52 protein-coding genes and 1 pseudogene (1 of these 53 running past the window's edge) are annotated in these 56,294 nt (G+C 66.2%); 23 read left to right on the top strand and 30 right to left on the bottom strand.

Going from position 1 to position 56,294, the window contains the following annotated elements; genetic code table 11:
• Together AC1RQK_RS14975 and AC1RQK_RS14970 are read right to left on the bottom strand one after the other, a co-directional pair.
• Positions 1-1,473: the 5' portion of an AAA family ATPase gene (locus AC1RQK_RS14975; protein WP_492809603.1), read on the bottom strand. Its footprint begins 1,605 nt before the window's first position; only the first 1,473 of its 3,078 coding nucleotides appear in the window; the start codon lies at positions 1,471-1,473; the stop codon falls past the left edge of the window.
• Positions 1,470-2,615, bottom strand: a complete 1,146-nt coding sequence (locus tag AC1RQK_RS14970) for an exonuclease SbcCD subunit D (RefSeq protein ID WP_492371326.1) — start codon at positions 2,613-2,615, stop codon at positions 1,470-1,472. The genes AC1RQK_RS14975 and AC1RQK_RS14970 overlap by 4 nt, the downstream gene beginning before the upstream one ends.
• A gap of 211 nt (positions 2,616-2,826) precedes the next feature.
• Here AC1RQK_RS14970 and AC1RQK_RS14965 point away from each other — a divergent pair, with 211 nt between their 5' ends.
• Positions 2,827-3,171, top strand: a complete 345-nt coding sequence (locus AC1RQK_RS14965) for a NirD/YgiW/YdeI family stress tolerance protein (protein ID WP_492371325.1) — start codon at positions 2,827-2,829, stop codon at positions 3,169-3,171.
• A 105-nt stretch (positions 3,172-3,276) separates the two neighbouring features.
• On the opposite strand, the gene AC1RQK_RS14960 is transcribed toward AC1RQK_RS14965, so the two are convergent.
• Complete coding sequence (locus AC1RQK_RS14960; protein WP_492809600.1) at positions 3,277-4,266, bottom strand: Bug family tripartite tricarboxylate transporter substrate binding protein; 990 nt, start codon at positions 4,264-4,266, stop codon at positions 3,277-3,279.
• Between the two features lie 400 nt (positions 4,267-4,666).
• Between AC1RQK_RS14960 and AC1RQK_RS14955 the strand changes: the two genes are divergently transcribed.
• Positions 4,667-5,524: a helix-turn-helix domain-containing protein gene (locus AC1RQK_RS14955; RefSeq protein ID WP_492809598.1), complete on the top strand. Its 858-nt coding sequence runs from the start codon at positions 4,667-4,669 to the stop codon at positions 5,522-5,524.
• Positions 5,525-5,596: 72 nt separating this feature from the next.
• Positions 5,597-5,923 carry a hypothetical protein gene (locus tag AC1RQK_RS14950; protein WP_150991512.1) on the top strand — a complete coding sequence of 109 codons (327 nt, stop codon included), beginning with the start codon at positions 5,597-5,599 and terminating at the stop codon, positions 5,921-5,923.
• Between the two features lie 33 nt (positions 5,924-5,956).
• On the opposite strand, the gene AC1RQK_RS14945 is transcribed toward AC1RQK_RS14950, so the two are convergent.
• From AC1RQK_RS14945 to AC1RQK_RS14880, 14 genes are all read right to left on the bottom strand, one after another.
• Entirely contained in the window at positions 5,957-7,327 is a 1,371-nt protein-coding gene (locus AC1RQK_RS14945; RefSeq protein ID WP_183033918.1) for a sigma 54-interacting transcriptional regulator, read from the bottom strand.
• 38 nt (positions 7,328-7,365) lie between these two features.
• Positions 7,366-9,030, bottom strand: a complete 1,665-nt coding sequence (locus AC1RQK_RS14940) for a TadG family pilus assembly protein (RefSeq protein WP_492809595.1) — start codon at positions 9,028-9,030, stop codon at positions 7,366-7,368.
• 59 nt (positions 9,031-9,089) lie between these two features.
• Positions 9,090-9,446, bottom strand: coding sequence for a DUF3613 domain-containing protein (locus AC1RQK_RS14935; protein WP_492809593.1), 357 nt, complete (start codon positions 9,444-9,446; stop codon positions 9,090-9,092).
• Between the two features lie 77 nt (positions 9,447-9,523).
• On the bottom strand, positions 9,524-10,414 hold the full coding sequence (locus AC1RQK_RS14930; RefSeq protein WP_492809591.1) for a pilus assembly protein TadD: 891 nt from the start codon (positions 10,412-10,414) through the stop codon (positions 9,524-9,526).
• Positions 10,411-11,433, bottom strand: a complete 1,023-nt coding sequence (locus AC1RQK_RS14925; protein ID WP_492809589.1) for a type II secretion system F family protein — start codon at positions 11,431-11,433, stop codon at positions 10,411-10,413. The genes AC1RQK_RS14930 and AC1RQK_RS14925 overlap by 4 nt, the downstream gene beginning before the upstream one ends.
• A 12-nt stretch (positions 11,434-11,445) precedes the next feature.
• On the bottom strand, positions 11,446-12,372 hold the full coding sequence (locus tag AC1RQK_RS14920) for a type II secretion system F family protein (protein ID WP_492809587.1): 927 nt from the start codon (positions 12,370-12,372) through the stop codon (positions 11,446-11,448).
• On the bottom strand, positions 12,365-13,681 hold the full coding sequence (locus tag AC1RQK_RS14915) for a TadA family conjugal transfer-associated ATPase (protein ID WP_492371318.1): 1,317 nt from the start codon (positions 13,679-13,681) through the stop codon (positions 12,365-12,367). The genes AC1RQK_RS14920 and AC1RQK_RS14915 overlap by 8 nt, the downstream gene beginning before the upstream one ends.
• Before the next feature lies 1 nt (position 13,682).
• Positions 13,683-14,900, bottom strand: a complete 1,218-nt coding sequence (locus AC1RQK_RS14910; RefSeq protein WP_492371421.1) for a CpaE/TadZ family protein — start codon at positions 14,898-14,900, stop codon at positions 13,683-13,685.
• Between the two features lie 38 nt (positions 14,901-14,938).
• Complete coding sequence (locus AC1RQK_RS14905) at positions 14,939-16,300, bottom strand: type II and III secretion system protein family protein (RefSeq protein ID WP_492809584.1); 1,362 nt, start codon at positions 16,298-16,300, stop codon at positions 14,939-14,941.
• A 97-nt stretch (positions 16,301-16,397) separates the two neighbouring features.
• Positions 16,398-17,369, bottom strand: a complete 972-nt coding sequence (cpaB, locus tag AC1RQK_RS14900) for a Flp pilus assembly protein CpaB (RefSeq protein ID WP_492809582.1) — start codon at positions 17,367-17,369, stop codon at positions 16,398-16,400.
• A gap of 82 nt (positions 17,370-17,451) precedes the next feature.
• Positions 17,452-17,916, bottom strand: a complete 465-nt coding sequence (locus AC1RQK_RS14895; protein ID WP_043357084.1) for a TadE/TadG family type IV pilus assembly protein — start codon at positions 17,914-17,916, stop codon at positions 17,452-17,454.
• Between the two features lie 87 nt (positions 17,917-18,003).
• Entirely contained in the window at positions 18,004-18,510 is a 507-nt protein-coding gene (locus AC1RQK_RS14890) for an A24 family peptidase (RefSeq protein WP_492809580.1), read from the bottom strand.
• On the bottom strand, positions 18,511-18,699 hold the full coding sequence (locus AC1RQK_RS14885) for a Flp family type IVb pilin (protein ID WP_492809578.1): 189 nt from the start codon (positions 18,697-18,699) through the stop codon (positions 18,511-18,513). It abuts the gene before it with no gap.
• A 355-nt stretch (positions 18,700-19,054) separates the two neighbouring features.
• Positions 19,055-20,230 (bottom strand): collagen-like triple helix repeat-containing protein, encoded by a 1,176-nt coding sequence (locus tag AC1RQK_RS14880; RefSeq protein WP_492371313.1) that lies wholly within the window; start codon positions 20,228-20,230, stop codon positions 19,055-19,057.
• Between the two features lie 702 nt (positions 20,231-20,932).
• Between AC1RQK_RS14880 and AC1RQK_RS14875 the strand changes: the two genes are divergently transcribed.
• The 5 genes and pseudogenes from AC1RQK_RS14875 (at position 20,933) to AC1RQK_RS14855 (ending at position 28,109) form a co-directional block, all read left to right on the top strand.
• On the top strand, positions 20,933-22,381 hold the full coding sequence (locus AC1RQK_RS14875) for a collagen-like triple helix repeat-containing protein (RefSeq protein WP_492809576.1): 1,449 nt from the start codon (positions 20,933-20,935) through the stop codon (positions 22,379-22,381).
• A gap of 199 nt (positions 22,382-22,580) precedes the next feature.
• Positions 22,581-24,248, top strand: coding sequence for a ShlB/FhaC/HecB family hemolysin secretion/activation protein (locus AC1RQK_RS14870; protein WP_492371311.1), 1,668 nt, complete (start codon positions 22,581-22,583; stop codon positions 24,246-24,248).
• 10 nt (positions 24,249-24,258) lie between these two features.
• Positions 24,259-24,489: pseudogene (locus AC1RQK_RS14865) on the top strand (TonB-dependent receptor plug domain-containing protein); the annotation flags it as partial.
• Between the two features lie 480 nt (positions 24,490-24,969).
• Positions 24,970-27,186, top strand: coding sequence for a TonB-dependent receptor (locus tag AC1RQK_RS14860; RefSeq protein WP_492809574.1), 2,217 nt, complete (start codon positions 24,970-24,972; stop codon positions 27,184-27,186).
• Between the two features lie 149 nt (positions 27,187-27,335).
• The gene (locus AC1RQK_RS14855) at positions 27,336-28,109 is read left to right on the top strand and encodes a tetratricopeptide repeat protein (RefSeq protein WP_492387243.1); all 774 of its coding nucleotides are present in this window, start codon (positions 27,336-27,338) and stop codon (positions 28,107-28,109) included.
• Here the strand turns inward: AC1RQK_RS14855 and AC1RQK_RS14850 are convergent.
• Positions 28,078-28,284: a dodecin gene (locus tag AC1RQK_RS14850; RefSeq protein WP_150991561.1), complete on the bottom strand. Its 207-nt coding sequence runs from the start codon at positions 28,282-28,284 to the stop codon at positions 28,078-28,080. The two genes, AC1RQK_RS14855 and AC1RQK_RS14850, sit on opposite strands and share 32 nt — an antisense overlap.
• A 164-nt stretch (positions 28,285-28,448) precedes the next feature.
• Complete coding sequence (locus tag AC1RQK_RS14845; protein ID WP_492371308.1) at positions 28,449-29,411, bottom strand: LysR family transcriptional regulator; 963 nt, start codon at positions 29,409-29,411, stop codon at positions 28,449-28,451.
• Between the two features lie 437 nt (positions 29,412-29,848).
• Here AC1RQK_RS14845 and AC1RQK_RS14840 point away from each other — a divergent pair, with 437 nt between their 5' ends.
• Both AC1RQK_RS14840 and AC1RQK_RS14835 read left to right on the top strand, forming a co-directional pair.
• The gene (locus tag AC1RQK_RS14840) at positions 29,849-31,255 is read left to right on the top strand and encodes an amidase (protein WP_492809571.1); all 1,407 of its coding nucleotides are present in this window, start codon (positions 29,849-29,851) and stop codon (positions 31,253-31,255) included.
• Positions 31,256-31,367: 112 nt separating this feature from the next.
• Positions 31,368-32,372 (top strand): Bug family tripartite tricarboxylate transporter substrate binding protein, encoded by a 1,005-nt coding sequence (locus AC1RQK_RS14835; protein WP_492371306.1) that lies wholly within the window; start codon positions 31,368-31,370, stop codon positions 32,370-32,372.
• Positions 32,373-32,417: 45 nt separating this feature from the next.
• On the opposite strand, the gene AC1RQK_RS14830 is transcribed toward AC1RQK_RS14835, so the two are convergent.
• A complete protein-coding gene (locus AC1RQK_RS14830; RefSeq protein WP_492371305.1) occupies positions 32,418-33,350 on the bottom strand; it encodes a LysR substrate-binding domain-containing protein in 933 nt (310 codons plus the stop codon).
• Positions 33,351-33,409: 59 nt separating this feature from the next.
• On the opposite strand from AC1RQK_RS14830, the gene AC1RQK_RS14825 reads away from it, so the two are divergent.
• Both AC1RQK_RS14825 and AC1RQK_RS14820 read left to right on the top strand, forming a co-directional pair.
• Positions 33,410-34,594: a tartrate dehydrogenase gene (locus AC1RQK_RS14825; RefSeq protein ID WP_492371304.1), complete on the top strand. Its 1,185-nt coding sequence runs from the start codon at positions 33,410-33,412 to the stop codon at positions 34,592-34,594.
• A 247-nt stretch (positions 34,595-34,841) separates the two neighbouring features.
• Positions 34,842-35,093 carry a hypothetical protein gene (locus tag AC1RQK_RS14820; RefSeq protein ID WP_006163098.1) on the top strand — a complete coding sequence of 84 codons (252 nt, stop codon included), beginning with the start codon at positions 34,842-34,844 and terminating at the stop codon, positions 35,091-35,093.
• A 33-nt stretch (positions 35,094-35,126) separates the two neighbouring features.
• Here AC1RQK_RS14820 and AC1RQK_RS14815 read toward each other — a convergent pair whose 3' ends face one another.
• The gene (locus tag AC1RQK_RS14815) at positions 35,127-35,870 is read right to left on the bottom strand and encodes an SDR family oxidoreductase (protein WP_492371303.1); all 744 of its coding nucleotides are present in this window, start codon (positions 35,868-35,870) and stop codon (positions 35,127-35,129) included.
• A 201-nt stretch (positions 35,871-36,071) separates the two neighbouring features.
• Complete coding sequence (locus AC1RQK_RS14810) at positions 36,072-36,983, bottom strand: LysR family transcriptional regulator (RefSeq protein ID WP_492371302.1); 912 nt, start codon at positions 36,981-36,983, stop codon at positions 36,072-36,074.
• 275 nt (positions 36,984-37,258) lie between these two features.
• Between AC1RQK_RS14810 and AC1RQK_RS14805 the strand changes: the two genes are divergently transcribed.
• The 3 genes from AC1RQK_RS14805 (at position 37,259) to AC1RQK_RS14795 (ending at position 40,682) form a co-directional block, all read left to right on the top strand.
• Positions 37,259-37,993, top strand: a complete 735-nt coding sequence (locus AC1RQK_RS14805; protein ID WP_492809567.1) for a DNA/RNA non-specific endonuclease — start codon at positions 37,259-37,261, stop codon at positions 37,991-37,993.
• Positions 37,994-38,115: 122 nt separating this feature from the next.
• Positions 38,116-38,835 carry a dienelactone hydrolase family protein gene (locus AC1RQK_RS14800; protein ID WP_492809565.1) on the top strand — a complete coding sequence of 240 codons (720 nt, stop codon included), beginning with the start codon at positions 38,116-38,118 and terminating at the stop codon, positions 38,833-38,835.
• Positions 38,836-39,140: 305 nt separating this feature from the next.
• Positions 39,141-40,682 carry a fatty acyl-CoA synthetase gene (locus AC1RQK_RS14795; RefSeq protein WP_492809563.1) on the top strand — a complete coding sequence of 514 codons (1,542 nt, stop codon included), beginning with the start codon at positions 39,141-39,143 and terminating at the stop codon, positions 40,680-40,682.
• A gap of 10 nt (positions 40,683-40,692) precedes the next feature.
• On the opposite strand, the gene AC1RQK_RS14790 is transcribed toward AC1RQK_RS14795, so the two are convergent.
• From AC1RQK_RS14790 to AC1RQK_RS14780, 3 genes are all read right to left on the bottom strand, one after another.
• Entirely contained in the window at positions 40,693-41,373 is a 681-nt protein-coding gene (locus AC1RQK_RS14790; protein WP_492371298.1) for a type 1 glutamine amidotransferase domain-containing protein, read from the bottom strand.
• A gap of 130 nt (positions 41,374-41,503) precedes the next feature.
• Complete coding sequence (locus AC1RQK_RS14785; RefSeq protein WP_492371297.1) at positions 41,504-42,181, bottom strand: outer membrane lipoprotein; 678 nt, start codon at positions 42,179-42,181, stop codon at positions 41,504-41,506.
• Between the two features lie 178 nt (positions 42,182-42,359).
• A complete protein-coding gene (locus AC1RQK_RS14780; RefSeq protein ID WP_492371296.1) occupies positions 42,360-42,812 on the bottom strand; it encodes a MarR family winged helix-turn-helix transcriptional regulator in 453 nt (150 codons plus the stop codon).
• A 202-nt stretch (positions 42,813-43,014) separates the two neighbouring features.
• On the opposite strand from AC1RQK_RS14780, the gene AC1RQK_RS14775 reads away from it, so the two are divergent.
• Complete coding sequence (locus tag AC1RQK_RS14775) at positions 43,015-43,584, top strand: YggT family protein (RefSeq protein ID WP_492371295.1); 570 nt, start codon at positions 43,015-43,017, stop codon at positions 43,582-43,584.
• A gap of 209 nt (positions 43,585-43,793) precedes the next feature.
• Positions 43,794-44,072 carry a hypothetical protein gene (locus AC1RQK_RS14770; protein WP_253930380.1) on the top strand — a complete coding sequence of 93 codons (279 nt, stop codon included), beginning with the start codon at positions 43,794-43,796 and terminating at the stop codon, positions 44,070-44,072.
• Positions 44,073-44,229: 157 nt separating this feature from the next.
• On the opposite strand, the gene AC1RQK_RS14765 is transcribed toward AC1RQK_RS14770, so the two are convergent.
• Complete coding sequence (locus AC1RQK_RS14765; RefSeq protein ID WP_150991598.1) at positions 44,230-45,159, bottom strand: LysR family transcriptional regulator; 930 nt, start codon at positions 45,157-45,159, stop codon at positions 44,230-44,232.
• A 141-nt stretch (positions 45,160-45,300) separates the two neighbouring features.
• Between AC1RQK_RS14765 and AC1RQK_RS14760 the strand changes: the two genes are divergently transcribed.
• Positions 45,301-46,149, top strand: a complete 849-nt coding sequence (locus AC1RQK_RS14760; protein WP_492371294.1) for an IclR family transcriptional regulator — start codon at positions 45,301-45,303, stop codon at positions 46,147-46,149.
• 13 nt (positions 46,150-46,162) lie between these two features.
• Here the strand turns inward: AC1RQK_RS14760 and AC1RQK_RS14755 are convergent, their stop codons facing one another.
• Positions 46,163-47,044, bottom strand: a complete 882-nt coding sequence (locus AC1RQK_RS14755; RefSeq protein WP_492371293.1) for a phytanoyl-CoA dioxygenase family protein — start codon at positions 47,042-47,044, stop codon at positions 46,163-46,165.
• Positions 47,045-47,213: 169 nt separating this feature from the next.
• On the opposite strand from AC1RQK_RS14755, the gene AC1RQK_RS14750 reads away from it, so the two are divergent.
• From AC1RQK_RS14750 to AC1RQK_RS14730, 5 genes are all read left to right on the top strand, one after another.
• Positions 47,214-48,134 carry an AAA family ATPase gene (locus tag AC1RQK_RS14750; protein ID WP_043357117.1) on the top strand — a complete coding sequence of 307 codons (921 nt, stop codon included), beginning with the start codon at positions 47,214-47,216 and terminating at the stop codon, positions 48,132-48,134.
• Positions 48,135-48,140: 6 nt separating this feature from the next.
• Entirely contained in the window at positions 48,141-49,187 is a 1,047-nt protein-coding gene (locus AC1RQK_RS14745; protein WP_492809558.1) for a DUF58 domain-containing protein, read from the top strand.
• Positions 49,184-51,211 (top strand): transglutaminase TgpA family protein, encoded by a 2,028-nt coding sequence (locus tag AC1RQK_RS14740; protein WP_492809556.1) that lies wholly within the window; start codon positions 49,184-49,186, stop codon positions 51,209-51,211. The genes AC1RQK_RS14745 and AC1RQK_RS14740 overlap by 4 nt, the downstream gene beginning before the upstream one ends.
• Positions 51,212-51,326: 115 nt before the next feature.
• Complete coding sequence (locus AC1RQK_RS14735; protein WP_492371290.1) at positions 51,327-51,815, top strand: MarR family winged helix-turn-helix transcriptional regulator; 489 nt, start codon at positions 51,327-51,329, stop codon at positions 51,813-51,815.
• The gene (locus AC1RQK_RS14730) at positions 51,812-53,386 is read left to right on the top strand and encodes an MFS transporter (protein ID WP_492809553.1); all 1,575 of its coding nucleotides are present in this window, start codon (positions 51,812-51,814) and stop codon (positions 53,384-53,386) included. Before AC1RQK_RS14735 ends, AC1RQK_RS14730 begins: the two co-directional genes overlap by 4 nt.
• A gap of 249 nt (positions 53,387-53,635) precedes the next feature.
• On the opposite strand, the gene AC1RQK_RS14725 is transcribed toward AC1RQK_RS14730, so the two are convergent.
• From AC1RQK_RS14725 to AC1RQK_RS14715, 3 genes are all read right to left on the bottom strand, one after another.
• Positions 53,636-53,953, bottom strand: coding sequence for a hypothetical protein (locus tag AC1RQK_RS14725; RefSeq protein ID WP_006164639.1), 318 nt, complete (start codon positions 53,951-53,953; stop codon positions 53,636-53,638).
• A gap of 259 nt (positions 53,954-54,212) precedes the next feature.
• Positions 54,213-55,676 (bottom strand): DegQ family serine endoprotease, encoded by a 1,464-nt coding sequence (locus tag AC1RQK_RS14720; RefSeq protein ID WP_492809551.1) that lies wholly within the window; start codon positions 55,674-55,676, stop codon positions 54,213-54,215.
• A gap of 164 nt (positions 55,677-55,840) precedes the next feature.
• Positions 55,841-56,143, bottom strand: a complete 303-nt coding sequence (locus AC1RQK_RS14715) for a GIY-YIG nuclease family protein (protein ID WP_492809549.1) — start codon at positions 56,141-56,143, stop codon at positions 55,841-55,843.
• Positions 56,144-56,294: the final 151 nt, after the last annotated feature.

Genomic DNA, 56,294 nt, shown 5'->3' with positions numbered 1-56,294 from the left:
GGCCCGCCAGGCCTGCTCCGTCTCGCGCAGGCGCAGCAGGCTTGCCGCCTGCTGCTTGGCGGCTTGCTGCGCAGCGAGCTGGTCGGCATCGGCCTGGCGGTGCGCTTGCTCGCACTGCACCAGCGTGGCGGCGTATTTGTCGAGCGTGGTTGCCTGCTGCGCCAGGCCGGCCAGCTTGAGCTGGATCGTCTCCAGCCCGCGCGCGCCTTCCTGCGCCTGGGCCAGGCCGGCCTCGGCCTGGCGCAACGTGGCGGTGACTTGCTGCTGCGCCTGCAGCGCCCCGGCATGGGCCGCACCCGCTTGCGCCTGCTGGCGGGCGGCGGCCTGCAACTCTTGCTGCAGCACGCCGAGCCGCTGCGCCTGCGGCAACATGGCCTCCAGCTCCGTCACTTGTTTTTGCGCCGTCTGGCGCTCGCCGGCACGGGCCACTTCGGCCTCAAGCCCCGCAGCGGCAGTGGCCGAGACAGCGGCGCAATCGGCTGACCGCGCGCTTGCGGCGGCCAGCGCTTGCTGCGCCTGCTGGTGTTCCTGCACGGCCTGCCCCAGATGCTGCTCGAACGGCTGCACCTGCATGGCACGGCGTGCGGACTGCAGGCGCTGGCGCTGCGCCTCCATCTCGGGCCGCTGCGCCATCAGCGCAGCATGGGCCGCCTCGGTATCGCGCTGCTCCCGCAGGCGGGCATCCGTCTGCTCGCCCTGCCTGGTTGCCAATGTGGCCACCTCCAGCGCGGTGCGCGCGGCCACCTCGCGCTGCCGCAGTTCGGCCAGCTGGGCCTGCAACCCTGCAGCCTGCTCCCGCAGCGCGTCCACGGATTCCAATTGATACTGCTGCAGCAACGCCGTCTGCTCGATGCGCAGGCGCTCGGCTTCCTGGCGAATGCCGGCCGCCTGCCCCTTGAGCAGTTCCTCCACGCGCCGGTACAGCTCGGTGCGGAACAGCCGCTCGAGGATGGCCTGGCGGCTCTTGGAATCCGCCGTGAGCAATTCGCGAAAGCGCCCCTGCGGCAGCACGATCACCTGGCGGAACTGGCTGCTGTCAAAGCCCAGCAGGTTGCGCACGAAGTCATCGACCTTGTTGGGCTGGCTCGCCTTGCTGGTCCAGCCCGCGTCGCCCATGACATCAAGCTGGGCCTTGGGCGTTTCCTTGACGGTGCCCTCGCCGCGCAGCTTGGGCCGCTCCTGCGCGGGCGAACGCGTGGCCATGTAGCGCTGGCCACCCAAGCTGAACTCGAACGTCACCTCCGTGCGCAAGGCCGGATCGGCGTTGGCGCTGCGCATGTCCTGCGCGCTGCGCTCGCCGCCAGAGGTGTCGCCGTAGAGCGCAAAGCAGATCGCGTCGAGCAAGGTGGTCTTGCCCGCGCCGGTGGGGCCGTGGATCAGGAAGAATGCCCGCTCCCCGAGCCGGGTGAAGTCGATTTCCTCGCTGGCGGCAAATGGGCCGAAGGCTTGCAGCTTCAGGCGCAGCGGTCTCATGCGGACTCCCGGTCTGCGCGGGCAATGCCCTCGAGCACCTGGTCGAGCACGCGGCGCTTATCGTCGTCCAGCTCTTCGTCCGCCACCTCCTTGAAGAAGTTGGCGAACAGTTCGCCGGTATCGAGCTGGCGCAGGCGCTGGCCCGCCGCGCCGGCCTCGCCCGTGCGCGCCAGCACCGCGCGCTCGATGGCGAGCGCATTGGGATAGGCCTGGCGCAAGCGCGCCATCGGATCGAGCAAGGCGCCGTTGTCGGTCAACACCGCGTGGATGTAGTCATCGCGCCGCGGGTCTGCCGCGCCTTGCGCCAGCAGATCGGCCAGTTGCCCTTCGATGATGCGAAGGTCGCGCCGTGGCGACAGCGCGATCGGCTCGATGCTGACCGCGCCATCGGCCGCCAGCTCGATCAGTGAAACCGACTTGGCATGCGTGACTTCGGACAGCGAGTACTTCAGCAAGGAGCCGGCGTAGTGGATGCGCTGGCTGAAGGTCTGCGGGCGATGCAGGTGGCCAAGCGCGACCAGGTCGAAGCCGTCGAACACGCTGGCGGCAACGGCGCCGCTGCCGCCAACCGACAGCGGCCGCTCGGATTCGCTGGCCTCGCCACCGATCACGAAAGCGTGGGCCACCACCACCGAACGCGCCTGCGCCGGATGGCTGGCGCGGATCGCGTCCAGGCGCGCCGCCAACGCGGCCTCGTGCCCGGGCAGTTCCATGTCGAAGGCATCGCGCACGGTTGCGGGCTCGGCATAGGGCAAGGCGTAGATCCGTACTTCGCCATGGGCATCGGACAAGGTCACGCAAGTGGCATCGCGCTCGGTGATGCCGGCCACGTGCAAACCCTGCGCCGTCAGCAGCCGCGCGCCGAAACCAAGCCGCTGGGCGCTGTCGTGATTGCCCGCGATCATCACCACCGGAATGCCGGCATCCACCACGATGCGGGCCAGCACGTCGTCCAGCAACGCCACGGCCTCGGGCGGCGGCACCGCGCGGTCATACACGTCGCCGGCGATCAGCACCGCATCGGGCCGGCGCTCGCGCACCAGCGCAACGAATTGGTCAAGCACCCAGGCCTGGTCTTCAAGCAGGCTGCGCGCATGGAATACGCGCCCGAGATGCCAGTCGGCAGTGTGAAGAAAACGCAATGTGAATCCCTAGCAGTATGTGGACGGGCCGGAGCGGACCGCGGCGGCAAGCGCCATCATAACGTTGCCCAGCCGCCATTCAGCTTCGGTTCAGCCGGCACGCTCCACAATAGGCGCCGAGCCAGTGCAAAAGCACCGCCTCCGGCACAATGGGCTGGCCAGGTTGCCGCCCCCCAGCCGCTATGTTTCAACCAGACCTGAGAGAGAAACCATGAAACGCATCCTGATCGCGGCAGCACTGACGGCTACGGCCGCATTGGCACAAGCGCAGTACGTGGGCCCAACCACGGTTCCAACGACCACCGTCAAGGCGTTGACGGAGCAAGGCAAGGATGACCAGCACGCCGTGCTGCGCGGGCAAATCATCAGCAGCGTGGGCCACGAGCTTTACCAGTTCGACGACGGCACCGGCCAGATCCGGATCAAGATCGACAAGAAGCTGTGGCCTGCCGGAAAGCCGGTGGACGCATCGACCAAAGTGGAACTGCTGGGCGAATACGACAAGGCGCTCTTCGGCGACTCCAAGTTCAAGGTCAAGCAGATCCGCATTCTTTAATGCATAGCGCAAAAACGGCGATGGCCGGGCCGTAAGCACCCGGGCATCGCCGCACTGACGTCTGGAAGACTGGAAGCCTGGAAGCCTGGAAGCCTGGAATCCGGATTATTCCTGGATATTGGCTTCGCTCACGATCTTGCGGTACGACTCGGTTTCCTTGGCGATAAAGCTGCGAAAGGCGACGGCGTCCTTCGCATCGATGTCGACACCCGATTCGGACAGCTTGCTCTTCACTTCCGGCGCGTTGATGGCGCGAGCCAGTGCGTCGGTCAGCTTGTCGGTCACCGCCTTGGGCGTGTTCGCAGGCGCGAACAAGCCAAACCACAGGCGCATGTCCACATTGGCCAGGGCCTTGTTCTCCGCCAGTGCCGGGATATTGGGCGCGGCATGCGAGCGCGTGGCCGAGGTCACGCCAATCGCTTGCAGCTTGCCCGACTTGATCTGCGGCAGCGCCGTCGACAGCACCAGCACGCCCAGTTCGATCTGGTTTGCCATCAGGTCGGCGATGGCCGGCGCGCCGCCCTTGTACGGCACGTGGGTCATATCGACCTTGCTGGCGCCGCGGATCAGCTCTCCCGACAGATGCAGCGGCGTGCCGATGCCCGAGGTGCCATAGTTCACCGGCTTCTTGCTCTTGGCCAGCGCCAGGAAACCCGCCACGCCCTGAATGCCGGAATGCGCGCCGGAAACCAGCACCATGGGCTGCGAGCCCACCATGCGCAAGGGCACGAGATCCCGCTGGCCGTCGTACTTGATCTTCGGGTTGGTCAGCTTGGCGATCGAGATTTCGCTGTTGGAACCCAGCAGCAACGTATAGCCGTCGGCCGGCGCATTGATGGTCTTGAGCGCGCCGATGGTGCCGCTGGCGCCCGGCGCATTGTCCACCACCACCGATACACCCAGGTCCTGGCCAAGGCGCTGGCTCAGCACGCGCGCCACCAGGTCGTTGCTGCCGCCGGCGGCGTAGGGCACGACGATGGTGATGGGCCGGTCCGGATAACCGGCGGCCTGGGCAGGCGCTACGGCGAGGGTCAGCGTGGCGGTCGTAACGATGGTGACGGCGGCGGTCAGCGCCGTGGCGAGGGACTTCTTCATCGGATTCCTTTTCTGGCGCCTGAGGCGCTCCTTTGGTGTGGCAAGCGTGATGCGGGAAACCAGCGGATTGCGGGCCTCATGATGCGGATCGCAATATACATGCCATCCAAAAAACTAGCCAAGTCTCGTTTACGAGACTGTACAAGCATTGACGCCATCTTTATGCACCACAACTGAGCACAAAAGGCACATTGATGCACAAAATGCGGCTTATCCAGATCATCCAGCCGTCGTGGGTATATCGTCCGGATGCGCGAATACCTTGAACGCGGGGAAGTGCGGCGGCATGCCATTCCGACATGTTGCTTCTCTCGCCATCCGGCCACGGCCCATGCTAGGATGGGTCTTGTCTTCTTTTTGAGATTCCCCGAGGATGGACGCTCCGCTCGCTGCCGGCCCAATGGTTGATTTCGTTGAAATCGGCAATCGCCTGCGCGCGTACCGTCTAGGCGCGGGGATGCGCGCGGAAGCCATCGCCGAACAGCTCGGCGTATCGCGGGCCGCGATCTATCGCATGGAGAAGGGCGACATCGTCAAGATCGAGACCCTTGGCCGTCTCGCCCAGTTGCTCGGCACCTCGCTGGCATCCATGCTGGGGGTCGAGTCCGAGTACTACTACTCGGCCGTGGCGTATATCGAGCGCATGCGCCAGCTCGAGCACGGCGCGACGCGCATCCTGGCCCATTTCGAACCAATCTCCTACCTGCTGACCTCGCCCGATTACGCCGGCCACCTGCGCCAGATGCTGGCGGAGAGCCCGCAGCCAGCGCCAGCCGCAACCATCGACGCCCTGCTGGACCTGCTGGAAGAGCGCAAGCAATCGTTCGCGCGCAGCGTGCCGCCCATCACCAGCCTGATCGACCTGCGCTCGCTGGAGCGCTTCGTGCATTTTGGCTTGGTGGGACGGCTGGACCTGCCGCCCGCGGTGCGCATGGAGCGCTCGCTGGCAGCCCGGCGCGAGATCGAACGCGTGATCGACCTGCTGGACGCGCAGCCCATCGGCCTGCAGATCGGCATCGTCGACGGCAGCATGCCCAACGTGACCTTCCAGGTCTTCGAGCGGCCCGGCAAGGCTTATGTGGCCACCAGCCCATTTCGTTTTGGCGAGTTTCCCAACGTGTCCACCGGCATCGCCACCGTGACCGCAGCGCCCGAGGCGGTACGGCTCTACACCACCATGGTCAATGACCTATGGCAACGCGCCTACAAGGGGCGCGATGGCGCCACACTGCTGCGGCGCATGTTGAACAGCGTATGAGCGGGCGCGATCCGCCATGCAGCCATTTTCATTTGATGTACCGAACCCGTTTTCACTAACCGATATTGCGCCATGACGCTTGAAACCACCCTCCAGCAATTCCAGGATTCGCTCCCCGGCACCGACGCTTTCGTGACGGTGAAGAAAGCCACGCGCGAGCTGATCGACACCGACCCCGCACACGCGGCGGCCTACTTCCTGCTGTACGGCTTCGCCCGCTCTTACGTGCTGCTGTATGAGGACCAGGCAGTGACCATGGACTTTGCCGAAGCCGCCAAGCAGGAGCTGCTCGGCTACATGCAAGGCATTGCACGCACGCTGCACGGCGAGAGCGCCGCGCTGCTGGCGGAAATGAACCGCATCGTCAGCGCTTACCAGGGCGGCAAGAAGACGTTCTGAGGCGCAGCGCCCCCGTGCCATGACGGGGACAATTCACGCCGGCTCGGCCTCGTTGTCGGCGATCTGGAACTTGCGCATCTTCTCCCACAGCACCTTGCGGCTGATGCCCAGGCTGGCCGCCGTATCCTGGCGCCGCCAGCTATTGGCATCCAGCGCGGCCACAATGCGGCGGCGCTCCTCGGTCTCGCCGCGCCAGTCGGCCGTGCGCTCGCTGCTATCGAACGCACCCGGGCGCAGGCTGCGGAACAAAGGCCGGATCCGCGCCTCGTCCCAATGCCCGGTCTGCTGCACAGTAATACCGATGCGCTCGGCCAGGTTGCGCAACTCGCGCACATTCCCCGTGAAGAACGCCGTGCCCACCGCCCCCTTGAGCCAGTCAGGCACGGGCGGCAATGCGTCCAGGCCTGAGGCCCCAAGCATCTGCTTGAGGAACGACACCAGCAAAGCCACCTTGTCGACGGCGCCCCGCTCCTCCAGGCTGGGCAGCCGCAGCTCGATCACCGCCAGCCGGAAATACAGGTCCGCACGGAAGCGGCCCTGTGACACGGCCTCGCGCAGATCCTTGTTGGTGGCCGCGACCAGGCGGAAATCCAGCTTGACCGGCATGGTCGAGCCCAGCCGGGTCAGCGCGCTCTCCTCCAGCACGCGCAGCAGCTTGACCTGCTGGAACAGCGGCAGGTCGCCGATTTCATCCAGGAACAGCGTGCCGCCGTTGGCCTGCTCGAAGAAGCCGCGGTGCGCGAACATCGCGCCGGTAAACGCGCCCTTGGCATGTCCGAAGAACTGCGACTCGAACAGGCCATCGGGAATCGCCCCGCAATTCACGGCAACGAACGGTCCCTTGCCATAGATGTTGTTGCGCTCGTGAAAGCGCTGCGCGATCCGCTCCTTGCCCGCGCCGGTCTCGCCGTACAGCATCACATTGCTGCCGAAATCCGCGAAGGTCTCCACCTGCGACAGGAACTGCTGCATGGCGGGTGACTCCGCCACAAGGTCCGCCACCGCATTCGCGGGCTCGGCGGCTGCCAGCAACTGCGGCAGCAGCTTGCCGATCTGGTTGCGCAGGTCTGGCCCCGTGAAATCGTCGGCCAGGATATGCGCATACTCCGCGGGAAAGCGCCCCGGATCCGTCTCGCGTCCCGGCGCCGCCACCCACACCACGGGCATGCCGTGGGCCGCCTCCCAGTCCAGCGCGGTGAACTTCGCCGCGCCGATCACCGAGACACTGATGACCGCCACGCACGGCTTGAGCCGCGGCTCCGCGGGCAAGGCCTCCAGCGCGCCGGCGCGGATCACGTCCACGCCAAGCGGCGACAGGAAACGCGACACACGGTCGGCAATATCAGACTTGCCTTCCCATACATATACTTCAAGGCTCTCGTAAGCCCAGCGATCTGTCTTCATCTGTCTTCCGCCGTATAGCGATTAGCCTGCTGCATGGCTCAGAACACCAGCTCGGCGTTGTTGCAGTCGATTCCTTGCATCCAGATGTCGGCGTAGCCTAGCTGGATGCCTAATGCGCCTAGTAGAGGGCCAAGCACGCTGTCCAAAGCAGTGAACAAAGGCGTAAGCAGACCGGCCAGTGGCAACTTGACGCTCAATAAGTCAAGCCAGAGTACCTTGACGGCGACCGTCAGGTTCAGGCTACCCACAACATCGACCAGGACACCCGTCAGTGGTTGGGGCGTCCCGACTCGAGTCGTTGTGCCTGGTGCCATGCTGATAGTCGAACTGTTGACGCCGACCACGCCGGTTCGCGCACTGCCGCTGGCGATGATGCTCACCCCCGTACCGAGAAGACTAATCCCGGTGTCCACCAACGTGACAGGGCCGGACGCGCAGCCACTGCCGGAGGCTGCGGCAAGGCATGCCTTGACCAAGCCTGTGTTCACCCCCAATGTGGCACGGCAATCCGCCTTTGCGGCCGCACACTGAATGCCCTGCAATGAGGCCGTGGCCGCCGCAACCTCAATGTAAAGTGGCACGTTTATGCCGATGCCCACTAGGCTGGCCACGTCAATACTGATTCCGGCATCGAGTCGTAACCCCACCTGCGCCGTATGCGCGGTAGTCTGCCAGACTCCGGGACTCAGCTGCCGCGCCGGCCCAACCGCCATCACAGGTGGCTGCACGACATAGAGCTGGGCGCCGATACTGGTAAGGCCGGGCACGCTAAGATTTGGCAACTTCACCTGGATCGCCGAGTTGCCATTCGCGACCTGCGCCCCGAGCATCAGCAACTGCGCCACATTCAATGCCACGTCAGCCGCTGACGACGCCGCCGGCGCCAGCACGCCCAGGTTCAGCAACTGACCCAGTCCCACGTTAGCCTTGACCCCGCTCAACCCAAGTTGCGTGGGCGGGCTGCCCAGCGCCGCGGACAGCAGCGAATCCTTGCCGGCCGCGCCCAGCACGAGCGCATAGAACTGCTGGATCGACAGCGAGGTCTTCAGCAAGTCGTCAATGGTGCCAACACCCAGCTTCAGGCGCAGTTGGTCGAGCGTGACATTGGCGTTGAGCAAGCCTTGCCAGTCCAAAACGGACAACTGCACCGAGGTTCCCAGCAAACTGCTGAGCACACTGCTACCGGTGTTGACATCCAACAACCCGCTACCCAGCGAAAACGACGCCACCGGCGGGCTCGCATTGGCGATCGCCTCCGCGCGCAACTGGCGCGACGCGCTGCCAGGAATCACGAACAGGATCGGCACGGTCTGGGTCACGACCACCTGCACCGCGTTTGCCGATAGCTTGGTGGTGTCGTAGCCGGCGTTGAAGTGCCGTACGGTGTCGCTCCCAGTGCTGTAAGCCGGATCCCATACGCCCAGGCAGACACGCATGCCATCGGCATCGCTGCTGCCCGCTGCGCTGCAATTGGCAGTCGCCGTGCCGGCGTAGTCATTCTGCGTGCCCGCCGACTGCGTGGCGCTCAGCACATTGGCCGACACGGTGGCGGCGGCCGCGGCTTGCTTGAGCTGCTGCGCGCCGGCCAGTGCGGCCATGTCGGCGATCTTTTGCAACTGGCGCTGCCGGTAGAACACATGGCCGACATCGATCGACACCAGCGAACCGATCGCAACCGTCGCCAGCAGCAGGGCGCCAAGCACGCCGATGGCACCGCGCTGCCCGCGTCGGCGCCCGGCGACGAGAGGCGAGCGGCAGCGAATCATCGGCCTGCCACTCCCTGGCTTGCGCCGCCGGCGCCATTTTTCGATCCCGCCTGGCCCGTGTAGAACTCGGGGATCGGATAGGCAAACGTCGCCATATAGCGCTGGTAGGACAGGGCTGCCTGCTCCCCACGCAACACCTGCAGCTCGCCCGCCTGGGCGCCACTGCGCTGGATCTCGAGGATGCCACGGGTATGCGGGCCAATCTCTTGCCGGGCCGGTCGCGCCAAGGGTGTTGCAGGTGCGTCCGTCTGGGCCTCGGCGGGGAAGGCGCCAAATCCGAGCATGGCGATCGCCAGCGCCAGTCCACTGCGGCGGGCATGGCCACGCAGGCTTCTTGTTCCGGTCTGGTTCATGGAAATCTCCTGGGTTGGTGCCGTCGGCGCGGACAACGGGTATCGGGTATTGCGCGGTTGTGCCATCCAGCGATCTCTCATGGCGTGGCCTGGAGGATATCGGTCAGGCGCTGATGGTTCGGGCCGGGTGTCCCGGTGGCGGCAAGCCGGGCCGATTGTGGCGCGGTCTGCGCCACGGCCTGCTGCGCGGCAACGCGTTCGCGTTGCGTGCTCGCGCGCCGGACCCGCTCTGCTTCCTGCAACACCGCCTTGCGCGTTGCCTCTGGCAGGCCGGCCCGCTGCATCAGCGACGCCGCCTGCTCACGCTTGCCGTCGGCTGCGAGCCAGACCGCCGCGTTGCTCACCACGCGCGGGTTCTTGCCATCGAGTTGCAAGGCCTGCATCACCGGCACGCGCGCCTCGCCCAACGCACCCGTGCGCATCAACGCGTAGCCCAGGTCATTGGCCACCTGCGCGTTGGTGGGATCCGCGCCGGCTGCCAATTGAAACGCTGTCGCGGCAGCGGCAAAGTCGTTCCTGCGGCCGGCGATCAGGCCCAGACCGTGGTAAGCGCGCGCCTGCACCGAAGTGCCGGCCAGGCTGCGATAAGCCTGCTCGGCGGCGGCATCCTGATTGGTCTCGCGCAACGCGTCCGCGCGCATCAGCGTCATCGCCGGCGACGCGCCGAAGCGCTTCTCGTAGACGTCGATATGCGCAAGCGACGCGAAGTACAGGCCCTCTTCCTGCATCTTGCCGATCAGGCCGAGGTAGACCGATTTATCGTCGTAGATGGCCCGGTCCTGCTTGTCGCGCAGCTTGGACAGCTCCACCTGAGCATCGGCCTGATCGCTCATGCGGGTAGCCAGGCTGGTGCCGCAGCCGGATAGCACGGCCAGGGCCAGGGCCGATGCCAGGGTGGTTAAAGAGTGTGCGGGCCAAAGCGATCGATATCTCGTCCTGCTTCCCGAGCGCTTGTCTTGTTTGTTCATTTCGGTCCCCCCGACATATGCGCCAGCATTCTTATCACGCCCAAAAAGCCTGGTCCGGCCGTGATGATCAGCAATACGGGCAGCATGGTCACCACCATGACGGCAGTCATCTTCACGGTCAGCTTCCCCACCTGTTCTTTCATGCGCGCCTTGCGCGATTCCTGCAGGCGCAAGCCGAATTGCCGCAGTGGCTCCTGGACGGCCCCGCCGAATCGATCCACCTGGCTAAGCATGGTGATCAGGCTCTTCAGGTCCTCGCTATCGAATAACTTCCCGATGCGCTGGAGCGTCTGGTCGCGCGACCGGCCCGAGGCAAACTGCTGGTTGGCACGCATCAGCTCAGGGCCAAGCACGCGCAGCATGCCGCCGAACTCAGCCACGATCACCTGCAGGCTCTGATCGATCGACAGCCCCACACCCTGCAACAGGCGCAGCATGTCGACCAGCACAGGCAACTCATCCTCCAGGCGCAGCATGCGGCTGCTGGCCCGACGCTGCAGCGCCCATTTGGGCGCCAGGAAAAACACCGCGAACGTGACGAAGGCCCACATCGTTGCGCCCATCAGCGATGTGGGCAAACGCCATGCAAAGACCCCTGCCGCCAACGCCGCCGGTAATGACAGGCGCAGTCCCCCAAATATAGCCCGGGCCTTGTCACCGTAAAAACCACATTGCTCAAGCAATCGCTGTTCTTCGACCGTCACCACGGCCTTGCCCAACGGCGATTCAAGCCAACGCTGGTCAAAGCGCTTGCTAAGCTGGCTGCCCAGCCGCGCGCCAATGCGAGCGCCGGCGCTTTGTGCCGCGGCGGCGTTGGCAACATTGGCTGTGCTGGCCGGAGCAGTGGCGGGAGCATCCGGCACGGCGGCAGCCTCGGCAGCCTGCCGCGAGAGCGCAGCGTCGATGGTGCGCTCGGCGCGGTGACGTTGCCGCCATTGCCCCACCAGCGGCAAGGCCAGGGCCGCTAGCCCGATGGCCGCCGCGCATAGGCTCAGCGAGATCAAGGTAGTGCTATCCATGGTCCCTTGTTCCTATACCGACTTGGCCAGCCGATAGAGCATGGCCGCCCCCATCACTTCCAGTATCACGGAAACCAGCAATAGCGTCTTGCCGGCCGGGTCGCGCCACATCATCATGATGTAGGCGGCATTCATCACGAACATCATCCCCGCCACCACCATCGGCAGCAAGCCAAGTACCCAGGCCGACAACCGCGTCTCGGACGACAGCGCATGCAGTTCCTGTTGCGCTTGCTCGCGGTCTCGCATGAAGGCGGCGGTACGCTCCATGACAATGTCCGCGCGACCGCCGTAGCGCACCGCGAGTCGTAGCACGGAAGACAGCAGCATCAGTTCGTCGACCTGGTAGATCCGCGCGACCTGCAAGACCGCCTGATCCAGTTCCTTGCCTGCGCGCTGCAAGTGGATGGCCTGTACCAGGCACTGGCGCAATGGCGCCTCGGTATTGCCGATGGCAGCCTGAAAGGCCGAAGGCACGCTGCTGCCGATGCTCATCATCCGGACTACCGCATCGAGAAACGACGGCAACTGCTGGCGAAGTCTCTGCCCGGTACGACGGGCTCGGTTCCAGAGCATGAAATAAAGGATCACCACCCCGATTGACAGCGCGGCTAATGCAGCCAGCCAGCCGCCCATGGCAACGCCCACGAGCCCCAAGCCGATGATGGAACCACCCCACAACGCATAAGTGCGCCGCGTCGGCGCCAGGTCCGCACGGCGCAGGAAATCCGCCCACTTGCGCCGCAGGTCGTGCTGCTTCTTGCCGGCTTGCGGCTCCGGCGTAGTCGCATAGCGTGCCTTGACCTGCTCGGTCTGCGCTTGCAGGAACGCACGCGCGCTCTCTTCCTGCGCGCGCGCCTTGGCGCTGGACAGCATCAGCAGGCCCAGTCCCAGCAAGACGAGAGCGGCCGCCGCAACGACCAGCGCCGCGCTAGACATCGAAGCGGTCGTCCAGGCCAAAGTTGGTCGGGCGCATGCGCGCCAGCTTGGGCGAATGCGGCAGGATGCCAAGCGAGAGCCAGCGGTCTACCTCGTTGCCGTCGGGGCCGACGAACGGCTCGTGGCGGAACAGCTCCTGGGTCGAGATGATGTTGTCGCCAAGGCCGGTGACTTCCGTGATCGAGAGGATGCGGCGCTTGCCGTTGGAGAGCCGGCCGATCTGCACGATAAAGTCGATGGCATTGGCGATCTGCCGGCGCAGGCTGGCCTCGCTGCCCTGGAAGCCGGCAAAGCCGGCCAGCATCTCCAGTCGGTACAGGCACTCGCGCGGGCTGCTCGAGTGGATGGTGCCCATGGAGCCATCGTGCCCCGTGCTCATGGCCTGCAGCATTTCCAGCACCTCACCGCCGCGCACCTCGCCCACGATGATGCGGTCGGGCCGCATCCGCAGGCTGTTGCGCAGCAGGTCGCGGATCGACACCACGCCCGTGCCTTCGAAGCCGCCAGGGCGGCTCTCCAGCCGCACCACGTGCGGATGGTTGAGCGCCAGTTCCGCCGTGTCCTCGATGGTGATCACGCGCTCGCCGTCGGGCACATAGGTGGCCAGCGCATTGAGCAGCGACGTCTTGCCCGAACTGGTGCCGCCACTGACAAGGATATTGCAGCGGGCCTTTACGGCGGCCTCGAGCAGTTCGTTGACCTCGGGGCTCATGGTGCCCAGGCCTTGCAGGTCCGCGGGCGTCAGCGGGTCCTTGCGGAACTTGCGGATCGACACCACCGGTCCGGCCAGCGCCAGCGGGGGAATCACCACGTTGATGCGCCCGCCATCCGGCAGGCGTGCGTCGACCATGGGATTGGACTCATCCAGCCGCCGGCCGATCGGCGCCAGGATGCGGCGCACGATGCGCAGCAGATGCCCGCTATCGGCAAAGCGCACGGGGATGCGCTCCAGCACGCCATGCCGGGATACGTAGACGTCCAGGTGCCCGTTGACCAGGATGTCTTCCACCGCCGGGTCGTTGAGCAAGTCCTCGATCGGACCGAAGCCCGCCAGCTCCTTGGTCAGCGCCTCGGCGATCTGATGCAGCTCGGCCTCGTTGATGGGGATGCGGCGCAGCCGCATGAAGCTCTCCAGTTCCAGGTCGACAAAGCGGTTGATCGCGGTGCGCGACCAGCGGCCGAACTCCGCGCCCAGCTCCTCAATGCGGGTGAGCAGATGCTCATGGGCCGCCTCCTTGATGTTCTGGAATTCCTGCGAAGCAGGAAAAGGCGCGGCGGAGTTATCGGAGAATTCGATGGCTTGCGACATGTCAGTTCCCAGCCCGCTCAGCGCGTATCACGCGCATGGCGCGTAGCGCTTCGGGCAGTTTTTCTTTTACCCGGCCCAGCAAGCCAGCTTCGCTTGCAGTGCCGGCACGGTATCCCAGCCGATCCACCAACTGGCCAATGGCACGGACATAGGGATCGGCGGGGCTGTCATCGGCCAGCACCACGCCACGGTTGAGCGCCAGCACCAGCGGCTCGCGCCGGTCGGGCAAGGTGCCGACCGAGGGCGCCTCCAGGCGCTGCGCGATCTGCTGGGCGTCCACGCCCAGGCGCGCCTCGAAACGCGAGACCAGCAAGTGCAGGTCCTCGCGCTCCACCTCGCGCTTCTTCAACTCCTGGAGCAACTCCGCAGCCGAGACGATGGCGCCGACGCTCTGGTCCACCACCAACACCACCATGTCGGCGGCCTTGACCAGGTGCGCCATGAAATCGACATTGCTAAAGCCGCCCAGGTCCACCACCTGCAGGTCAAAAAAGGCGCGCAGGCGATTCAGCAGCCCAAGCGCCTCCATGAACGAGATATCCCGCATCTCCGCCAGCGTGGCCGGCAGCGGCAACACGGCCACGCCATTGCCGTGGCGCGCCAGCGCCGTCTGCACGAAAACCTGGTCGAAGCGCCGCAGGTTGCGTACGCCTTCGACAAAGTGAAAGCCGGGACTGATGTTCATATACAACGAGCCGTCGCGCGACGGCAGCCCCAGGTCCATCAACAGCACTTCGCCATGGCTGCGCTTGCGCACCGCTGCCGCGAGGTTGGTAGCCAGCGTTGTGGCACCCACGCCCACGCGCGCGCCAAGCACCGCCACGACCTTGCCCCGGCGCGCCGGCTCCGCGTGGCCGCGCACCGCCAGCAGCCTGCGCACGATCTCGATCGCGCCGGCCGGCGGCGCGGTCATGTCGATGAAATCTTTGGCGCCAGCCCGCAGCGCCGCCAGCATGATGTCCGGCTCGCCCGCGTTGCCCACCGCCACCAGCGGCAGCCCCGGGTACAGCTTCGTCACGTGCTCGGCCAGCCGGCTTGATGCCAGCGCCTGCTCCCGCGAAAAATGCAGGAAGACCATGCCGGGATTGACCGTGGCGATCTGCTCCACAAAGGCATCCTGCGGGCCAGCCTCGACGACCAGCCGGCCCAGGTTGCCGAGCGCGTTGGCCAGCCATTGGCGCGGCTCCGGCTGTGCGGTGTTGAACAGGAAGAAGTCCATCTGACCCTGCCTTGCGCCGTCGTCCTGCTTGCCCAATGTCATTTTGAAAACCCTGGCAGCGTCGGATCGACGTATTCGCCAAGCACATACCGGCCCCACACATTGGGGTTGCCGCTGGTGCGTCCATCCTCGCTGACCGCGGCCACGGCCGCCGCGCCCTTGGCGAGCGGGCGCACCAGGCGCGGCGTGACCACGATCATCAGCTCGCGGTCTTCCTGGTTGAAGTTCAGGTTGCGAAAGAAGGTGCCGATGATCGGCAGGTCGCCGAGCAAAGGCACCTTGTTGACGTTGCTGACCGTGGTGCGGCTGACCAGCCCGCCGATCACAAAGCTCTCGCCATCGCCGAGTTCCACCGTGGTGTCGGCGCGGCGGGTGACAATGGCAGGCACCATGGCACCGTTGATCGATATGCCGCGTGACGGATCGAGATCGCTGGCTTCAGGCGCCACCTTCAAGGCAATGCGATCCTTGGCTAGCACGGTGGGCGTCACGGTCAGGCCAATGCCGAAGGGCTTGAACTGGATGGTGGTCGTGCCGAGTGCCTGCGGCACCGGGATCGGGATCTCCCCGCCGGCAAGAAAACTCGCGCTCTGCCCGGACAGCGCCACCAGGCTCGGTTCGGCCAGCACCCGCGCCATGCCATTGCTCTCAAGCAGGCTCAGGTTGGCGAAGATCCCGCGCGAGAATGACGCCGCGACAAGATTGAAGGCACTGCTCATCGGCGAGCTGATGTCGGCACTGAGCGAACCCGGCGTGGAGTCCGTTCGCGGTGTGAAAGTGAACTTGTTCAGCGACGACGGGGAGAACGTGCCAAAGGCGAAGCCGCCGTTGTTCCGGTAGAAATTGAACCCCACCTCCTTGAGCACGGTCTTGCTGACCTCGACCACTTTCACGTCGACCTGCACCGTGCTGCTGACCGGAATCGTGGAGCGATCGATCACCACACCACCCTTGCCTTCGGCGGTAGCGGTGGCCGAGCGCGCCGCCAGTTGGGCGCGCAGCGAAGCCTGCGCATCACGCGCCTCGCCGCTGATCAGTGCGCCCCCGCCCGACACTGTCACGTCGGGATCGCCGGACTCGCCTCGCGTCGCATCCACCTGCACCCGGTAGGTTTGCGCGGCTTCGCCACGCGGCCAAACCATCAGCTCGGTAGCGCCCGGCTTCTTGGCCACCACCAGCACGCCGTTGGCACCCGAGCCGCTCTTTAGCAGCAACGCATCCGCCACGGCAGGGTTGCCGATCGCCACGCGTTCCAGTGGCTTGTTCAGACGTAGCTCACGCTGGCTACCCACCACCAGCCTCAGATCACGCACGCCGCCATCGGCCTGCTGCGCCCACGCCGCGGGGACGGTGCAGCAGACGGCCAGGATGGTGGCGGCCCCGGCAAGAATGGATTTCATCAATCGACTATCCAGAAGTAACACTGAAAACACCAATCCAAATGCAATCCGGCGGGCGTGCACGAGGCATGCTTCGACCACGACGGCGTGCCTGGCTTCATTCGATCTCGCGCTTGCCGCCGCGGATCATCTCAACACTGTTTTGCGCGACGCTGCTCGCGCCCGCGCCATGGGCGCGCTGCGCGATGGCTGCAGGTGCCGGGACAGGCGATGGCGCTGCCTTGACAGGAAGCGCTTCACCTCGTGCCCCACCCGCGATCCCTGCCAGCGCAACGCCTGCCATTGCGCGATCGGATGGCGCCAGCGCTGCGGCAGGCGCCCCGCCTTTTGCCTGCGTCTTTGCCTGCATGACCGGTGCGGGATCCTCAAACAAGCCTTCGGTGGGAACATCCGGATCGTCGGGATTGCGCAGGGCCAGCAACAGGCGCCCGGTTTGCTGTGCGATAGCCAGCTTGCCGACGTTGGCCACCGGCACTGCCAGCACGGCGGTCTTCGCGCCTTCGCGGCGCGCCATCATTTGCTCGGGCGGGGGCTTGGCGGCTTCATTGACCGTCCCCGCACCATAGGCCAGCACGCGCAGGCGCGCGAGCAGCATGCGCGCCTGGCTGCCTGCGATCTCCTGGCCATCGCGGCGGAACACCGCGAACACATCGACAAAGTCGCCCGGCTGCACCTGGTTGCCAACGCCAATCACTTCATCGACCGCAACCGCCACCGCGCGCTCGCCCTCTTTCACCTGAGTGGCAAGGCCCGCCAGCAGCTGGCTTTCCAGTACCGGCACGTTCGCGCCGATGCCAACCAGCGGCACCTGGCCTGCCACGCGGGCCACTTCGGTGTAAGCCCCCGCCGGATTGATGGGCAATTGCTCTACCTTGAGCGCGTCGACGGGGACCGGCTTGCCGGCTTCGATCGGCTTCACTGTGATCACCACCGGATACGACTGCATGCTTGCCATTACGGGCTCCGCTGGTTTGGCCGGCGTACGCGCCACGCGCCACGCGAGCAACGCCAGCAACGCGGCAAGGACGAGCAGCGCGATGGCAAGCACGCGGATCTGTTTGCTGGTCATGCGAACTCTCTGGTTTGGATAAATGGAATCTGGCTTAGGCACATGTCGACAAACGGCATCCGCTCGTGGCGTGGGCAGATCCTCATGTGTCAGGTGCCAGTTGCACCGTCGCGCTGCCAGTCAGCGTTGTGGGAATCGGTACCCCGGGTATGACCGGCAAGATCGCGCTTGAGGGAAGGTTCAGCGTTACCGTCACGCATACCGAGCCGCTTGGATTGGCGCAGGAGACAACTTGCGCAATATTGGCGGTGGGAATGACGCTGCTGATTGAGGCAGGCAGCACAGCCAAAGCCGTCGTCGAAGCCGCGCTCACCCGCAAGGCTTGCGTGGCAGCCGCGTTATTGGCCGATGCCCCACTGGGGTAACGCAGGGCTGCACGGGCACCTTCTTCCGCAGCAAGCGTCAGTGTCTGCTGCAGGGCCAGCACGATGCCGAAATAGACAATGCCGATCACGACAGCCAGAAGAACCGGCAGCACGATGGCAAATTCAAGCGCAGCCGTTCCGGACGAGCGCGTCCGCACGGCATGGTTTCCCCGCAATGGCATACTTCACCCGGTTATCTTTTACTTTTTGCGCCGACCGGTGGCGCGGGCGACAGGCGGTTGGCTAACAGCCCCTCGCCCGCGCGGCAGCTACCTTCCCAAAATCATCCAGACCAACAAACCGATCGCAAGGTACGCGGCGTACGGAATGCCGCGCTCCTCCGCTGTATGGCGCACCGCACCGGGGACGCTCATGCCGCCGCCTCGCTGCAACAAGCTTGTGAAATGGTCTCGCCATACAGCCCAGACCGCGCCAGCTTGCATGCGCACCAGCAAGGCATGCGCAAGCGCCAGCAGGCTGCCGACGACCCATACCGTCACCAGCCCCATGGGGCCAGTGAACAAGCCTGTGACGGCGAAGAACTTGATGTCGCCCGCGCCCATGCGGCCGAGTGCATAAACCGGCAACATGACCAGCAGGCCCGCCAGAAAGCCGAGCAGCCGGGAAGCCACCCCAGGCTCAGGAGGCGGCCCGAACGCAAGCGCCAGGCTCATTGCCACAATCGTGGCAACCAGCACGGCATTTGGTACTTTGCGATAAGCGAAATCGGTCCAGATGACTGCCGCGCAGAATAACGCGGCAATTAGGGCTAACACTTAGCCACCGGATGCGGGAAGAATGGCCGTAACCTTGCTGCTCAAGCGAGTGAACAGAGCACTGACGTCAGTGCCTAGTTGGGTGACCGTGCCGATAAGAGCCAGAGCAATGAGTCCCGCAATCAACCCGTACTCGATTGCGGTTGCCCCTTGTTCGTCCCGAAGAAAGCGTGCCAAAGCGTTTTTCATGATGTCACTCCGATTTTAATTTATGTCATCACGCAGCGTCCGCTTACCCCTCCGATACCGCCTCGCTCTTGTGGCCAGGTTAGTACCGAGCGGTAACGCTGGTGAACAATTTATAGATCAAAGCCATGTATCAACCATACCCCCCCTTGGAGTTATAGTTGTCTCAGCATAATGGCTGACGTCCGTTTGAAAACAGTGTTTTTTAAAGAGCAAAAGTTCTACTCGCGTCAAATACCACACCCGTTCGGGTGAGCCATTTGGCGCGGTGTGATGTAAAAGGATGCGCAGCCGCGGGGTAAGGACAACTGCGCACCGTAAAGACGTATCGACGTATTCGACGTATTCAGATCAACAATTAACGAGCCAGGCCACCGAGCAGATTGGTCAGCCCCGGCGTGTTCGGCGTGCTCGATGTCGTCGTAGCCGCACCCGCTGCAGCGTTGCGCGCGCCGCTCAGCACGCCCGTCACAGGCGCCAGCAAACCGGCCAAAGGTCCCAGCGCGCCGGCAGTGCCAGTGCCCGCGGCAGCACCACCCGTCACGCCCCCCAGCAAGCCTGTCACGGGAGCCAGCATGCCTGCCGCGCCTGCGCCCGTGCCCGAGCTGGAACCGCCCGCGATGCCGCCAAGAGGCAGGTTGCCGAGCAACCCGCCGAGCGGATTGCCGCCGGTGCCGTTGCCGTGCACCAGCACGCCGGCCCCGGCGACGGTCTTGCCGGCCTCGGTCACGACACCGCCGAGGCTGGAGACCAATGGGGCCTGGGTATTGGTCAGCAGGCTGCCGCCGCTGGCCACGGAGTTGCCAAGGGTTGCCAGCAGCTTGTCCAGCGGCGCGCCAAGGCCGGTGGCTCCGCCAACCGTTTGCGTAGCGGTGGTAACCTGCGTGGTCAGCGGCACGATCACCTTGCTCACGCTGCCGGTGACTTGCGCCACGGGGCCGGTCGAGAGCGCCTCGCCGAGCTTGCCACCGGCCATCGTCACCGCGCCGCCAACCTGATTGACCAGGCCGCCCACGGGTGTGGTCACCGCGCCTAGCGGCGCCAGTTGCCCGGTGCCGAGGCTGCTCACGAGATCGCCCGCGCTCGATACCGTGACGCCGGCTTTCTGCACCACGTTGCCCGTGCTGGACACGGTGATGCCAAGCGGATCGGTGACTGCACCCATCTTGCCAAGGCCGTCGCGCACACCCACGCCTAGCGTGCCAACCGTGTTCCCCGCATTTACCACTACGCCGCCGAGCGCGTTGCGCGTGGCGTCAGGCAGCAGCGGCACTTGCGCAGCCTGGATCTGCTTGCCGATATCGCTCACCGCATTGCCCGCTGCCACCACCGTATTGCCCACGCCTTCAGTGACCTTGGCGGTGGGCGTGGTGTCGGGCGTCGCAGCCGGTGTATTCGGAGGGGGCGTGGTTGGCGTGACGGCGCTGGGGCTCACGCCGCTGCCGGATCCGCCGGAGGAGCAACCTGCCAGCAGCAACAGTGCGGCGGCACAGGCGAGGGTCATGGATGACATCGGGGCGAAATGCGCTTTCATGGGATCTCCTGGTCTTCCTCGCGGAAGGTTCTCCTTTGGAACTGCAATCGAATTGGCTCTTGGACGATGCATGCGAAGCCTTGAGCGCGGAACGCAATACCGCAATACGACGAAGGCGTTTGCTCCGCGCCGCGCTGTGCGCCGCGCTTGTCGGGAGTCAATACCGCAAGCTGCGTGCCAGCTGCATGGCACGCTGTCGGCAAGGCAGGCCATCACCGCTGGCGCCGCCGCGCAAACCGTTGATTGACGCGGGATGGCGAACATGGGCCAGTCACGCGTCACGTTGCACAGCAAGGCGCCCCCAAGCCGCGCGGCGTGTTACGTGCTACGTAACATGTTCCCCCCTCGATGTTCCCGATGCGCAACTGCGCACGCACCGCCTGCCCACACGTTGCCGACACGGTGGCATGCGGCAGCGGCGCAGGGAACAAGTCCGCGTTGTTCCGTATCGGCGCCGCGGCGTTACGTAACGCGTAACACTGAAACACCGCACAGCGCGCTCATGTCTGGTCCTTTACCGGCTATGTCTCATCCTCTTCAAACCCAAGCGCGGCAAGGCTTGGCGCGTTTTTATCCGGCGTCCGCGCACGAGCCGGCGGCATGCTGGCACGCACTGGCACACCCTTTGCGCTATGGAGTGACACCACGGCAGGCGCCACGCGCTCCGTGATTTCACGACGGGAAGAAAAAAGGGAAAAGGTCATGCGTACTCAACAGATCCTCATCACGGCACTGCTCGGCTCGCTGTTGGCACTTGGCGGTTGCGCAAGTGGTGGTGGCACAACGTCCATGGATACCGGCAGTGGTGCGGGCACCGGCAATGGCGGCGGTACCAGCGCAGGCACCGCCGGCGGCAGCGGCACCAACGCCAGCACGGGCGGTGGCAGCAACGGCGGCAATAACGGTGGGAACAACGGCGGCAACAATGGCGGAAACAACGGTGGCAATAACGGTGGCAACACGGCCGCGCTGACGCCGACCAGCAAGATCGTCGATCAGGCGGGTGGCGTCGTGACCTCCGCCGGCAACGCTGTGAGCGACCTCGGCACGCAGATCAAGAACACCAACCTGCCGATTCTCTCGACCCAATCCAAGGATGGCCTGGGTGGCGTGGTCGGTTCGCTCGGCGCCGCGGTCAGCACCCTGGGCAACGGCGTGCAAAACGGCCTGGGCAACATCCCTAATGCCACCAACCCGCTCGGCACCACGGTGGCAAGCACCGGCGGCGTAGTCAGTCAGGTGGGCAATGCCGTGACCAACGCCGGCTCGCTCGTCAGCGGCCTGGGCAGCGGTCCGCTGTCGCCCCTGGCAGCCGTCACCACACCGGTGGGCTCACTGGTTTCGCAAGTCGGCACCGCGGTCAATGGCGCGGGCGCCCAGCTCGGCGCGGCCCTCTCGACCGGCCCCGTGGAGCAGCTCACCGGCGGCGTCAGCAGGCTCATCGTGCCGCTCACCTCGCAACTCACCAGCACCACGCAGACGCTCGGGGCGGCAACCGGCCTGGGAGCTCCGGTCAACAATCTCCTGGCGACGCTTGGCGGCGGCCTGGCCACGGCGGGCAACACAATCAAGCAGACCAACACGCCGGTGGTGTCGGGCGTGGGCGGCATCGTCGCTGGCGCGGGCAGCACGGTGGCCGCGCTTGGCGGCGTGGCCTACAACCCGAGCGGCACGGGTACTGGCAACCCGCTGGCGCCGGTCACGAGCCTGCTGGGCGGCCTCACGGGTGGTCTGACGGGTGGCAACGCAAGCGGCCCGCTCGCGCCTGTCACCAACCTGGTCAGCGGCCTGACGGGCGGGCTCACCGGCGGCCTGGGCAGTGGTAGCGCGAGCGGCCCGCTCGCGCCCGTCACCAGCCTGGTCAGTGGCCTGACCGGCGGGCTCACCGGCGGCCTCGGCAGCGGCAGCGCAAGCAGCCCGCTCGCGCCTGTCACCAACCTTGTCAGCGGCGTGGTGAGCACGGTCACCGGCGCAGCTGGCGGTGCCTCGGGTGGCGGCGCAGGCAATGCGCTCGCACCGGTTACCGGCATCGTCGCTGGTGTCACCGGCGGCAATGGCGCAGGCAGCGGCAGCGGCTCGGGCAACAACGCACTGGCGCCGGTTACCGGCCTCGTGAGTGGCCTGCTGGGCGGCCTCGGCGGCAAGCGCTAAGTGTCAAGCAGGCAATACATGCTTCGCGCTTCGTGCGCCTGCATGTAAGAATTAAAAAAAGGGGGCGCGTTCGACGCGCCCCTTTTAAAAGAGAACGCGATCGGCCACGCAGCAGCGCCAAGGGTAGCGGCACCCCTGGCGTCATTGGCACAGCGCGTTAAAGCCGCATGCTGATTTTTACGGATCCAGGGGTATTACCATGACGCACACACACCTGCGTGTTGCCACATTGCTGCTCGGCATCGGCGCCTGCAACAGTATCCTTGCGGAGCCACGCAGCCCGATCCTGGGCGATCCCACGCAAACCTTGCCTAGCATCGCGCCCGCGCGCCCGCCGCAGAGCAATGTCACCGTGCAGGTCGAACGGCCAGACTCCGCGCTGCAAAACCTGCTCACCAGCAAGCTCACGCCGCAGCGATTCCAGATCGAAGGCGTGAAGGCGATCCCATTCGCGGAGATTGCAGCCAGGTTCGCACCGCTGGCCGGCAAGGAAATCACGGTGGGCCAGCTGCTGGCGGTAGCGAATGAAGTCACCCAGATGTACCAGCAACGCGGCTTTCCGCTGTCCTTCGCCTTTGTCCCGGCGCAGAGCTTCGAAAATGGCAATGTGCTGGTCACCGTGGTGGAGGGCCATGTTTCCACCATCACGATCCGCGGCGAAGCGGGCCCGGCCGAAGGCCGCCTGCGCGCCATCGCAGAGCAATTGATGCAGGACCAGCCGCTGCGCCGCGAGACCTTCGAGCATTACGTCAACGTGCTGGCGCTGCAGCCCGGCATGCAGGTGGCCGCGACCGTGCAACCGCCGCAGACCACGGACGGCGCCTGCGAGATGGTGCTCGAGGTCAAGCGCAAGCCCTTTACGTTTGGCATGGGCCTGGATTACAAGGATCCGAGCGTGCGCGGCATCTTCACCGCCACCACCAACAGCCTGACGCCGCTGGGAGAACAGATATCGGTCTCCGCGCTGGCGCCCCGGGGCCCGGACCATGAGGAATACTACGTCGCCAGCTACGGCCAGCCGATCGGCACCGAGGGCATGATGGCCCGCCTGAGCGCCTCGCATTACCGTGGCGTGCCGCAAAACGGCACGCTGGCGCAGATCGGCTTCGATACGCGCTACGTGAACGACACCAAGCGCCTCGGCGGCACGCTCAGCTATCCGGTGATCCTCAACAACGCATACTCGCTCACGGCTACCGGCGGCCTCTATGCCAACGACCAGTTCGAGCGCTACACGCAGTCGGGCACGGGCAGCCAGATCGCGCTGACCACGCACGTGCGCGTGCTGAGCGCGGAACTCGCCTATGTGCAGCGGCAGGAGGGCCAGACCCGCAGTGCCACGCTAGGCGTCTACAAAGGCATGAACGCGCTCGGCGCGAGCCGTGAGAACAACGTCAACGACCTGGACTTCGTGCGCAGCCGGCTAGTGGTGTCGCAGGCCACCGACTTGCCCTGGGGCTTCGGCGTAGCGGTATCCGCGGCGGGCCAGTACAGCGGGCAGCGCCTGGCGTCGAGCGAGCAGATCAGCTTTGGCGGCCGCTTCTTCGGGCTCGGCTATCCGGCGGGCGAGGTGGCGGGCGACAAGGGCTGGGGCGCGTCGGCTGAGATCAACCGCCTCTTTACGCCCGGCCTGACCTACCTGAAGACCGTGCAGCCTTACGTGCTGACTGACATGGCGCGCGTGTACTCGAACAGCTTGTCGCTGGTGCACCGCACGCTGCAATCGGTGGCCATCGGCCTGCGCTTCTCGGACCGGCGCTACTACACGCTGGATGTCTCGGTGGCGCAGCCGGTTGGCGACAAGCCGACCAATGCCGCGCGCCGGTCGCCGCGCCTGAACGCGACTTACTCCTATCAGTTTGAATAGGTGATGGCGCACCGCCTCCACCAGCCTCGCCGAGGCGCTGCGCACCGTGCCCGGCATTGCATTTGGCGCGGGCGAAGGCGGCAACCCGGTTGGCGGCCGGCCCTTTATCCGTGGCTACGATGCGCAGGCCAGCACCTTCCTGGATGGCATGCGCGACATCGGCGCGCCATCGCGCGAGATGTTCAACATCGAGTCGGTCGAGGTTACCAGCGGGCCGGCCGGCGCCAACGGTGGCGTCGGCCCACGCAGCACGCACACGCGTGACGACAACCTCTTCAACTATCAGCTCGGCATGGTCTACAAGCCGGCGGAAAACGCCAGTGTCTACTTGTCCTACGGCACCTCGTCCACGGCAGCCGGCGCCGTGGTCGGCCAGGGCAGCGAGCCGAGCGGGATCGCGCCGACCAGCGCGGGCTCCGCGTTGCCTCCGCGCCGCCATTTTCAACGTCAACCTGCGCTACTGAGCCGAGGTGGGTCGCCGCCGTGGCGCGCGGGAGCCGCTCGCGCCTCGGCATGTATTCCCATACCGCAACCCCCAACATGTAACGTTTTCGCTACAGACGCTATGCATGTATGTCTTGACTGACATATGAAACGCAAATGATAATCCATCTCATTCGCAACATCATTCAAGAAATCGGGGGAATTCGTGCAGACCGCTTTTGTCGTCCGGAAGAACAAGAAACATAACGTCATCCCGCGCCTTTCCGGTGCCGTTGGCATGGCGGTCGCAGCCGCGCCGGTGGCTGCCCAATCGGCCAGCACGACCGTTGCCGCCGTGGAATTGCCCGCGGTAACCGTCAGTGGCGCCAACGAAAGCGGCTTCAAGGCGGACACCGCATCGTCGATCAAGACGCCCGCCGCCCTGCTCGATACACCCAAGTCGATCACCATCATTCCGCAGGAAGTGATCCAGAGCACCGGCTCGACCAGCCTGAGCGATGTGCTGCGTACGGTACCCGGAATCTCCTTCGGTGCCGGCGAAGGCGGCAACCCGGTTGGCGACCGGCCCTTTATCCGTGGCTACGATGCGCAGGCCAGCACCTTCCTGGATGGCTTCCGCGACATCGGCTCGCAAAGCCGCGAGCTGTTCAACGTCGAATCCGTCGAGGTCACCAAGGGCCCGGCCGGCGCCTACGACGGCCGCGGCTCGGCCGGCGGCAGCATCAATATCGTCAGCAAGGCGCCCAAGCTGACCAGCTTCGCCGAAGGCAACATTGGCGTCGGCAACGCAGACTACAAGCGCGCCACGGTCGACGGCAACTGGAAGTTCGCCGACCACGCGGCTTTCCGCCTGAACGCCATGTATCACGATGCCGGCGTCGCCGGGCGCGATACCACGCACCAGAGTCGCTGGGGCTTTGCGCCCTCCGTGGCCTTCGGCCTGGGTACCGACACCCGCCTGACGCTGTCCTACTACCACATGCAGTCGGACGATATCCCCGACACCGGCATCCCGTACAACAACCCCACCTTCAATCGCCGCACCGATGGCCGCCCGCGCCTGAGCGTTGCCGGCGACGGCTCGCCGGTGAACGTGCCGCGCAACACCTATTACGGCTTGTCCGATCGCGACTTCCGCAAGGATAAGGCCGATATGGGCACCATCCGCTTCGAGCACGATTTCAGCCCCGCGCTCAAGTTCCGCAACCAGACCCGTATTGCCAAGACCAGCCAGGACTTCATCTGGACCCAGCCGGACGACAGCCAGGGCAATCTGTACTACGGGATGATCTGGCGCCGCGCCAATACGCGTGTGGCCACCGCCAACACCATTGCCAACCAGACCGACCTGTCGGGTGAGTTCGCCACCGGCACCATCAAGCACAAGTACGCCTTCGGCGTGGAGTTCGCGCAAGAGAAGAGCGAGAACGACAGCTACAACGTGGCGACCGGCAGCAACCGCTGCCCGAGCGGCCCGGGCGCTGCCGGCGGCTACAACTGCACCACGCTGTACAACCCGAACCCCAACGACCCATGGGCTGGCGCCATCAGCCGCGCGAACAACCCGACCAACTCGAAGACCAACACCAGCTCGGTCTACGCCTTCGATTCGATCGAGCTGAACAAGCAGTGGCTGCTCAACGCCGGCGTGCGCTTTGACCGCTACAGCACCGAGTTCCAGGCCGCCCGCGCCGCCAACGGCACCCGCGCCGAGTACTCACGCGACGACAACCTGTTCAACTACCAGTTGGGCGTGGTCTACAAGCCGGTGGACAACGCCAGCTTCTACGTCTCCTACGGCACCTCGTCGACCCCGGCCGGCTCCTTCCTGGCCCAAGGCAGCGACGGCAACGCACTGGGGCCGGACCGCAGTGGCCGCAATCCCGGCTCCGACCTCGCACCGGAAAAGAACCGCGCCTTCGAGATCGGCACCAAGTGGGACGTGCTGCGCAAGCGCCTGGCGCTGACCGCCGCGATCTTCCGCGTGGAAACCACCAATGCGCGCATCACGCAGCAGGACGGCACCGCCGCCATGGCCGGCAACAAGCGCGTGGACGGCGTAGAACTGGGCTTCTCGGGCAACGTCACCGACAAGTGGGCCGTATTCGGCGGCTACACGCACCTGAAGAGCGAACTGCGCAACAACGGCGGCTCCGGTGCGGCCTTCGGCGCCACCAACGGCCAGTCCTTCCCCAACACGCCAGCGGACAGCTTCAGCGTGTGGAGCACCTATCAGATCATCCCCAACCTCACGGTAGGCGGTGGTGCGTATTACGTCTCCAAGGTGTGGGGCAGCGAAGCCACCAACAAGTGGGTGCCCTCGTACTGGCGCTTTGATGCGATGGCCTCGTATCGCATCAACAAGAACGTGGCGGTGCAGCTCAATGTGTTCAACCTGGCCGACAAGGTCTATTACAACCAGGCCTTCGCCAGCCACTACGCATCGATCGCTCCCGGACGCTCCGGTGTCCTGAGCCTCAACGTGCGTTATTAAGCGGCGGCAAGCGCTCGGCAAACCCTGCGCTGCTGACCGGTCTTGCTGGCCGGCCAGCCCGCACACGGCACACCACCCTTGCGGCACGGTGTGCCGTTTTTACTTTATCGCCCCATATGGAAACACCGGAAACACTGGCTACACTCTCCTTGCGCATCGTCTCTCCCGGAGAGCTTGACCAGCTTGGCCCCAACGGCCTGGCCGACAAGCTGCGCGAGCCGCCACACCTGGCGCTGCCCTGGCTGGGCGGCGCCGCCGTGCAAGGCAACCTCGAAGCGCAAATGATTCTCGGCCAGTGGTTTCTCGCCGGCCACGGCGTCGAGCGCGACGAAGCCCGCGCCTTCGCGTGGTTCAAGCACGCCGCGCACGCCGGCCACGCCGGGGCCTCGAACATGACTGGCCGTTGCTACGAAAACGCCTGGGGCACGCTGCAGGACGATCACGCGGCAGCGCAGTGGTACACGCTCGCGGCGCAGCGCGGCTCCGACTGGGGCATGTACAACCTGGCAACCGCGCTGGTGCTGGGCCGCGGCATTGCCGCCAGCCGCCCGCAAGCGCTCGACTGGTATCTGCGGGCCGCCGACATGGGGCACGCCAAGTCGCTCAATATCGTGGGCGGCTTCTACGAGGACGGCTGGGAAGTAGAACGCGACGCAGCCGTGGCAATGGACTACTACCGCCGCGCCGCCGAAGGCGGCGATTTTCGCGGCCAGTTCAACTACGCCCGCGCGCTGGCGCTATGCGGCCAGGAACACGAGGCCATCCGCTGGGTGCGGCAAGTGCCACGCACCGCCAATGCGCCCTTCATCGACAAGATGCTCGCCTTCCTGCGCGACGCGCCCGACGCAGCGCTGAACCAGTTGTATAGCCACGCGGACGATGCCGCGCAGCTCAGCTCACGCGAAACCCAATCTTCAGCGTGACCTGGAAGTGCGCAACCTTGCCGTCCGCGATGTGCCCGCGTGTCTCAACCACTTCGAACCAGTCGATATGCTTGATGGTCTCGCTCGCCTTCTCGATGGCGCTACGGATCGCCGCGTCGCAGCCGTCCGGCGACGAGCCCACGATCTCGACCAGTTTGTAGGTGTGGTTTGACATGTCCGCCCTCCTTGGCGCGATGGCCGCTGGCTATGATCCGCACCCGCCAGCTTGGTGCTCCGGATACGTTTCTCCATCATAGGCAGCGGGCACGGCAAATCCAAAGTGCGGTTACTCGCCGACAAGATTGCTGACGGGTTAAGCACCGGCCCCGTGCCGGCGTTTCATGCCTGAGGCTGGCCCGCGCGCCGGCGTGCCGGCTGGTCCGGCACCGCGCGGCGCCGCCCGGCGATGTCCTCGGCGAGCCATTCGACGAAGGCGCGCACCGCCGGCGGCAGGTGGCGCCCCGCCATGGTCTGTATCTGCAGCGCGCGCTGCTGCATGGCGCGGCTGGCGATCGGCACCAGCACGCGCCGCTCCGCGCGCAGGTTGTTGCGCACCGCCAGGGAACCCGTCAGGTACACCGCGTCCGCGTACGCCTGGTAGCCCACCAGCGCGCTCAGTGAATTGCTGCTAAGCAATATGCGCGGGCGCAGCCCCTCCACGCCGCAGGCCAGGTCGAACAGTTGCCGGATGGTGTTGGTTTCGCTGGGCAGCGCCAGCGGATACGCAACCACTTCCTTCAGGCTGGCGCGCTTGAGCGCGGCCAGCGGATGCTTGCGCGCTACATAGGCATAGACCGGCGCGGCTTCCGAATAGGCAACTTCGATGCCTTCCTGGGCCGCGATGGCGAACGTCAGCGCCAGGTCCACCGTGCCCTCGCGGACCATGCGCGTGGCGACCGCGGGCGCGCAGACTTCAAGCGAAAAGCTCACGCCGGGGAAACGGCGCTGGAACAGCGCCATCGCGTAAGGCATGTAGTCCCGCGCAAAGCCGTCGGTGCAGGCCAGCCTGACTTTGCTGTGCGCCACGCTAAGCAAGCCCTGGAGATCGGCCTGCAGGGTCTGCGCGTCGAGGAAGGCGCGGCGTCCGTACTGCTGCACCACCAGTCCGGCCTCGGTCAGGCGCATGCCGCGCGGCTCGCGCTCAAAGAGCGCCGTACCGAGTTCCGCTTCGAGCCGGGCCACCTGCCGGCTGATGGCCGACACCGCGACATGCAACGAGGCAGAGGCCGCACTGAGCGAACCGCGCTGCGCCACCTCCAGGAAATAGGCCAGCGGTACCGCGTGGATCGATGTGAGCTTCATGGTTTTGCTTCCGGCTTCCGTGCTTCTGGCTTGCGCGCTGGTGGTGAGATAGGCGGGCGGCGCGCTGCAATGCCGCACCGGCCTTTGCACAATGATAATTCCTGCCTGCACTTGCCTTGCTGATTTTAGAAAGTAGCTTTCTAACCGGCCCGAGCGCCATTGGTGCCGAAATGCCGTGCAGCGCGGCCTGCGCGGCAGGTTCTCGCGCAAACGGCACCGTGGCGGTGCGGGTAGTGCGCCGCGCCACGCCACGGGCGGGCGTGAACTGGCATGCAAGGACCGCAGATGCTGTTGGCATTGCGACACGCCCCTTCGCGGGAACCGGCCCGGCTGCCCTTATCGTTACGCCATGCCCCGCCGCGCAGCGTATGCAAGGCGGCATGCGGCAGCGGGGCGCCGACAAAAATGCAATAGCCAAGCAAGGAGACCGTAACCTCATGGAAGACATCTGCTACCTGGGCGCCGTGGAAATGGCCCGCGCCATCCGCACCCGCGAACTCGGCGTGCGCGAAGTGGTTGACGCGCATATCGCGCGCATCCAGCGCGTCAACCCGGCCATCAACGCCATCGTCACCACCACCTTCGACGAGGCACAGACAGCGGCCGATGCGGCCGACACGGCGCTGGCGCGCGGCGCCGTGCCCGGGCCGCTGTTTGGCCTGCCCGTGGCGCACAAGGATTCCTTCCTGAGCGCAGGCGTGCGCACGACCTTTGGCTCCGCCGTGTACCGGGATTTCGTGCCGGCGCAGGACAGTGCCGTGGTGGCGCGCCAGCGGGCGGCGGGCGCCATCATGCTGGGCAAGACCAACCTGCCGGAGTTCGGCGCGGGCTCGCACACCTTCAATGCCGTGTTCGGCGCCACGCGCAACCCCTATCGCCAGGACGTATCGGCGGGTGGCAGCAGTGGTGGCAGCGCGGCGGCGCTGGCCGCGGGCATGGTCGCGTTGGCCGATGGCTCGGACATGGGCGGTTCGCTGCGCAACCCGGCCAGCTTCTGCAACGTGGTGGGCTTGCGAGCGTCGATCGGCCGCGTGCCGATGACGCCGGCCAACCATGCCTTCAACACGCTCACGGTGGGCGGGCCGATGGGCCGCTCGGTGGCGGATGTGGCGCTGATGTTCAGCGTGCTGGCCGGCGACGATCCGGCCGACCCGCTGGCAATCGCTGCCGACGCCAGCGATTTCGCCACCCTGCCCCGGATCGATGGCAAGGGCCTGCGCGTGGCGGTCAGCCCGACGCTCGGCGGGCTGCCGTTCGAGCCGGCGGTGAGCCGCATGCTGCAGGAGGGGATTCGCCAGTGCCAGGCGCTGGGCTGCACGGTGGACGAGGCGGAGCCGGATTTCAGCGGGGCCGACCACGCCTTCGAGGTGCTGCGCGCGCTGGCGTTCGCCACCAATTACGGCGCGGCGCGCACCGAGCATAGCGAACGGATGAAGGAAACGGTGCGCTGGAACATCGATCTGGGCCTGGCCCAGGACGGCGCCGCGATGGCGGAAGCCGCGCGGGCCCACAGCCGCATGTTTGCACGCATGCAGGCGTTGCTGGCGCGTTACGATTTCCTGATCGCGCCGGTGTCGCAGGTGACGCCGTTCGCCGTCGAAACCGAGTATCCGCAGCGCATCGAAGGCGTGCAGATGCCTAGCTATATCGGCTGGATGCGCTCGTGCTACCGCATCACCATCACGGGCCATCCCGCCATCTCGGTGCCCTGCGGCTTTACCGACGACGGCTTGCCGGTGGGCTTGCAGATCGTCGGCAAGTATCGCGGCGAGCGCGCGCTGCTGGCGTTTGCGCAACTGTTCGAGCAGGCCAATCCTGCCGGGCGCATCCGCCCGGCGCTGTAAGCCACCACGGCGGCGCCGGCCAGGACCGGCGCACCGGGCCACATTGACCATTTCGACAACATCGACCACATTGATCGCAACACAAGGGGAAACACAGATGTTTGCAACGCACATGACAAGATGGACGCTGGGCATGACCAGCGGCGTGGCCCGATGCATCATTGGCGGTGCCGCCGCCTGCGCAGCACTGGCGGCTGCCGGGCCGGCGCTGGCCCAGACGTACCCGGACAAGCCGGTCAAGCTGGTAGTGCCGTTTCCCCCGGGCGGCTCCACGGATGTGCTGGCCCGCCTGGTGGCGCGCAAGCTGGGCGAAGTGCTGCGGCAATCCGTGGTGGTGGAGAACAAGGCCGGTGCGGGCACGATCGTCGGTGCCGACTATGTGGCGAAAGCCACGCCTGACGGCTATACCCTGCTGCTCAGTGCCGCCACCACGTTCACCGTGAATCCGGTCACATACTCGCGCCTGCCCTACGACTCGCTCAAGAGCTTCGAGCCGCTCGGCATGGTCGGCTCCACCGCGCTAGTGCTGCTGGCCAATCCGGCGGTCAAGGCGGACACGCTCAAGCAACTGGTGGCCGAGGCCAAGGCCACGCCGGGCGGCATGTCCTACGGCTCCTATGGCGCGGGCACCACCGCGCACTTCGCGGGCGAGATGATCAACGCGGCGACCGGCATGGGCTTGCTGCACGTACCGTACAAAGGCAGCGCGCCCGCCATGGCCGACCTGATCGGCAATCAGATCCCGCTGTCGGTCGATACCGTGGTGGCAGCCGCGCCGCAAATCAAGGGCGGCAAGGTCAAGGCCATCGCCGTCACCAGCGCCGCGCGTTCGATGCTGTTGCCCCAGGTGCCCACGGCGATCGAAAGCGGCTATCCCGGCGTGTCGCTCAGCACCTGGTTTGCCATCGTCGCGCCCAAGGGCATTCCCGCGCCGGTGCGCCAGACGCTGGACGCCGCCATTGCCAGCATGATGAAGGATCCCGCGCTGCAGCAGAGCATGACCGCCAACGGCTTCGAGCCCGAGTACGGCAGCGCCGGCGAATACCGCGCGCGCGTCACCAGCGAGATCGCGCGCCTGCGCAAGATCGCGCAAGCGGCCAATATCCACGCGGATTAAGCGGCATCAGCCAGCATCAACAAGCATCAACCGAATTGACCGATATCAGCCTCGCATGCTGCCATGCGAGGCCGCCCGCTCGCGAAAGAACGCCTCGAAGAATTCCACGCAAACCCGGATCTTGGCCGAGGTGGTCAGGCGCGACGGGTACACCGCCCAGATGTTCGCCTCTTGATGGCATTCGGGCAGGATCTGCTCAAGTTCACCCGTGGCCAACTGCGGGCCCACGTCCCATAGCGAGCGCAGCACGATGCCGCGCCCGTCGACCGCCCAGCGCACCACGATCTCGCCGTGGTTGGACGAGAGCGGCCCGGTGACCTTAACGGTCTGCTCGATGTTGCCATTCATCCCGTTACGCAGCTTCCAGACACCGAAGGGATGGTCGCGCTCCTTGATCACCAGGCAATCATGGCTGGCGAGGTCGGCCAGCGTGCGCGGCCGGCCCCGGCGCGCGAGGTAGGCGGGGGCCGCGCACAGGATCCGGTGGTTGTCGCCAAGCCGGCGCGCGATATGGTGCGGTGCGATCTCATCGCCCACTCGGATATCGAGGTCAAAGCCTTCCGTGGCTACATCCACCAACCGGTCGAACACCTCGAAGCGCACCTGGAGCGCGGGATAGCGCATAGACAACTCCGAGATCGCCGGCGCCACGACGACGCGGCCGAAGCCGAAGCTGGAGCAAACCCGCAGCAGGCCACGCGGCTCGCGGCGCGCGCTGGAGACTTCCTCGTAGAGACGGTCCACATCGTCGAGGATACGCTGCGCCAGCGCATACACCCGCTCGCCATCGTCGCTCACTACCACGCGGCGGGTAGTGCGGTGAAACAACTTGACCGCAAGTGCGGCTTCGAGCAGCTGGATCCGCTTGCTGATATAGGCAGGCGAAACGCCGAGTGCCTCGGCAGCGGCGGCAAAGCTGGACTTGCGCGCCACTTCGATGAAGACCCGCAGGTCCTCGTTGAGCACGTCATTCTTCACGATGTGTGTTTTATGGCATTACAGTTTGGCCGATTATATTCCGCCTGAAGTTGCTTACCATGGGCCTCCCCGATCCCATCAGTGAGGACTCCAACGTGAACCCGACCTCCCCCACGCCCCTGCGCATTGCCGTCATCCCTGGCGACGGCATCGGCAATGAAGTCATGCCCGAAGGCCTGCGCGTGCTGGAAGCCGCCGCCGAGCGCTACTCGCTGGCGCTTGAATTCGTCCGCTTCGACTGGGCGCACTGCGACTACTACCTGCAAACCGGCGCGATGATGCCGGCGGACTGGCGTGAGCAACTGGAAGGGTTCGACGCGTTGTATTTCGGCGCGGTGGGCTGGCCGGCCAAAGTGCCGGATCATGTCTCGCTGTGGGGCTCGCTGCTGAAGTTCCGGCGCGAGTTCGACCAGTACGTGAACCTGCGCCCGGTGCGGCTATTCGAGGGCGTGCCTTGCCCGCTGGCCAACCGCAAGCCGGGCGACATCGATTTCTTCGTGGTGCGCGAGAACACCGAGGGGGAATACACCTCGCTGGGCGGCCGCATGTTCGAGGGCACGCAGCGCGAGGTGGTGTTGCAGGAATCCGTGTTCAGCCGCGTGGGCACCGACCGCGTGCTGCGCTACGCCTTCGCGCTGGCGCAATCGCGGCCGCGCCGCCACCTCACGGTGGCGACCAAGTCCAACGGCATCGCGGTCAGCATGCCGTACTGGGACGAACGCGCCGACGCCATGGCAAAGCACTACCCGGATGTGACGGTTGACCGGCAGCACATCGACATCCTCACGGCGCGCTTCGTGCTGCAACCAGACCGCTTCGATGTGGTGGTGGCTTCCAACCTGTTCGGCGACATCCTCTCCGACCTGGGCCCCGCCTGCGCCGGCACCATCGGGCTGGCGCCTTCGGCCAATCTCAACCCGGACCGCACGTTTCCCTCGCTGTTCGAGCCGGTCCATGGTTCGGCGCCGGACATCTACGGCAAGGCCATCGCCAACCCGATCGCGATGATCTGGTCGGGTGCGCTGATGCTGGACTTCCTCAGCAGCACCGAAGGCTTGGCGGCGGCCGACAGCGCACGCTACCGCGAAGCGCACGATGCCATCGTGCAGGCTATCGAGGCCGTGCTGGCGCAGGGTCCGCGCACGCCGGACCTGGGCGGCGAAGCGCGCACGGATGACGTGGGCGCGGCCATTGCGGCGATTGTGCGCAACGCCAAGCCACTAGCGAACGCACTCGCTGCATAGCTGCGTGGCGCATGTGCCGTGCGTGCGCGCCAAGGGCCGCGGCACAGGCTTTTGCGGCAGCAAGGATCATGCCATTGCATGGCGCGATTCGTGCCCTCGACTTGCTGTGGTTTGCGATGTCTTGCCCAACTGTTTCCAGACTGATGCCTGACGCGTAAAACGATCGGATGCGCCGAGAAAGTGTTTGTCCTTTCCGGTGCATACGTTCTACCTTACGAGTGTGCGCCCTGCCTTTCCGGAGACCGCAATGGCAATCCGTTCCACCGCCTCACACAGCACCGCGCAGTTGCGACGGCTCGTCGGCCAGTTGCAGGCCGAGGTCGATTCGCTTGATCACCTGGCGATCTTCGACGCCGAGACCCAGACCGCGCTGGGCCAGGCGCGCGATCGCCTCACTCAAGGCATCGAGGCGATCGAAGATGCCATCCAGAGCCTGCGCACCCTGCAGCAGGTGCGCCCCTCGGCCATGCGCAGCCGCAAGACACCGCGCGCTGCCTGATCCACAGGGGCGTGGCCTTGTTGCCCGCAATGCTCAGAATTCCTGCACGGTCGGGCGCAGCACAATCTCGTTGATATCCACGTCGGCCGGCTGCTCGATCGCATAGGCGATAGCGCGCGCCACCGAATCGGCCGGGATGGCTTGCTGATAGAACTCGCCCACCACCTTGGCGCTTTCCGCGTGGGAGCTGCCCAGCTTGAGCTCCGAGTCGACCGCGCCCGGCGAAATCACCGTGGTGCGGATCGCGCCGCCGGTTTCATGCCGCAGGCCTTCGGAAATGGCGCGCACCGCGAACTTGGTACCGCTGTACACCGTGCCGCCCGGGCTGAACACCTTTACGCCCGCGACCGAGGCAATATTGATGAAGTGCCCCGTGCCCTGCTTCTGGAACACTGGCAGCGCGGCGGCGATGCCATACAGCACGCCCTTGATGTTGATGTCGATCATGCGCTCCCATTCCTCGACCTTGGCCTCGCTCATGGGGGCGATGGCCATGAGGCCCGCGTTGTTGATCATGACATCGATGCGGCCGAAGCTGGCCACGGCCTTTTGCACCAAGGCCTCGACATCGGCGCGCCGGCTCACGTCGGCTACCACCACCTCCACCTTGCCGCCCTTGGCGCGGATCTCGGCCGCCAGGGATTCCAGGCGGTCGCCGCGACGCGCGGCCAGCACCAGCGAGGCGCCCGCCGCGCCCAGGTGACGCGCGGTGGCTTCGCCCAGCCCGCTGCTGGCGCCGGTGATGACGACAACCTTGCTTGCGATGTTCGTGCTCATTGTTCACTCCGGAAAACTGCAGGCGCGCTGCCTGCGGATGGGAGTGATTATCTTGGCTGCGACGATCAATCAAAATGGAAACGTTTTGATTTCAGTATTCCATTTTCTGGAACTCATCAGCTAACGGCTATCGGCTATCGGCTAACCCTGCCCGGCGGCGGCATGCCACCGTCCACTCGTTCAAGCCAGCGGGAAGCGCGCTCAGCGCGCCGGCACGGCATCCTTGTCGCCGAAGTAAGCCACCAGCGCGTCGAACACCAGCCGGATGCGCATCGGCACCGGGCTACGGCGCGAGCGGTAGATGTACAAACCCCACGGCGCGGGCGCGAAGCGCTCCAGCACGCTGACGAGGCGGCCCGAGCGCAGATGGGGCTGCGCGAGATAGTCAGGCAACTGACCGTAGGCGAGCCCGGAGAGGATCGCCTCCATTTCGGTCTCCGGGTCGTCGGTGAGAAACGCTGGCGCGCGCGGATTGAACTGCTCGCCCTGCGCGAAATACCACGGCCAGGCGCGGCCGCTGCTGCGGTCGATCAGGCCTGTGGTGGGCAGCGCGGCGAGTTGGGCCAGGTCGGCGGGCTTGCCGACGCGCGCCACCAGCTCCGGCGTGCCCACGATATGGAAGCCCACCCGCGTCGTCATGCGCGCCACCAGCCGCTGGTCGCGGAACATGCCGAGGCGCAGGCCGATGTCGATCTCGTCGTCGACCACATCGGCGACCTGGTCCGAGAGCCGGATGTCGAGCGTGATGCCCGGATGCGCCAGCGCCACCTTCCGCAGCGCCACCAGCAGATGCTGCCGCCCCAGCGTGCTCGGCGCGGTAATGCGCACGACGCCCTTGAGCTCCGTGTCCGAGCGGCTGGCCGGATGCGCGAACAGGCTATCGACATCGACTAGCGCCGCGCGGGCGCGCTCGGCCAGCCGCTCGCCGGCGGCGGTGATGCGAATCTGGCGGGTGTTGCGGTGGAACAGCGGCTCGCCCACGGCTTCCTCGAGGTCCTTGACCGCGCGGGTGACGGTTTGCGGCGACGTGCCCAGCCGCGTCGCGGCCGCCTTGAACGAAGCCGACTCCGCTGCCGCGCAGAAGATCCTCAGCATTTCCAGCCGGTTGAGCATGGTGGTGTGCGCCGTGAAAAGCGCAGGTGCGTGGGTGATGATGCAAAAGCGCGATTATAGGAGCCGCCACGGCGTTGAATGAGAACTGTCTCATTGCCACCCTGGTCAATGTAGATTGCGCATCGCTCGTTCCGCATCGCGCTTCTGTCTGGCAGAATGCCCGGCTCCCGCGCACGGCCTCCGCCATCCTGCGCGACGGTGCAATGTCCTCTGACGGCTCTCGCCGGCTTTTTGCCGTCTCTTCAATCTGCAAGCTGTAAGGATTCCTTTCTCGCATGAAGACGTTTTTTGTCTCGGTGGCGCTGTGCCTGGCATCTGGCGTGGCCAGCGCTTCCGGTAGCTTTGCCCAATGTCCTCAATTCTTCGCGCAAAGCGCGGCCCCCAAGGCACCGAGCTCGGCCGAGCTTAAGCTGCGCCCGCTTTGCTATGACGCCTTTGCGGTCATGCACTCGGGCCGCAGCAAGACCCCGCTGTACGTGGCCGAGCGCCTGTCGCGCGCGCAACTGACCGATGCCAGGGACGAAGCACGAACGAATCGCTTCTTTTCCGATGCGCGCCTGCCCCGCGCCGAGCGGGCGGAACTGGACGATTACAAAGGCAATGAAGGCATCGACCGTGGCCATATGTCGCCTGCGGCCGACCAGCCGACCGCGCAAGCCATGTCGCAATCGTTCACGCTTGCCAACGTGGTGCCGCAATACAGCCAGAACAACCGCAAGGCATGGGCCTCCATCGAAAAGGCCACGCGCAAGTACGCCATGCGCGCGGCCGGCGATGTCTATGTCATCACGGGCCCGGTCTTCGATGGCAACGTTCGCACCATCGGCAACGGCAAGGTCTGGGTCCCCACATACCTCTACAAGCTCGTCTACGATCCATCGACCAACCGCGCCTGGGCGCACTGGATCGAAAACTCCGACGCCGCCCGGCCGGGCAAGCCGATCTCCTACGGCGAACTGGTCAAGCGCACCGGCATCGAGTTCCTGCCTGGCGTTCAGCCGGCAAGCTGATGCGCCAGACGTGCCGGGCTGCGGCACGCCCGGCACGTCTGCCCGGACAGTGGCACACTTGCAGCTTTCCGGATTTCTGTCCTGCCGATCAACGTCACTGAGTGTCAATGGAGCAAGCAAGCATGCCTAACCACAGCAACAGCCAATGGATCCGCGTTGAAACCGAAGGCGGCGCCTTCGATGCCTACCTGGCCCTGCCGCCCACTGGCAAGGCTGCCAATGCACCGGGCATCGTGCTGGTGCAGGAAATCTTCGGCGTCAATGAACATATCCGCGCGGTAGCGGACCAGTACGCCCTCGACGGCTACGTGGTGCTGGCGCCGGACGTGTTCTGGCGCCTGGCGCCGCGCGTGGAGCTCGGCTATGCTGGTGCGGACATGGCGCGCGCGATGGAGTTGCGCCAGAAGGTGGATGTGGAGTTGGCGGTGAAAGACATCGCCGCCACCGCCAAGGCGCTGCGCGGCCAGCTCAGCCCGGGCGCAAAGATTGCGGCGGTGGGCTACTGCTTCGGTGGCCTGATGGCCTACCTGAGCGCCGCGCGCGGCCTGGTCGATGCGGCGGTTCCTTACTATGGCGGCGGCATCCAGAACAATCTGCAGGAAGCCGCCAGTATCAAGGTGCCGGTCCAGTTCCACTACGGCGCGCTCGATGCGCATATCCCGGCTGACGCCGTCGAGAAAGTGCGCGCGGCCGTGGCCGGCAATCTCCAGGCGGAAATCCACGTCTATGCGCAGGCCGATCACGGCTTCAACTGCTGGGCGCGCGGCTCGTATCATCAGCCGTCCGCCGCGCTGGCCCATGGCCGAGCCCTGACTTTCCTGGCTGGCGCGCTGTCCGCCTGAGCCGGCGGTAGCGGCAGCCGGCAGCCGCCGCCACCGGGCTGCATACACGCACGCGCCATGGCCCTGCCGTGGCGCGCTGCCTCGCTTTATCGTCCCCTTGCGCCGGGCGTCCTGCCCGGCGTCTCTCGCCTTCCCCCACGCCAGGGCGGCTTGCGCCTGTGCCGTCCCGCCCCTATGCTGGCCCCTCGAAGGCCAACGCCGCGGCCATGGCATCGTGCTTGCGCCAGGCATGCAATGACGCGATCAAACCCCGCGGCATCGGCTCTCAAGACTTGCTGGACCCTAAAACCATAACGGAGACCACCATGCAGTCAGAGCAGCAGCGCGTCCTGCGCAATACCATCCCCGATGCCCTCGCCCGCGCGGTACGGCGCAGCCCCGACAAGGTGGCGCTGCGCTTTGGCGAACGCAGCTGGACCTATCGCGAACTCGAGGCCGCGGCGGCCAGCGTGGGCGCCGCGCTGCAACGGTGGGGCCTGCGCCCCGGCGACCGCGTGGCGGCGTTCGGCAAGAATTCGGATGCCTACGTGCTGCTGTGGCTGGGCTGCCTGCGTGCCGGGCTGATCCATGTGCCGGTGAATTTCTCGATGACGCGCGGCGAGGTCGAATACATCGTCGCCCAGTCCGGCGCCAGCGCGCTGTTCGCCGACCCGGCGCTGGCCGCGCACGTCGAAGGGCTGCCTTGCCCATTGCTGGGGAGCCTGCATGGCGGCGGCCAGCGCGACGTGCTGACGGCGGCCAAGGGCCCCGCCGGGGAGATCCTCGCCACCCTTGACGACGCCATGCCGGCGCAGATCCTCTACACCTCCGGCACCACGTCCGCGCCCAAGGGGGCGGTGCTGACGCATCGCGCCTTGCTGGCCGAATACATGAGCGCCATCGCCACGTGCGACATCAAGCCGGAGGATGACGCGCTGGCTGCGCTGCCGCTCTACCATTCCGCGCAGATGCATGTCTTCCTGATGCCGCTGCTGCTGATGGGCGGCAGCATCCTGCTGGCGCAAAGTCCCGAGCCGGGCTTCTGCCTGCGCACGGTGCGCGAGGCCGGCATCACCAGCTTCTTTGCGCCACCCACCGTATGGATTGCGCTGCTGCGCCACGCGGACTTCGATCCGCGCCAGCTGGTCTCGCTGACCAAGGCCTATTACGGCGCCTCGATCATGCCGCTGCCGGTGCTGCAGGAGCTACGCGAGCGACTGCCCGCGCTGGGCTTTTTCAACTGCTACGGACAAAGCGAGATCGGCCCGCTGGCCACGGTGCTCGGCCCCGATGAGCACCGCGAGCGGCCCGCTTCGGCCGGGCGGCCCGTGCTGAATGTGGAAACCCGCATCGTCGACGAAAAGATGCAGGACGCCAGACCCGGCGAGCTCGGCGAGATCGTGCACCGTTCGCCGCAATTGCTCACCGAGTACTGGGACAAGCCGGAGCAGACCGCCGAGGCCTTCAGCGGCGGCTGGTTCCACTCGGGCGACCTGGGCTATATGGACGAGGGCGGCTATCTGTATGTGGTGGACCGCATCAAGGACGTGATCAATTCCGGCGGCGTGCTGGTATCCAGCCGTGAAGTCGAGGAGTGCCTGTACCAGCATGAGGCCGTGGCGGAAGTCGCCGTCTTCGCGCTGCCGCACCCCAAGTGGGTGGAAGCCGTGGCGGCTTGCGTGGTGCTCAAGCGCGAGACGCGCGCTGAGGAGGAGGCGCTGCTTGCCCATGCCCGCGCCGCGCTCGCCCCGTACAAGGTGCCCAAGCGCATCGTGTTCGTGCCCGACCTGCCGCGCAACACCGCCGGCAAACTGCTCAAGCGGCAATTGCGCGAGGATTACGCGAACTTGTTCGGGACAGGCGCGTAGGCGAAGGCGATCAGGACTTCAGCAACGTCAGCAAGGCCTCGGCCGCTGCGGCCGACGAAGCAGGATTCTGCCCGGTCACGAGCCGCTGCGCCACCAGCGCGTAGCTCTGCCAGTCGGCCGCCTTGCTGTAGTGGCCGCCCAACCGCTTGAGTTCATCCTCGACCAGGAAGGGCACCACCTCGGTCAACTGGACGGCGGCCTCCTCGGCATTGGAAAAGCCGGTCACCGCCTTGCCCCGCACCAGCGGCTCACCGTCCGGGCCACGCACATGGCGCAGCACGCCGGGCGCGTGGCACACGGCGGCAACCGGCTTGCCAGCGGCATACATGCTCTCGATCAGCGCGATGGAAGCGCGATCCTCGGCGAGGTCCCATAACGGGCCGTGGCCACCGGGATAGAACACGGCGTCGTAGTCGCCACCCTTGACCTGCGCGAGCTTTAGCGTGCTGGCCAGGGCAGCCTGGGCCGCGGCGTCCTTGCGCAAGCGTCCGGTGGCTTCGGTCTGCGCATCGGGCGCGTCGCTCTTGGGGTCCAGCGGCGGCTGGCCGCCCTGGGGCGAGGCCAGCGTGATGTCGGCCCCCGCATCGCGGAACACATAGTAGGGCGAGGCAAACTCTTCAAGCCAGAAGCCGGTTTTCTTGCCAGTATTGCCCAACTGGTCATGCGAGGTCAGAACCATCAGGATCTTCATGCTGTGCTCCTTGCTGTGGGATGAACGGCGCCAGGCGAAGGAGCGGGTGCGCTATGCGCGGCCGCCTCTCCACCCGGGAACCCTAACACCCTTAGACCTCAGACAATAGAAGATCCGGGCAACCCCATCGTCAGTAAGGCATTGCCACGCCGTTCTGCACCTTGACCCGGTCGCCGTTGCGCAGGTTGTACGGCGTCGACTGGGTCAGCGTGAGGTAGCTGTTGTCGGTGGTGCGCACGCGGATGCGGTACGCGGGCGGTGCCGTGTTGGCACGCTTCTCCACCTCGTTGCCGGCCACCGCGCCAACCACCGCGCCGCCGATGGTCGCGACCGTATTGCCGCGGCCGCCGCCTACCTGGTGGCCGAGCAGGCCGCCAACCATGCCGCCGATCAAAGTACCGGCGACGCCGCCGCTAGCCGGCTGTCCCGGCAACATCTCGATGGATTCAACCTGGCCATAGCGCACGCCGTAGGCATCGTTGCCGTAGGCAGCTTGCGGCTGGCTCGCCTGGGGATAGCCGGCCTGCGGGTAACCCTGTTGCGGATAGCTCTCCTGTACCGGCGCCTGCGGGTAGCCCGATTGCGGGTAGTCGGCCTGAGGGTAAGCGGGTTGCTGGTAGCCCTGCTGCGGATAGGCCACGGGGTAAGCGCCACCCGCCTGCGTGCTGCTGCCGTACGTGCCCGAATTGCCATAGGCCCCGTAGCCGCCATACCCGCCGCCATATGGCGCGCTCACGCAGCCGGCCAGGGCGCCCGCTGCAAGCAAGGCAAGCGCGGCGGTACGAAGGGGGAAAGAAGGGAAAGGCATCGGGGAAACTCCTGCGGTAGCAACGCGAGTGGGAATGCGCGCGAGTCTAGGGCCGCAGGAGCGCCTCGGGTGTCACCGAGGCTTGTGATTGGTAACCGCCTGTAACGGGGAGTGCCTGCCGGGTAAAAAAAACCCTTTTTCCCGCTTCAGGAATGCTTCAGGGGTGCTTCAAGGGCGCTCAGACGCGCTCCGCGCCATCGTCGTTGAAGGCCGTGAGGCGTGCCACGCGGAAGGTGCCGCGCAGCGATTCCAGCTCGCTCCGGTGCAGCATGGCCAGCCGGTTAAGGAAGCGCTCGCCCTTGGCCATCAGGTGGACCTCGACAATGCGGCGGTCATCCGGGTTGGCCTTGCGCTTGACCAGCCCGGCCGCCTCGCAGCGGTTGACCAGCGCGACCACGCCGTGCTGCTTGGCCTGCAAGCGCTCGGCGAGCTCGCCGATCGATGCCCAGTCCTTGCCGGCACAGCCGCGGATATGCAGCATCAGCAGGTATTGCTGCACGGTCAGCCCTTCGCTCTGGGCGGCATCTTCTGAAAACCGCAGGAAACGCCGCAGTTGGTAGCGAAAATCGGAAAGTGCCTCGAAATCCTGCTTGTCAAGCGGGGATTTGGATGCGGCAGGCTGGCGGGTCATAAGGGGCAGCGTCTGGGCGCTGGGGAACTTGGCTCGACGCTCATTATAGGGGCTGCCCCCAGCGGTTCCGCGGACGTGCGGCAGTGCCAGGTTCCGGGGCCAGGCCAGGGTTTCGACCTGCGCCGATGCGGGTATGGCAGAATCTGTGCGTTCGCAGACACTCCTGACTGCCGACATCACACTTCCACCGGAATCGAAACCGATGTTCTCGGAAATCGCCCTTTTCCTGCTCGATACCGTCTTCAGCTTGTTCGGCATGGCGCTGCTGCTGCGCCTGTGGATGCAATGGACACGGCTGCCCACGCGCAATCCCGTCTCGCAAGGCGTATTCCAGGTCACCGACTGGCTGGTGCGGCCCTTACGCCGGTTCATTCCCGGCCTTGGCGGCATCGACTGGGCCACCTTGATCGGCGCCTGGCTGACCGCCCTGGCGTTCCTGCTGCTGGTGCTGCTGGTCTCCGGCGCCGACCCGCTGACCTACCTGCCGCTGATCCTGCTGATCGCCGTGCTCAATGTGCTGAAGTGGGGCATCAGCATGGTGATGTGGGTCACGCTGCTGATGGCGATTCTGTCATGGGTCAACCCGCACTCACCCGTTACGCCCGCCATCAACCACCTGACCGAGCCGCTGCTGCGCCCGATCCGCCGCGTGATTCCGCGCCTGGGCGGCTTCGATATCTCGCCGCTGGCGCTTTTCGTGATCGCGCAGATCCTGCTGATGATCATTGCCCGCCTTGGCGCGGGATTGTTCGGCGCGCGATTTGGCCTCTGAAGACATCTAAAGACCACTAAAGACCTCTGAAGGTCTTTGAAGGCCCCGCCGGCAAGGGATGTCTGTGGGTGCCCCGGGCCCAGGCCCGGGGCATTGTCCATAGTGACGAACAGTGTTTTGGTGATTGACGCTTTTTCCTGGGCAGATGTAGGCATACATTACAGCCAACGTGGAACACACCACGATATGCCCGAAGGAAGAAAAGCATCATGAAGACCCTCGCACAAACCCGCACCCTCGCCGTTTCCCTCCTCTGCGCCATCGGCCTGTCGATGGCCGCCGCCTCCGCGCATGCCAGTACGCCGGTTTCCGACCTGGCTCGCCTCGATGGCAGCATCGGCCGCACGGTCGACGCGTTCACCGACGGTGCCCGCAACGGCCCGCGCGACCCGTTCACCGATGGCGCCCGCAGCGGCCCGCGTGACCCGTACACCGACGGCGCGCGCGGCGTGAACGAGCCCCGCAGCAGCTTCAGCGACGGCGCCTGAGCGCAACCTGGCATTCGCCAGGTGTGGAAGAGACAGTTAGATAGTCAGAGATAGTCAGCAAGTGCTCACGGTGTGAGCAACATTGTCAGCGCGGACATGGGCAGGCCTGCCAGCCGCCCACCCCCAACCGCAATGACCCCCACAGCCGCGCCAGCCCTCACGGGCCGGGCGCGGCTGCGTCGTTTCGGTCCTGCAGTTCGGAGGCCATCATGGCTTCCACCGCCTCCATGAAGACGCGTACCTTGCGCGGCTGCAGCCGGCGATCGGGCAGCAAGGCAAAGACCCGCAGCGGCGGCGGCGGGTAGTCCGGCAGCACCTTGACCAGCCGTCCCTGGGCGACTTCTGCTTCGCAATAGATCAGCGACAACCGGGCAATGCCAAGGCCGGCCAGGGCGCCCTGCAGCCGCAGCTCGGCGTTGGCGGTCTGCATGCGCGGCCGGATCGGTACCGCCACGCGCTCGCCATCGCGGGTAAATTCCCACATGCCGTCACCGGGCGTGGTCAGGGTTGGCAGGTTGGCCAGGTCTTCGGGCTGCAGTTGCAGCGGCAGGCCGGCGGCCAGCGCCGGCGCCGCGAACAGGCCGCGCTCCACATGATAGATGCGCCGCGCCACGGTCCCGGAATCGGGCAGGTCGGCATCGACCGCGACAAAGGCGACGTCGAATCCGTCACGAATGGGATCGACCATGCCTTGCGAGATCTCCACCTTCACGTCCAGTGCCGGGTGGGCCGCCAGCGTGCGGCAGATCACGCCGCCCAGTTGCTGGGCGCCAAACTCGTACGGCGCGGCGATGCGCAGCACGCCTTGCACCCGCTCTTCGCGCGCCAGTGTTTCCTGGCGGATCTCACGCAGCCGCGCGAACAAGGGCGCCACGTCGCGGTACACCGCGCTGCCGGCGTCGGTCAGGCGCATGCGCCGGGTTGTGCGCTGGAGCAGCTTGGAGCCGATGGCCGACTCAAGCCGCGCAACCGCCGCCGAGACCCGGGACTTGGGACAGTCGAGCTGCTCGGCCGCAGCCGTGAAAGTGCCTTGCTCCACCACGCAGCAGAAGGCTTCCCAATCGTTCCACTGGATTGTCTCGTTCACCAGGCGATGTTTCCTTTACAAGCTATGTTTCCCAAACGCGCGACATTATGCGCGCAGCGGGCGCGCCACTGGCGCGCGTCCCGCATTTCCTCTACCCTTTCGGCCTTTCCGTGTGTATTCGGCAATCAGCCGAACCAACCGATGGCCAGCCCTGCCGCTCCCGACAATTCCGACCACCCGGCCACGGATGCTTCCGTGGCGCCCGCCGCCGCGCCGGGCCCGGAGAAGCCGAGCGATAGCTATGTGCAGTCCTTTGCACGCGGGCTCTCGGTCATCCGTGCCTTTGACGCGCAGCACCCCGCCCAGACGCTGAGCGAGATCGCGCAGGCCAGCGGCCTGACCCGCGCCGGCGCGCGGCGCATTCTGCTGACCCTGGTCGGCCTGGGCTATGTGCGCGCCGATGGCCGCCTGTTCCGCCTGACCCCCAAGATCCTCGACCTGGGCTTCGCCTACCTGACCTCGATGCCGTTCTGGAACCTGGCCGAGCCGATCATGGAGGCGTTGTCGCAGGAGGTGCGTGAAAGCTGCTCGATCTCCGTGCTGGACGGCACCGAGATTGTCTACGTGCTGCGGGTGCCAGCGCGCAAGATCATGACGATCAACCTGTCCATCGGCAGCCGGCTTCCGGCCTATTGCTCGTCGATGGGCCGCGTGCTGCTGGCCGGCCTGCCGCTTGAGGAGCTCGACCGGGTGCTGGGCGCTAGCGAACTGCGCGCCCGTACCAGCCGCACCGTCACCGATCCCGCCGAGCTCAAGGCCATCATCGCCGGCATCCGCACACGCGGCTGGGCCCAGAACGACCAGGAGCTGGAAGAAGGGCTGGTTTCGCTGGCCGCGCCGATCCGCAACCGTGCCGGCCAGGTCATCGCCGCCATCAATATCAGCGGCCAGGCCAACCGCACCAGCGCCGACGACATGGCCAGCAGCTTCCTGCCGCCACTGCTGGCCGCCTCCGAGAAAATCTCGAACCTGATCAGCCTGCGGAGCTGATGCGCCAGCGCGGTTAGCGCATGGGCGTTGCCGGCGTGGGCAGCTCGACGCTGCCGAACTCGGCCGAGCGGGTGCCCGGCAGCGGATGGTTGCTGGCACCGTGGTAGGCGAAGGCGACCGACAACTTGACCGCTTCGGAAACGTTCTGGCCTGCGCTGTGAAACAGCCGGCTGTCGAACAGCAGCACGTCGCCGCGTTCCAGGGCCAGCGGCCGCACGCCTTGCAGCATGGCCTGGCTGGCCGGATGCGACTCGATCAGGAATTCGGCCGCATCGAGCTGGCCGGGTTCGAGCGCGACGGTGTGCGAGCCGGGAATCACGCGCAGCACGCCGTTGCTCTCATCCTCCCTGCCCAGCGCCAGCCACACCGTCACCAGCTCCGGGCGAGCAAATGACCAGTAGCGGGTATCACGGTGCCAGCCGGTCTGGCTGCCATAGTGCGGATGCTTGGTCATCACGCAGTTGTGGTGAGCGAGAGTCAGGCGCACCGGCTCGCCCAGCAAGCTCGCCACCACCTGCCCCACCGCGGGATCGGCGGCCCATGCACGGAACGCATCGTCGCGCCCATAGGCCTGGCGCAAGCGCCGCACCGTGGCCCCTCCGACGGCGTCGCGGCTTGCGGGCGCGCCGGGATAGCCTAGCTCGGCTTCATATTCGACCGGCGCCGCCGCCGCGGCCAGTTGCGCGCGTGCAACCTGCTCGAGCTGGTCGCAGACCGCGGGCGGGGCAAAGCCGCGCAGCACGATATAGCCATCTGCGTGAAAGGCGCGGTTGAGTTCGTTCAAGTCTGCAGCGGTCGGGGCGATGGCCGAAGCGATGGAAGCGGTGGAAACCTTGGAAGCCGTGGAAGCCACTTTGGAAGCGGCACCCGGCGGGACAGCAAGCGGGGAGTTCATTGCAGCGGATGGGGGGTTGGCTGGGCCGACAGCTTCGATAATGCCAGAAGCCGGGCGAATCGGCGCGCCCCGCGTGTGTTGGGTGCTCGTTGCGTGCGCAAACAGACTGTTCCCGCGCCTAGGCGCGCCGCTACAATGGCCGGGTTCTCCCCCGACCCGCAGGCTCCACGTGACAGCTCGCCCACGCATCGTCGCATCGCTCTCCGAGGCGGAAGCCCAGCTTGGCCGCATCGTCCTGGGCAAGCCCCGGCAGATCCGGCTGGCGCTGGCCTGCATGCTGGCACGTGGCCATCTGCTGCTGGAGGACCTGCCGGGCGTGGGCAAGACCACGCTCGCCCACGCGCTGGCGCGCACGTTGGGGCTACAGTTCCAGCGCGTGCAGTTCACCAGCGACCTGTTGCCCGCCGACCTGATCGGCGTCTCCGTCTTCGTGCGCGACAGTGCGGAATTCCGCTTCCATCGCGGCCCCGTGTTCGCGCAGGTGGTGCTTGCCGACGAGATCAACCGCGCCACCCCCAAGACGCAGAGCGCCCTGCTGGAGGCGATGGCGGAGGGACAAGTCACCCACGACGGCGTCACCCATGCCTTGCCGTCCCCGTTCTTTGTCATCGCCACGCAGAATCCGCTGGACCAGATCGGCACGCACGCCTTGCCCGAATCGCAGCTCGACCGCTTCACCATGCGCCTGTCGCTGGGTTATCCCGATCCGGCTTTCGAGCGCGTGCTCTACCTCGGCGGGGCAGCGCCCGCGGCCGGCACGCCCGTGATGGATGCCGAGCAGGTGGCCGCGCTGCAGCAGGCCGCGGCCCAGGTCTATGCCGGCCCGGCGCTGGTGGACTACGCCCTGGCGCTGGTGCAGGCCACACGCGCGCACTCCGCCTTTGCCGCCGGGCTGTCGCCGCGGGCAGGCCTGGCGCTGCTGGCCTGCGCGCGCGCCTGGGCGCTGCTGCACCAGCGCGACAGCGTGCTGCCCGAAGACGTGCAGGCGGTCTTCATGCCAGTGGCGGGCCACCGGCTGCTGCCGTCCGGCGCAGCCGGCGGTGGCCAGGAGGCGCTTACCCGCCTGCTGGCTGACGTAGCCATTCCCTGACGCCCGATGGCACGCGGCCGGCCGTTTTCCTCGCCGGGCACGGCATCCCCGGCCGCGCCTGGCCCCAAGCGGCAGGCATGGGCGTCGCCACCCTGGCTGCAGCGCCGGCGCGCCCCCCGGCAAGGCGTGGTAACGCTCGACCGCCGTCACCTGTACATCTTGCCCACCCGGGCCGGCCTGGGCTTCGCGGTGTTGCTGATGGCCATGCTGCTGACTTCGCTGAACTACAACATCAGCCTGGGCTTCGCCCTCACCTTCCTGCTCGGCGGCATCGGCATGGCCTGCATGTGGCAGGCCTACCGCAACCTGCTCGACATGACGGTGGCCGGTGTCAGCGCGGCGCCAGCCTTTGCCGGCGAGCCGGCGGCATTCAGCCTGCGCATTTCAAGCAGCGACGCGCCGGTGCGCATCGGCGTGGAGGCGAGCCTGCCGGCCCAGGCCGGCGCGCTGCCTGCCCGCCTGAGCCTGGCACGGGATGCCTCCGGCCAGCTGATCTTGCACATGCCTACCAACCAGCGCGGCTGGCTGGCGCTGCCGCGCGTCACGCTCTCGAGCCGTTTTCCGCTGGGCCTGTTCCGGGTGTGGAGCTATGCCGACCTGCCGCTGGCCGCGCTGGTCTACCCAAGGCCGGAACCTGGCGCGCCGCCTCTGCCTTTTGCCGCGCAGCCCGACGATGATGGCGCGGCGTCCTTGCCCTCGGACGATGGCACGGATCAGTTGCGGCGCTACCGCAGCGGCGATCCGCTGCACCGCGTCGCCTGGAAACATAGCGCGCGTACCGGCCGCTGGCTGAGCCGCACCGGCGAGGCCGGCGGCCTGCCGACCTGCTGGCTGGACTGGCAGGCCCTGCCGCAACAGCTCGGCCCTGAGGCGCGGCTATCGCGCCTGTGCGCCTGGGTGGTGGCCGCGGGCGACACCATGGAAATCGGCCTGCGGCTGCCCGGGGTCGATATCCCGCCCGGCCGCGGGGGCGCGCATCGCCGCGCCTGCCTCGAAGCCCTGGCCCTGTGGCCGGGACGCGCAGGTCAAGCCCCGCCGGAGCGCACACCGTGAAGCTGCCACCGCGCCCCCTTGCGCACGAAGAGCATGGCCTGCTGCTGAGCCAGCTGGCACTGGTGCTCGCGCCGCAGGCGCGCAGCCTGCCGGTGACCATCAGCGTCTTGCTGGTCTTGCTGCTGGCGTGGCGCTGGCTGTTGTGGCACCAGCGCGCGCCGCTGCCCTCGCGCCTGATGCTCGGGATCATCGCGGGGCTGGTGATGCTGGTGGCCGCCGCACTGGTCTGGCAGGCCGGCGGCAACATGGGGCGCGACCTGTCGGTGGCGCTGCTGGGCGCCTTCGTCGTGCTCAAATTGCTGGAGTGCCGGGTGCTGGCCGATGCCACGCTGGTTACCCAGCTGTGCTTTTACCTGCTGCTGAGCCTGTACCTGTTTGACCAGCCGTTCTGGCTGGCCTTGTACAGCCTTGCCATTGCCGCCTGGCTGCTGCGCAACTGGCTTTTCCTGGGGCATCCCGAGGCGCGCGGCTATCTTGCCGTGTGGCCGTTGCTCGGCCGCCTGACGCTGATCGGGCTACCCTGGGCGCTGCTGCTCTTTGTCTTGTTTCCGCGCCTGGATCGTCCACTGTGGCGGCTGCCGCAAGCCGAGGCCGTGGCCACTACCGGCATCAGCGACACCATGAGCCCGGGCAGCGTGAGCCGGCTCACCCAGTCGACCGAAGTCGCACTGCGCGCCGACGTGCAAGGCGGTCCGTTGCCGGCCAGCGCCCTGTACTGGCGCGCGCTGGTGCTGTGGCAATTCGATGGACAGACCTGGCGGCCATCGCCACTGCGGCAGCGGCGCGCGCAGCCGGCGCCGGGCTTGCCGGCGGCCGACGACACGGCTGTGGATGCCGGGCCTGGCGAAACGGTTGGCAACGCCTCGGCCAACGGGATCGTCAACTACAGCATCACGCTGGAGCCCAACCAGCACGCGTGGCTGTTCCTGCTCGACCGTGGCCAGGCGATTGCCCCCGGCGCCGGCGCGGTGATCAATGCCGACGGGGAGTTTTTTACGCGCGACCCGGTGGACCGGCGCCTGCGCTACCGCGCGCGTTCGGCTCCCGCCGCAGCGCAGCCTCTCGATCTGGCGACGCGAGAGCTGGCGCTGGCATTGCCGCCGGGCAACCCGCGCACGCGGGCACTCGCCGCCGCGTGGGCGGAGCAATACCCGGATCCCGCCCAGCGGGCGCAGGCCGCGCTGCGGCTGTTTGCCGCCGCGCCGTTCAGCTACACGCTCTCGCCTTCGCCGCTTGGCCACGAGCAGGTCGACAGTTTCCTGTTCGACACGCAACGCGGCTTTTGCGAGCATTACGCCAGCAGCTTCGTGTTCCTGATGCGCGCGGCCGGCGTGCCCGCGCGCGTGGTCACCGGATATCTCGGCGGCGAGTACAACCCCATCGGCGGCAACTACATCGTGCGGCAGGCCGATGCCCACGCATGGGCGGAAATCTGGCTCGAAGGGCGCGGCTGGGTGCGCGTCGATCCCACCAGCGCGGTGGCGCCAAGCCGGGTCGAGCGCGGCATCGACGCCGCACTGGAGGCCAGCGAGATCGAAGCGCTGCACGCGATGCGAGACCCGGGCTGGCTGCGGAACCTGCGCTGGGGCATGGACGGCATGGTCTACACCTGGCAGCGCTGGGTATTGCAATACGATCGCGGCCAGCAGGCCCGCCTGATGCAGCAGCTCGGCATCGGCGACAGCGTGCCGCAAGTCCTGCTGGGTGGACTGGCGGCGCTGAGCCTGCTGGCGCTCCTGCCGCTCGTGCTCAAGCGCCGCCGGATCGATCCCGTGCAAGCCGCCTACGCACGCTTCTGCCGCCAGCTGGCACGCCGCGGTTGCGTGCGCGCGCCGTCCGAAGGGCCGCAAGATTTTGCAGCGCGGGCCGCGCGCGCCCTCCCGGCTGCCGCGCTGGCAGTGCGGGACTTCAGCGATCGCTACACCAGGCTGCGCTACGGCCGCCTGGCGCCGGCGCAGCACTCGGCCGAGCTTGCCGGGCTGCGCCGAGCGCTGCGGCGGCTTTGCCGTCACCTTGCTCGCTGAGCATAGCGAGCGCCGGGAGGCATCAGCGCCCTGACTTGTTTCAGATGATATAATTACGTTTGTAATTATATTGCCGGACCGGCTCCGTTGCTCCGGCATCACCTGACTCCCCGCCATGTCCTTCGAAGACCGCATTGACCGCTTCTGCGCGGGCCATCCGGAAGCACCGCGCGACCTGATCCTGGCGTCCCGGCTGCTCATGCGCACCGCACGCCTGCTGCGCAGCCACATCGATCGCGCGCTAGCGGCCTTCGAGCTGGACCTGCAGCAATACCTCGCCATCAGCCTGCTCGCCACCGACGACGACCAGCCCAGCCTGCCATCCGAGCTCGGCATCACGCTCGACGCCACGCGCACGCAGATGACCCGGCTGATGGACGGCCTCGAAGCGCGCGGCCTGGTGCGCCGGCACACCTCGGCGCAGGACCGCCGCAGCACCGAGCTGGTACTGACAGCCGCCGGCCACCGCATGCTGGAGCGTGCCGCCCCGGCCGTGCATGCGGCCTACGCCGAAGCCTGGGGGCCGGTAGGCGAAAGCGGCCTGGCCGCTGCCACGCGTGCGCTCAACCGGATGCACCAGAACCTGCTGACGCTGGAACCATGAAAACCGTGTCTGCCTTACGGCCGCTGCGGCTCGGGCTGCGGTGGCTGCGCCTGCTCAGCCACCGGCAGCGCCAGACCCTGGTGATGTTGCTGCTTGCGCTGGCCACCTCGGTGGAGTTCCTTGAGAACATCATGTTCGTGTTCGCATCGAGCCATATCGTTGGCGGCGTCGATGGCGATCCGCGCAGCTTCGCCCTGGTCCAGGCGGCGTACGCGGTGGGCAGCATGTTGATGATCCTCAAGCAGCAGTGGCTGGCGCAGCGCTTTGGCTATCGCTACTACCTCACCGGCGCGCTGCTGATCTTCATGGCGGGCACCCTGGCGGCGGCCACCAGCCATTCGCTGCCGCAGCTGGTGGGCGCGCGCTTTGTGCAGGGCGTGGGCGGCGGGGCGCTGTTTACCAGCTGCCGCATCTTGGTCAATGTGATGTTCGCGCCGGCCGACCGGCCACGCGCTTCGCGCATCTTCATGCTGGGGATCTTTGCCGCCTCCGCGCTGGCGCCCGCCATGGCAGCCGAGCTAATCGACCGTGGCGTGTGGCAGGACGTGTTCTACGGCGTGCTGCCCTTCGCCGCGCTGGCAACGCTGGGGGCGTGGCTGCTGCTGCCAGACGCCGAGCCGCGCGAGGACGATCCCGGCCCCGCGCTGGGCCCGCTGCTGCTATTCGGCGCGGCGGTGGTGACCCTGCAGGCCGCCATGACGGAGGCGCGCTTCGATATCTTCTCGCACCCACTGCGGCTGGCGCTGATCTGCGCGGCGGGTGTCGGACTGCTGATGGGGTTTCTCTGGCAGCAATGGCATCACAGCACGCCGGTGCTCCATCTGCGCGCGCTGCGCAATCCGGTCTACCTGACCGGGCTGGCCATGTATTTTGTTTACTACCTGATCAGCAACCTGAGCAGCTACGTGTTCCCGATCTACGCCGAGCAGGCGCTCGGGCTGCCGCTGGCGACCACCGGCTGGCTCAACACCTTCGCCGCCACGGTCAGCCTGGCCGGCATCTTCGTCTACCTGCGCCTGGCCCCAAAACTGCCGCACAAGAAGCCGCTGATGGCAAGCGGCCTGCTGCTGATGGCCGGGGCCGCGTGGTGGTTTTCGTCGATGCCGCCCAACGCTGGCCCGTCGGCGCTGGCGTGGGGACTGGTGGGCAAGGGCCTGTTTGGCGTGATGGTCATCATCCCGATTGCCGGACTCACCTTCCGTTCGCTGGCAGGCGACGATTTCGCCCACGGCTACCGCAGCAAGAACCTGCTGCGCCAGATCGCCGCGTCCTTCGCGTCCGCGCTTGGCGCCGTGCTTTTGCAGAACCGGCAGTTCGCGGTACACACGAGCCTGACCGGCGCCCTTGGCCAGCACACGGCAGAGACGCAGCAGTGGATGGCGGCCGCCCAGGCAGCCTTGAGCGCGCGTGGGCTGGATCCGGGCCATGCCTATCAGGCCGCGCTGGCGCAGCTTGCCGGCCTGGTCGATATGCAGGCCAGGCTGATTGCCTGCGAGGATCTGTATCGGCTGATCGCGGCGCTTGCCCTGATGGCTGCTGTCTTTATGCTGGCGCAACGCCGTCTCGATTGAAGCGCGCTTGCTGCAAGACTGGGAGTTGGATGCCGGGGCGCGGGCAGATCTGTCTGCCGCACAGGCTACGCAGTGTCGGCCCGAGGGGCTGGAGCAGCGTGTTGGATCTGGTAAATCTGGCTGAATCTGGCTGGCATGCCGGAGCGGATCGCTCCGGGGAGTCGCGGCGCGGGGCGCGCGCGGCTGTCGCTTTCCGGGAAAGCGTCGGGTCGGCTAGTTGATCGGTTCTAGTGGCTCTAGCGGTTCTAGTCAGAACAGAGCGAGCTGGCGCATGCCAAAGCCGATGGTTTCTTCCACGCGCATGCGGGCGTGAGCGAGCGAGCCCTCCGCACCGGAGTAATTGCCTGCGGCCCAGTGATAGACCACCGGCATGTCGCCGCGATCGGACAGGCGAACTTCGCCCAGTTTCTCGCCGCGCTCATTGCGGTAGAAATGCGAACGGTAGCCACGCTCCCAGTGCGGGGCTTCGGCTTTCTTGCGTCGGCGCGGGGTGGGCGAGGCTTGCGGCAGGCGCCGCGCTCTCTCGGTACCCGTGGTCGCGGACGCGCGGGTGAAATCCAACTGCATAGACTTCCTTGTGTCATCGAGTCTGCAGGACAATTTCGCATTAATGGCCCAGGATGGTCAAGGCCGTTACTGCGTGTCCTGCTTCGCAGTCGAGATGATACCTGTTACCGCGCGTTCTGGCAGCCCTATTGCACCGGAATTCGGCGTCCACTAAGGCTTGGCGGGCCGACACGTATACCTTCGCGCCGGCCCGTCCGCCATTTATGCCGAGGTTAACTCGGGGTTAACTTCGCGGTTAACTCCCTGGCTGACTTTGCCGTTAACCCAGGTCCAGAGGGATAAAGATACGGGCATCGTCACGTTGCACCAGCAGTGCAACCTGCTTGCCGGACTTCGCGACCAGGGCCCGCAACTGCTCCGCCGAGCTGATCGGCGTGCCGTTGATGGACAGGATGACGTCACCCGGCTGGATGCCCACCTTGGCCGCCGGACCTGCGACATCTTCGACCACCAGCCCGCCGTCTATCCCGCTGTCGCGCTTCTCGGTCGGGCTCAGCGGGCGGACCGCCAAGCCAAGCTTGCCGCCGACGTCATTGGCGGGGGTCTTGCCGGCAACTGCAGCATCCTTGGCCGTGCCGACCTTCACCGTCAGGGTCAGCGGCTCGCCCTTGCGGATCACCTTCAGCGAAGTCTGCGTGCCCGGCGCGAGGTCGGCCACATGCTCAGGCAAGTCTCCGGAATGGTCGATCACGTCGTTGCCAAGCTGCACGATCACGTCACCCGGCTTGAGGCCAGCCTTGGCGGCCGGGCTGTCCGGTTCCACCGAATTGACCAGCGCACCGCTAGGCTTCGGCAGCCCGAACGATTGCGCCAGGGCCTGGTTAACCTCCTGCACGCCGATGCCGAGACGGCCGCGGGTGACCTTGCCATGCGCCACCAATTGCGCCTGCACCTTGGTAGCCACGTCGATGGGAATCGAGAACGACAACCCCTGGTAGCCGCCAGTCTGGCTGTAGATCTGCGAATTGATACCGATCACTTCGCCCCGCTGGTTGAACAGAGGGCCGCCAGAGTTGCCGGGATTGACGGCCACATCGGTCTGGATGAATGGCACATAGGTGTCATCGGGCAAGGAACGCGATTTCGCGCTGACGATGCCGCCGGTGACCGTATTCTCGAAACCGTAAGGCGAGCCGATGGCCAACACCGGCTCACCCACGCGTACGCGTGAGGGGTCGCCCAGGCGCACGGTCGGCAAATCCTTTGCGTCGATCTTGATCACCGCCACATCCGTTTGCGCATCCGCGCCCAGCACCTTGGCCTTGAATTCCCGGCGGTCGGTCAACTTGACCGTCACCTCCTGCGCGCCATCCACCACGTGCGCATTGGTCAGGATCAAGCCGTCGGGGCTGACGATAAAGCCCGAGCCAAGGCCACGCACAAGTTGCTGCTGGCCATTCTGCGGCCCTTGGAACTGCGGGCCGAAGCGCTTGAAGAACTGGAACAGGGGATCATCCGGGTCCATGCCCTGCGGTACCTGTGCCGAAGCGCGCTGGGCGCGCGCGGTAACACTGATATTGACCACCGCCGGACCGTACTGGTCGACAATGCTCGAGAAGTCGGTGGGCGCGGCAACGGCCAGGGGCTGGGCCGAGGCCGTTACGGGCGCCTGGGCGGCATATCCCGGCGTGATGACTTCCTTCTGCAGATAGGTATACCCCCCGGCAAGAGCGGCCAGGGCAGCAATACCAATGGCTGAGCGTGCAAGCGTCTGGCGAATCATGGCGTTTTTCCTTTCTTGGTTACCTCAGGCGTCCGGGCTATCTGGACGCGACAGGACCATCCTAAAGGCCGATCCTTAAACCAGACTTAAGGAAGCGTAGAAGGCACTGTGGGGATCAAGAAGGGCGCCACTGATGCGGAGCGTTCAGGGTGTGAGGGTAAAGCTCAAGCAGGATCGACGCCTGGACCAACAGGCAGATCTGTCGCCAATTGCGCGCAAAAACTCCGCTTCTGCGCGGAAGTCAGCCGCTTCGCCGCCGCTTCAGCTTTTGAGGCTTCCGAGCGATTGTCGAAGCGCTGCCAGCCCAGGATCCTGACTGGCTTGCGCGATCGCGTATATTTAGCGCCCGTTCCTGCCAGATGCTGGGCGAAGCGCCGCTCCACATCCGTGGTGATACCGGTGTAGATCGTGTTGCCCTCGCATTCGAGCAGGTAAAGAAACCACGGGGCTTCGCCGTCAGCTGGCATTCGAAATGAGCTAGAAAAGGGGAGGCAAGATGGCCGGAGCGGCAATTATGCTTGCTGCCATCACTTTTCGCAGCCGCAAAAGCAAAACCCCCCAGTACTTTCGTACTGGGGGGTTTCAAGGGAGAGCCTGGCGATTACCTACTTTCACACG

The organism is Cupriavidus sp. GW822-FHT02D05 (assembly GCF_058802485.1).
Note: the sequence above shows the minus strand (reverse complement) of the source record. Positions and strands in the feature narration are given on the sequence as shown.

What these genes read in the sequence shown, in the direction of transcription:
- AC1RQK_RS14965 (WP_492371325.1), top strand. Translation starts at nt 2,827, where the DNA reads ATGAAACGCATCCTGATCGCGGCAGCACTGACGGCTACGGCCGCATTG.
- AC1RQK_RS14960 (WP_492809600.1), bottom strand. Translation starts at nt 4,266, where the DNA reads ATGAAGAAGTCCCTCGCCACGGCGCTGACCGCCGCCGTCACCATCGTT.
- AC1RQK_RS14955 (WP_492809598.1), top strand. Translation starts at nt 4,667, where the DNA reads ATGGTTGATTTCGTTGAAATCGGCAATCGCCTGCGCGCGTACCGTCTA.
- AC1RQK_RS14950 (WP_150991512.1), top strand. Translation starts at nt 5,597, where the DNA reads ATGACGCTTGAAACCACCCTCCAGCAATTCCAGGATTCGCTCCCCGGC.
- AC1RQK_RS14945 (WP_183033918.1), bottom strand. Translation starts at nt 7,327, where the DNA reads ATGAAGACAGATCGCTGGGCTTACGAGAGCCTTGAAGTATATGTATGG.
- AC1RQK_RS14935 (WP_492809593.1), bottom strand. Translation starts at nt 9,446, where the DNA reads ATGAACCAGACCGGAACAAGAAGCCTGCGTGGCCATGCCCGCCGCAGT.
- AC1RQK_RS14930 (WP_492809591.1), bottom strand. Translation starts at nt 10,414, where the DNA reads ATGAACAAACAAGACAAGCGCTCGGGAAGCAGGACGAGATATCGATCG.
- AC1RQK_RS14925 (WP_492809589.1), bottom strand. Translation starts at nt 11,433, where the DNA reads ATGGATAGCACTACCTTGATCTCGCTGAGCCTATGCGCGGCGGCCATC.
- AC1RQK_RS14920 (WP_492809587.1), bottom strand. Translation starts at nt 12,372, where the DNA reads ATGTCTAGCGCGGCGCTGGTCGTTGCGGCGGCCGCTCTCGTCTTGCTG.
- AC1RQK_RS14915 (WP_492371318.1), bottom strand. Translation starts at nt 13,681, where the DNA reads ATGTCGCAAGCCATCGAATTCTCCGATAACTCCGCCGCGCCTTTTCCT.
- AC1RQK_RS14910 (WP_492371421.1), bottom strand. Translation starts at nt 14,900, where the DNA reads ATGGACTTCTTCCTGTTCAACACCGCACAGCCGGAGCCGCGCCAATGG.
- AC1RQK_RS14905 (WP_492809584.1), bottom strand. Translation starts at nt 16,300, where the DNA reads ATGAAATCCATTCTTGCCGGGGCCGCCACCATCCTGGCCGTCTGCTGC.
- cpaB (WP_492809582.1), bottom strand. Translation starts at nt 17,369, where the DNA reads ATGACCAGCAAACAGATCCGCGTGCTTGCCATCGCGCTGCTCGTCCTT.
- AC1RQK_RS14895 (WP_043357084.1), bottom strand. Translation starts at nt 17,916, where the DNA reads ATGCCATTGCGGGGAAACCATGCCGTGCGGACGCGCTCGTCCGGAACG.
- AC1RQK_RS14885 (WP_492809578.1), bottom strand. Translation starts at nt 18,699, where the DNA reads ATGAAAAACGCTTTGGCACGCTTTCTTCGGGACGAACAAGGGGCAACC.
- AC1RQK_RS14880 (WP_492371313.1), bottom strand. Translation starts at nt 20,230, where the DNA reads ATGAAAGCGCATTTCGCCCCGATGTCATCCATGACCCTCGCCTGTGCC.
- AC1RQK_RS14875 (WP_492809576.1), top strand. Translation starts at nt 20,933, where the DNA reads ATGCGTACTCAACAGATCCTCATCACGGCACTGCTCGGCTCGCTGTTG.
- AC1RQK_RS14870 (WP_492371311.1), top strand. Translation starts at nt 22,581, where the DNA reads ATGACGCACACACACCTGCGTGTTGCCACATTGCTGCTCGGCATCGGC.
- AC1RQK_RS14860 (WP_492809574.1), top strand. Translation starts at nt 24,970, where the DNA reads ATGGCGGTCGCAGCCGCGCCGGTGGCTGCCCAATCGGCCAGCACGACC.
- AC1RQK_RS14850 (WP_150991561.1), bottom strand. Translation starts at nt 28,284, where the DNA reads ATGTCAAACCACACCTACAAACTGGTCGAGATCGTGGGCTCGTCGCCG.
- AC1RQK_RS14845 (WP_492371308.1), bottom strand. Translation starts at nt 29,411, where the DNA reads ATGAAGCTCACATCGATCCACGCGGTACCGCTGGCCTATTTCCTGGAG.
- AC1RQK_RS14840 (WP_492809571.1), top strand. Translation starts at nt 29,849, where the DNA reads ATGGAAGACATCTGCTACCTGGGCGCCGTGGAAATGGCCCGCGCCATC.
- AC1RQK_RS14835 (WP_492371306.1), top strand. Translation starts at nt 31,368, where the DNA reads ATGACAAGATGGACGCTGGGCATGACCAGCGGCGTGGCCCGATGCATC.
- AC1RQK_RS14825 (WP_492371304.1), top strand. Translation starts at nt 33,410, where the DNA reads ATGGGCCTCCCCGATCCCATCAGTGAGGACTCCAACGTGAACCCGACC.
- AC1RQK_RS14820 (WP_006163098.1), top strand. Translation starts at nt 34,842, where the DNA reads ATGGCAATCCGTTCCACCGCCTCACACAGCACCGCGCAGTTGCGACGG.
- AC1RQK_RS14815 (WP_492371303.1), bottom strand. Translation starts at nt 35,870, where the DNA reads ATGAGCACGAACATCGCAAGCAAGGTTGTCGTCATCACCGGCGCCAGC.
- AC1RQK_RS14810 (WP_492371302.1), bottom strand. Translation starts at nt 36,983, where the DNA reads ATGCTCAACCGGCTGGAAATGCTGAGGATCTTCTGCGCGGCAGCGGAG.
- AC1RQK_RS14805 (WP_492809567.1), top strand. Translation starts at nt 37,259, where the DNA reads ATGAAGACGTTTTTTGTCTCGGTGGCGCTGTGCCTGGCATCTGGCGTG.
- AC1RQK_RS14800 (WP_492809565.1), top strand. Translation starts at nt 38,116, where the DNA reads ATGCCTAACCACAGCAACAGCCAATGGATCCGCGTTGAAACCGAAGGC.
- AC1RQK_RS14795 (WP_492809563.1), top strand. Translation starts at nt 39,141, where the DNA reads ATGCAGTCAGAGCAGCAGCGCGTCCTGCGCAATACCATCCCCGATGCC.
- AC1RQK_RS14790 (WP_492371298.1), bottom strand. Translation starts at nt 41,373, where the DNA reads ATGAAGATCCTGATGGTTCTGACCTCGCATGACCAGTTGGGCAATACT.
- AC1RQK_RS14785 (WP_492371297.1), bottom strand. Translation starts at nt 42,181, where the DNA reads ATGCCTTTCCCTTCTTTCCCCCTTCGTACCGCCGCGCTTGCCTTGCTT.
- AC1RQK_RS14780 (WP_492371296.1), bottom strand. Translation starts at nt 42,812, where the DNA reads ATGACCCGCCAGCCTGCCGCATCCAAATCCCCGCTTGACAAGCAGGAT.
- AC1RQK_RS14775 (WP_492371295.1), top strand. Translation starts at nt 43,015, where the DNA reads ATGTTCTCGGAAATCGCCCTTTTCCTGCTCGATACCGTCTTCAGCTTG.
- AC1RQK_RS14770 (WP_253930380.1), top strand. Translation starts at nt 43,794, where the DNA reads ATGAAGACCCTCGCACAAACCCGCACCCTCGCCGTTTCCCTCCTCTGC.
- AC1RQK_RS14760 (WP_492371294.1), top strand. Translation starts at nt 45,301, where the DNA reads ATGGCCAGCCCTGCCGCTCCCGACAATTCCGACCACCCGGCCACGGAT.
- AC1RQK_RS14755 (WP_492371293.1), bottom strand. Translation starts at nt 47,044, where the DNA reads ATGAACTCCCCGCTTGCTGTCCCGCCGGGTGCCGCTTCCAAAGTGGCT.
- AC1RQK_RS14745 (WP_492809558.1), top strand. Translation starts at nt 48,141, where the DNA reads ATGGCACGCGGCCGGCCGTTTTCCTCGCCGGGCACGGCATCCCCGGCC.
- AC1RQK_RS14735 (WP_492371290.1), top strand. Translation starts at nt 51,327, where the DNA reads ATGTCCTTCGAAGACCGCATTGACCGCTTCTGCGCGGGCCATCCGGAA.
- AC1RQK_RS14730 (WP_492809553.1), top strand. Translation starts at nt 51,812, where the DNA reads ATGAAAACCGTGTCTGCCTTACGGCCGCTGCGGCTCGGGCTGCGGTGG.
- AC1RQK_RS14725 (WP_006164639.1), bottom strand. Translation starts at nt 53,953, where the DNA reads ATGCAGTTGGATTTCACCCGCGCGTCCGCGACCACGGGTACCGAGAGA.
- AC1RQK_RS14720 (WP_492809551.1), bottom strand. Translation starts at nt 55,676, where the DNA reads ATGATTCGCCAGACGCTTGCACGCTCAGCCATTGGTATTGCTGCCCTG.
- AC1RQK_RS14715 (WP_492809549.1), bottom strand. Translation starts at nt 56,143, where the DNA reads ATGCCAGCTGACGGCGAAGCCCCGTGGTTTCTTTACCTGCTCGAATGC.